This window comes from Streptomyces sp. NPDC091387, from assembly GCF_044756945.1.
Taxonomy (GTDB): Bacteria; Actinomycetota; Actinomycetes; order Streptomycetales; family Streptomycetaceae; genus Streptomyces.
In genome coordinates this window covers 1-51,564 of record NZ_JBIVTZ010000033.1, presented here as the reverse complement: position 1 = coordinate 51,564, position 51,564 = coordinate 1, and the positions used below count along the sequence as shown (strand labels likewise).

The 51,564-nt window shown below is 71.3% G+C and carries 44 protein-coding genes and 2 pseudogenes; 22 read left to right on the top strand and 24 right to left on the bottom strand.

What is annotated here, in order from left to right:
- From ACIQM0_RS38095 to ACIQM0_RS38080, 4 genes and pseudogenes are all read left to right on the top strand, one after another.
- Positions 1-493, top strand: a 493-nt coding sequence (locus tag ACIQM0_RS38095) for a lectin (protein WP_401295551.1), incomplete at its 5' end; no start/stop codon positions are given.
- Positions 493-1,893 carry an RICIN domain-containing protein gene (locus tag ACIQM0_RS38090; RefSeq protein WP_401295549.1) on the top strand — a complete coding sequence of 467 codons (1,401 nt, stop codon included), beginning with the start codon at positions 493-495 and terminating at the stop codon, positions 1,891-1,893. The genes ACIQM0_RS38095 and ACIQM0_RS38090, both read left to right, overlap by 1 nt.
- A 144-nt stretch (positions 1,894-2,037) precedes the next feature.
- Positions 2,038-4,233, top strand: coding sequence for an RICIN domain-containing protein (locus tag ACIQM0_RS38085; RefSeq protein ID WP_401295557.1), 2,196 nt, complete (start codon positions 2,038-2,040; stop codon positions 4,231-4,233).
- Between the two features lie 31 nt (positions 4,234-4,264).
- A pseudogene (locus ACIQM0_RS38080) lies at positions 4,265-5,131 on the top strand (ThuA domain-containing protein); the annotation flags it as partial.
- Positions 5,132-5,446: 315 nt separating this feature from the next.
- On the opposite strand, the gene ACIQM0_RS38075 reads toward ACIQM0_RS38080, so the two are convergent.
- The 3 genes from ACIQM0_RS38075 to ACIQM0_RS38065 form a co-directional block, all read right to left on the bottom strand.
- Positions 5,447-6,727 (bottom strand): MFS transporter, encoded by a 1,281-nt coding sequence (locus tag ACIQM0_RS38075; protein ID WP_401295547.1) that lies wholly within the window; start codon positions 6,725-6,727, stop codon positions 5,447-5,449.
- Entirely contained in the window at positions 6,724-7,332 is a 609-nt protein-coding gene (locus ACIQM0_RS38070) for an ArsR/SmtB family transcription factor (protein ID WP_401295545.1), read from the bottom strand. Before ACIQM0_RS38070 ends, ACIQM0_RS38075 begins: the two co-directional genes overlap by 4 nt.
- Positions 7,333-7,738: 406 nt before the next feature.
- On the bottom strand, positions 7,739-8,521 hold the full coding sequence (locus tag ACIQM0_RS38065) for a hypothetical protein (RefSeq protein ID WP_401295543.1): 783 nt from the start codon (positions 8,519-8,521) through the stop codon (positions 7,739-7,741).
- Positions 8,522-8,835: 314 nt separating this feature from the next.
- Between ACIQM0_RS38065 and ACIQM0_RS38060 the strand changes: the two genes are divergently transcribed.
- Both ACIQM0_RS38060 and ACIQM0_RS38055 read left to right on the top strand, forming a co-directional pair.
- Entirely contained in the window at positions 8,836-10,701 is a 1,866-nt protein-coding gene (locus ACIQM0_RS38060) for a gamma-glutamyltransferase family protein (RefSeq protein WP_401295541.1), read from the top strand.
- Between the two features lie 76 nt (positions 10,702-10,777).
- The gene (locus tag ACIQM0_RS38055; RefSeq protein WP_401295539.1) at positions 10,778-11,605 is read left to right on the top strand and encodes an inositol monophosphatase family protein; all 828 of its coding nucleotides are present in this window, start codon (positions 10,778-10,780) and stop codon (positions 11,603-11,605) included.
- 87 nt (positions 11,606-11,692) lie between these two features.
- Here the strand turns inward: ACIQM0_RS38055 and ACIQM0_RS38050 are convergent, their stop codons facing one another.
- Both ACIQM0_RS38050 and ACIQM0_RS38045 read right to left on the bottom strand, forming a co-directional pair.
- Positions 11,693-12,088, bottom strand: a complete 396-nt coding sequence (locus tag ACIQM0_RS38050) for a VOC family protein (protein WP_401295537.1) — start codon at positions 12,086-12,088, stop codon at positions 11,693-11,695.
- Between the two features lie 28 nt (positions 12,089-12,116).
- Positions 12,117-12,920: a nucleotidyltransferase domain-containing protein gene (locus ACIQM0_RS38045; protein WP_401295555.1), complete on the bottom strand. Its 804-nt coding sequence runs from the start codon at positions 12,918-12,920 to the stop codon at positions 12,117-12,119.
- Between the two features lie 197 nt (positions 12,921-13,117).
- On the opposite strand from ACIQM0_RS38045, the gene ACIQM0_RS38040 reads away from it, so the two are divergent.
- Positions 13,118-14,548, top strand: coding sequence for a phytoene desaturase family protein (locus ACIQM0_RS38040; protein WP_401295535.1), 1,431 nt, complete (start codon positions 13,118-13,120; stop codon positions 14,546-14,548).
- A 60-nt stretch (positions 14,549-14,608) separates the two neighbouring features.
- Here ACIQM0_RS38040 and ACIQM0_RS38035 read toward each other — a convergent pair whose 3' ends face one another.
- Entirely contained in the window at positions 14,609-14,917 is a 309-nt protein-coding gene (locus ACIQM0_RS38035; RefSeq protein ID WP_385039484.1) for a UBP-type zinc finger domain-containing protein, read from the bottom strand.
- 164 nt (positions 14,918-15,081) lie between these two features.
- Here ACIQM0_RS38035 and ACIQM0_RS38030 point away from each other — a divergent pair, with 164 nt between their 5' ends.
- Together ACIQM0_RS38030 and ACIQM0_RS38025 are read left to right on the top strand one after the other, a co-directional pair.
- On the top strand, positions 15,082-16,569 hold the full coding sequence (locus ACIQM0_RS38030; RefSeq protein ID WP_401295533.1) for an AlkA N-terminal domain-containing protein: 1,488 nt from the start codon (positions 15,082-15,084) through the stop codon (positions 16,567-16,569).
- A complete protein-coding gene (locus ACIQM0_RS38025; RefSeq protein ID WP_401295531.1) occupies positions 16,566-17,096 on the top strand; it encodes a methylated-DNA--[protein]-cysteine S-methyltransferase in 531 nt (176 codons plus the stop codon). The genes ACIQM0_RS38030 and ACIQM0_RS38025 overlap by 4 nt, the downstream gene beginning before the upstream one ends.
- 73 nt (positions 17,097-17,169) lie before the next feature.
- On the opposite strand, the gene ACIQM0_RS38020 is transcribed toward ACIQM0_RS38025, so the two are convergent.
- The gene (locus tag ACIQM0_RS38020; protein WP_363020762.1) at positions 17,170-17,754 is read right to left on the bottom strand and encodes a TMEM165/GDT1 family protein; all 585 of its coding nucleotides are present in this window, start codon (positions 17,752-17,754) and stop codon (positions 17,170-17,172) included.
- 340 nt (positions 17,755-18,094) lie between these two features.
- Between ACIQM0_RS38020 and ACIQM0_RS38015 the strand changes: the two genes are divergently transcribed.
- Positions 18,095-18,493, top strand: coding sequence for a (2Fe-2S) ferredoxin domain-containing protein (locus ACIQM0_RS38015; RefSeq protein WP_401295529.1), 399 nt, complete (start codon positions 18,095-18,097; stop codon positions 18,491-18,493).
- A gap of 19 nt (positions 18,494-18,512) precedes the next feature.
- Here ACIQM0_RS38015 and ACIQM0_RS38010 read toward each other — a convergent pair whose 3' ends face one another.
- Positions 18,513-19,004 (bottom strand): NUDIX domain-containing protein, encoded by a 492-nt coding sequence (locus tag ACIQM0_RS38010; protein WP_401295527.1) that lies wholly within the window; start codon positions 19,002-19,004, stop codon positions 18,513-18,515.
- A gap of 141 nt (positions 19,005-19,145) precedes the next feature.
- Between ACIQM0_RS38010 and ACIQM0_RS38005 the strand changes: the two genes are divergently transcribed.
- Positions 19,146-20,261 carry a glycerate kinase gene (locus ACIQM0_RS38005; RefSeq protein WP_401295525.1) on the top strand — a complete coding sequence of 372 codons (1,116 nt, stop codon included), beginning with the start codon at positions 19,146-19,148 and terminating at the stop codon, positions 20,259-20,261.
- Between the two features lie 83 nt (positions 20,262-20,344).
- Here the strand turns inward: ACIQM0_RS38005 and ACIQM0_RS38000 are convergent, their stop codons facing one another.
- Entirely contained in the window at positions 20,345-21,085 is a 741-nt protein-coding gene (locus tag ACIQM0_RS38000; RefSeq protein ID WP_401295523.1) for a PucR family transcriptional regulator, read from the bottom strand.
- Positions 21,086-21,406: 321 nt separating this feature from the next.
- On the opposite strand from ACIQM0_RS38000, the gene ACIQM0_RS37995 reads away from it, so the two are divergent.
- Genes ACIQM0_RS37995 through ACIQM0_RS37975 form a run of 5 tightly spaced genes read left to right on the top strand, consistent with a single transcriptional unit; the run spans position 21,407 to position 26,276 of the window.
- A complete protein-coding gene (locus ACIQM0_RS37995) occupies positions 21,407-22,204 on the top strand; it encodes an ABC transporter ATP-binding protein (protein WP_363020757.1) in 798 nt (265 codons plus the stop codon).
- Positions 22,201-23,004, top strand: coding sequence for an ABC transporter ATP-binding protein (locus ACIQM0_RS37990; RefSeq protein WP_363020756.1), 804 nt, complete (start codon positions 22,201-22,203; stop codon positions 23,002-23,004). Before ACIQM0_RS37995 ends, ACIQM0_RS37990 begins: the two co-directional genes overlap by 4 nt.
- Positions 23,001-23,891: a branched-chain amino acid ABC transporter permease gene (locus tag ACIQM0_RS37985; protein WP_385039509.1), complete on the top strand. Its 891-nt coding sequence runs from the start codon at positions 23,001-23,003 to the stop codon at positions 23,889-23,891. The genes ACIQM0_RS37990 and ACIQM0_RS37985 overlap by 4 nt, the downstream gene beginning before the upstream one ends.
- Positions 23,884-25,026 carry a branched-chain amino acid ABC transporter permease gene (locus ACIQM0_RS37980; protein WP_401295520.1) on the top strand — a complete coding sequence of 381 codons (1,143 nt, stop codon included), beginning with the start codon at positions 23,884-23,886 and terminating at the stop codon, positions 25,024-25,026. Before ACIQM0_RS37985 ends, ACIQM0_RS37980 begins: the two co-directional genes overlap by 8 nt.
- Complete coding sequence (locus ACIQM0_RS37975) at positions 25,023-26,276, top strand: ABC transporter substrate-binding protein (RefSeq protein ID WP_401295518.1); 1,254 nt, start codon at positions 25,023-25,025, stop codon at positions 26,274-26,276. The genes ACIQM0_RS37980 and ACIQM0_RS37975 overlap by 4 nt, the downstream gene beginning before the upstream one ends.
- A 71-nt stretch (positions 26,277-26,347) precedes the next feature.
- Here the strand turns inward: ACIQM0_RS37975 and ACIQM0_RS37970 are convergent, their stop codons facing one another.
- Complete coding sequence (locus tag ACIQM0_RS37970) at positions 26,348-28,711, bottom strand: discoidin domain-containing protein (RefSeq protein WP_401295516.1); 2,364 nt, start codon at positions 28,709-28,711, stop codon at positions 26,348-26,350.
- 435 nt (positions 28,712-29,146) lie between these two features.
- Here ACIQM0_RS37970 and ACIQM0_RS37965 point away from each other — a divergent pair, with 435 nt between their 5' ends.
- Genes ACIQM0_RS37965 through ACIQM0_RS37955 form a run of 3 tightly spaced genes read left to right on the top strand, consistent with a single transcriptional unit; the run spans position 29,147 to position 30,494 of the window.
- Complete coding sequence (locus ACIQM0_RS37965; protein ID WP_401295514.1) at positions 29,147-29,569, top strand: hypothetical protein; 423 nt, start codon at positions 29,147-29,149, stop codon at positions 29,567-29,569.
- The gene (locus ACIQM0_RS37960) at positions 29,569-30,261 is read left to right on the top strand and encodes a DUF6338 family protein (protein ID WP_401295512.1); all 693 of its coding nucleotides are present in this window, start codon (positions 29,569-29,571) and stop codon (positions 30,259-30,261) included. The genes ACIQM0_RS37965 and ACIQM0_RS37960 overlap by 1 nt, the downstream gene beginning before the upstream one ends.
- On the top strand, positions 30,258-30,494 hold the full coding sequence (locus ACIQM0_RS37955) for a hypothetical protein (RefSeq protein ID WP_401295510.1): 237 nt from the start codon (positions 30,258-30,260) through the stop codon (positions 30,492-30,494). The genes ACIQM0_RS37960 and ACIQM0_RS37955 overlap by 4 nt, the downstream gene beginning before the upstream one ends.
- 15 nt (positions 30,495-30,509) lie before the next feature.
- Here the strand turns inward: ACIQM0_RS37955 and ACIQM0_RS37950 are convergent, their stop codons facing one another.
- Positions 30,510-33,341, bottom strand: a complete 2,832-nt coding sequence (locus ACIQM0_RS37950; RefSeq protein WP_401295508.1) for a CHAT domain-containing protein — start codon at positions 33,339-33,341, stop codon at positions 30,510-30,512.
- Positions 33,342-33,734: 393 nt separating this feature from the next.
- Between ACIQM0_RS37950 and ACIQM0_RS37945 the strand changes: the two genes are divergently transcribed.
- Complete coding sequence (locus ACIQM0_RS37945) at positions 33,735-34,505, top strand: S1 family peptidase (RefSeq protein WP_401295506.1); 771 nt, start codon at positions 33,735-33,737, stop codon at positions 34,503-34,505.
- 73 nt (positions 34,506-34,578) lie between these two features.
- Here the strand turns inward: ACIQM0_RS37945 and pssA are convergent, their stop codons facing one another.
- The 8 genes from pssA to ACIQM0_RS37905 form a co-directional block, all read right to left on the bottom strand.
- Positions 34,579-35,433, bottom strand: a complete 855-nt coding sequence (gene pssA, locus ACIQM0_RS37940; protein WP_385029026.1) for a CDP-diacylglycerol--serine O-phosphatidyltransferase — start codon at positions 35,431-35,433, stop codon at positions 34,579-34,581.
- Entirely contained in the window at positions 35,420-36,067 is a 648-nt protein-coding gene (locus tag ACIQM0_RS37935) for a phosphatidylserine decarboxylase (protein WP_024489890.1), read from the bottom strand. The genes pssA and ACIQM0_RS37935 overlap by 14 nt, the downstream gene beginning before the upstream one ends.
- Before the next feature lie 181 nt (positions 36,068-36,248).
- Positions 36,249-37,454: an acyl-CoA dehydrogenase family protein gene (locus tag ACIQM0_RS37930; protein WP_401295503.1), complete on the bottom strand. Its 1,206-nt coding sequence runs from the start codon at positions 37,452-37,454 to the stop codon at positions 36,249-36,251.
- Between the two features lie 2 nt (positions 37,455-37,456).
- Positions 37,457-37,984: a MaoC family dehydratase gene (locus ACIQM0_RS37925; protein WP_363020746.1), complete on the bottom strand. Its 528-nt coding sequence runs from the start codon at positions 37,982-37,984 to the stop codon at positions 37,457-37,459.
- A 1-nt stretch (position 37,985) separates the two neighbouring features.
- Entirely contained in the window at positions 37,986-38,963 is a 978-nt protein-coding gene (locus tag ACIQM0_RS37920; RefSeq protein WP_401295501.1) for an HpcH/HpaI aldolase/citrate lyase family protein, read from the bottom strand.
- Positions 38,960-40,972: a protein meaA gene (locus ACIQM0_RS37915; RefSeq protein WP_401295499.1), complete on the bottom strand. Its 2,013-nt coding sequence runs from the start codon at positions 40,970-40,972 to the stop codon at positions 38,960-38,962. The genes ACIQM0_RS37920 and ACIQM0_RS37915 overlap by 4 nt, the downstream gene beginning before the upstream one ends.
- Before the next feature lies 1 nt (position 40,973).
- Positions 40,974-42,311, bottom strand: coding sequence for a crotonyl-CoA carboxylase/reductase (gene ccrA / locus ACIQM0_RS37910; RefSeq protein WP_401295497.1), 1,338 nt, complete (start codon positions 42,309-42,311; stop codon positions 40,974-40,976).
- Positions 42,312-42,668: 357 nt separating this feature from the next.
- Positions 42,669-43,478 (bottom strand): GNAT family N-acetyltransferase, encoded by an 810-nt coding sequence (locus tag ACIQM0_RS37905; protein ID WP_401295495.1) that lies wholly within the window; start codon positions 43,476-43,478, stop codon positions 42,669-42,671.
- Between the two features lie 174 nt (positions 43,479-43,652).
- On the opposite strand from ACIQM0_RS37905, the gene ACIQM0_RS37900 reads away from it, so the two are divergent.
- Complete coding sequence (locus ACIQM0_RS37900; protein WP_401295493.1) at positions 43,653-44,423, top strand: restriction endonuclease; 771 nt, start codon at positions 43,653-43,655, stop codon at positions 44,421-44,423.
- 26 nt (positions 44,424-44,449) lie between these two features.
- On the opposite strand, the gene ACIQM0_RS37895 is transcribed toward ACIQM0_RS37900, so the two are convergent.
- Together ACIQM0_RS37895 and ACIQM0_RS37890 are read right to left on the bottom strand one after the other, a co-directional pair.
- Positions 44,450-45,265 (bottom strand): TetR family transcriptional regulator, encoded by an 816-nt coding sequence (locus tag ACIQM0_RS37895; RefSeq protein WP_363020740.1) that lies wholly within the window; start codon positions 45,263-45,265, stop codon positions 44,450-44,452.
- A 109-nt stretch (positions 45,266-45,374) separates the two neighbouring features.
- Positions 45,375-47,156: a 3-hydroxyacyl-CoA dehydrogenase family protein gene (locus tag ACIQM0_RS37890; RefSeq protein WP_401295491.1), complete on the bottom strand. Its 1,782-nt coding sequence runs from the start codon at positions 47,154-47,156 to the stop codon at positions 45,375-45,377.
- Between the two features lie 360 nt (positions 47,157-47,516).
- On the opposite strand from ACIQM0_RS37890, the gene ACIQM0_RS37885 reads away from it, so the two are divergent.
- Positions 47,517-48,089, top strand: a complete 573-nt coding sequence (locus ACIQM0_RS37885; protein ID WP_401295489.1) for an adenylosuccinate lyase — start codon at positions 47,517-47,519, stop codon at positions 48,087-48,089.
- Between the two features lie 19 nt (positions 48,090-48,108).
- Here ACIQM0_RS37885 and ACIQM0_RS37880 read toward each other — a convergent pair whose 3' ends face one another.
- From ACIQM0_RS37880 to ACIQM0_RS37870, 3 genes and pseudogenes are all read right to left on the bottom strand, one after another.
- Positions 48,109-48,621, bottom strand: coding sequence for a GNAT family N-acetyltransferase (locus ACIQM0_RS37880; protein WP_401295553.1), 513 nt, complete (start codon positions 48,619-48,621; stop codon positions 48,109-48,111).
- Positions 48,622-48,721: 100 nt separating this feature from the next.
- Positions 48,722-50,314, bottom strand: a complete 1,593-nt coding sequence (locus ACIQM0_RS37875) for an alpha/beta hydrolase (RefSeq protein ID WP_401295487.1) — start codon at positions 50,312-50,314, stop codon at positions 48,722-48,724.
- Positions 50,315-50,463: 149 nt separating this feature from the next.
- Positions 50,464-51,423, bottom strand: a pseudogene (locus tag ACIQM0_RS37870) (Rv2578c family radical SAM protein); the annotation flags it as partial.
- Between the last annotated feature and the right edge of the window lie 141 nt (positions 51,424-51,564).

The window sequence follows — 51,564 nt, the reverse complement described above, 5'->3', positions numbered from 1 at the left end:
CGCCGTCGGCGGCTACTGGCCCGGCGACCCCGACAACAACACCACCTTCCCCCAGCAACTCGTCGTCGACCACGTACGCGTCACCACCAGCGACACCCAGCCCCCGGCCGGTTCCGGAACCATCACCGGCCTGGCCGGCAAGTGCGTCGACGTGGCCGCGGCGAGCAATGCCAACGGCACCCCCGTACAGCTCTACGACTGCAACGGCTCCGCCGCCCAGAAGTGGAGCGTCGGCGGCGACGGGACGATCCGGGCGCTGGGCAAGTGCCTTGACGTCGCGTCCGGCGGTACGGCGGACGGAACCGTCGTTCAGCTGTGGGACTGCAACGGCTCGGCTGCCCAGCGATGGGCGGTCAGTGGTGCGCGCGACATCGTGAACCCGCAGGCCAACAAGTGCCTGGACGTCACGGGGAACAGTTCGGCCAACGGCACCCGGCTGCAGATCTGGACCTGCTCCGGGGCCGCCAATCAGAAGTGGACGGTGAACAGCTGATGCGCCGAGACCTGCTGCGCGGGCACGCCCCCGCCGTATGGAGCGCCCTGGGAGTCGTGGCCGCCGCGGCCCTCCTCGCCGGGCTGACCGGCTCGCCCGCCCTGGGCGCGGCCGCGGCCACCGGGCAGATCACCGGGGTCGGCGGCAAGTGCGTCGATGTCGCCGCGGGTGCCAACGCCAACGGCACTCCCGTACAGCTCTACGACTGCAACGGCTCCGCCGCCCAGCAGTGGAGCCTGGGCAGTGACGGGACGGTCAAGGCGCTGGGCAAGTGTCTTGACGTCGCGTCGGGCGGCACGGCCAACGGTTCCGTCGTTCAGCTGTGGGACTGCAACGGCTCGGCTGCCCAGCGGTGGACGGTCAGTGGTGCGCGCGACATCGTGAACCCGCAGGCGGACAAGTGTCTGGATGCCACGGGGAACAGTTCGGCCAACGGCACCCGCCTCCAGATCTGGACCTGTACCGGGGCCACCAACCAGAAGTGGACCGCGCCCGCCGTCGGGGGAGGCGGGGGAGACCCGGCCGCTCCCGGGGCCATGGCGGTCGCACCGTACCTCTACAACGGCTGGGGCAGCCCGCCCAGCCCGACCACCGTCATGAACGCCACCGGCGTCAAGTGGTTCACGCTCGCCTTCGTCCTCAGCAACGGCTACTGCAACCCGCAGTGGGACGGCGGCAGGCCGCTGACCGGCGGTGTCGACCAGCAGACGATCAACACCGTCCGGGGGGCCGGCGGCGACGTCATCCCGTCCTTCGGCGGCTGGAGCGGCAACAAGCTGGAGAGCTCCTGCTCCAGTGCGGGCGAGCTGGCGGCCGCGTACCAGAAGGTGATCAGCGCCTACGGCCTGAAGGCGATCGACATCGACATCGAGGCCGACGCGTACGCCAGCGCCACGGTGCAGCAGCGCACGGTCGACGCGCTGAAGACCGTCAAGGCCAACAACCCGGGCATCAAGGTGTACGTCACCTTCGGCACCGGCCAGAGCGGGCCCGACGACAGCATGGTCCGCAAGGCGTCGGCCTCCGGGCTGACCGTGGACAGCTGGACGATCATGCCGTTCGACTTCGGCGGGGCGGGCCAGAACATGGGCAACCTCACCGTCAGCGCGGCCGAGGGGCTGAAGAACGTCGTCAAGAACGCCTACGGATACACGGACGACCAGGCGTACCGGCACACCGGCATCTCCTCGATGAACGGCATCACCGACGACAACGAGACGGTGACGGTCGCCGACTTCCGCACCATCCTGGCCTACGCCCAGCAGCGCCATCTGGCCCGGCTCACCTTCTGGTCGGTCAACCGGGACCGCCCGTGCACCGGGGGCGGCGCCGACACCTGCTCGGGCGTCTCCCAGCAGCCCTGGGACTTCACGAAGGTGTTCGCCCAGTACGCCGGCTGACCGGCCCGCACACCGTCTGACCGTCTGACCGCCCCTGCCCGTCGCGCCGTCCGACCCGCACAGGAGACAACCGTGCCCAGATCTGTCCGAAGGCCCACAGAGGGCCGCCGATCCGGCCCCACACCGACCCGCCGACGGCGGGCGCTGACCGCGGTGTTCGCGGCCGGCGCCCTGGCCGGGTCGGTCCTGGCCGCCACCCCCGCCCCGGCCGCGGTCCCGGCCGGGCCCGCCCCGCGCGCCGCCGCGGCGGCCGCCGCGCTGCCGTCCGGCTGGGCCACCGTCGTCAACAGCGGCAGCGGGAAGTGCCTGGACGCCCGGTCCGCCGCAACTGTCAACGGCACCGCCGTCCAGCAGTACACGTGCAACAACTCCGCCGCCCAGCAGTGGAGTCTGACCGCGACCTCCGGCGGCTATGTGCGCATCAACAACCGCAACAACGCCGACCAGTCCGTGGACGTCAGCAACGTGTCCACCGCCGACAGCGCCGCCGTCCAGCTCTGGACGTACGGCGGCGGCACCAACCAGCAGTGGCAGCCCGTCGACGAGGGCGGCGGCGCCTACCACTTCGTCAACCGCAACAGCGGCAAGTGCCTGGACGTGCCCGCCGCCTCGACGGCCGACAGCGTCCAGCTCGTCCAGTACACCTGCAACAACTCCGCGGCCCAGCGGTTCCAGGTCACACCGGTCGCCGTCGCGCCGGGCGATGTGGACCTCGGGCCGAACGTGGTGGTCTTCGACCCGTCGATGCCGTCGGCCACCATTCAGGGCCGGCTCGACTCGATCTTCCGGCAGCAGGAGACCAACCAGTTCGGCAACCAGCGCTACGCGGTGATGTTCAAGCCGGGTACGTACAGCAACGACGTCAACGTGGGCTTCTACACCCAGGTCCTCGGGCTCGGACAGTCGCCCGACTCGGTGACGATCAACGGCACCGTCCACGCAGAAGCCGACTGGTTCCCGCCGCAGAACGCCACCCAGAACTTCTGGCGCGGCGCCGAGAACCTCTCGGTGAACCCGACCGGCGGCACCGACCGCTGGGCCGTCTCCCAGGCGGCCCCGTACCGGCGCATGCATGTGCGCGGCAACCTGGCCCTGGACGACGGCGGCTGGGCCAGCGGCGGCTTCATGGCCGACACCAAGATCGACGGGCAGGTGCGGTCCGGCACGCAGCAGCAGTGGATCACCCGCAACTCCACGCTCGGCAGCTGGACCGGCTCCAACTGGAACATGGTCTTCGTCGGCAGCCAGGGCGTCCCCGCCACCAGTTTCCCCAACCCGCCCTACACCACGGTGAACCAGGCGCCCGTGATCCGGGAGAAGCCCTTCCTGTACGTGGACGGGGGCGGCGCCTACCAGGTGTTCGTCCCTGCCGTCCGCAACAACGCCTCGGGCACCACCTGGGCGGGCGGCAACGCCGCGGGCACCTCGATCGGCATGGACAAGTTCTTCGTCGTGAGGGCGGGAGCCACGGCCGCGCAGATCAACGCCGCGCTGGCCGAGGGAAAGAACCTGCTGGTCACGCCGGGCGTCTACCACCTCGACCAGACGCTGAAGGTGACCAGGCCCGACACCGTCGTCCTGGGGCTCGGCCTCGCCACGTTCATTCCGGACAACGGGGTCACCGCGATGACGGTGGCCGACGTCGACGGGGTCAAGGTCGCCGGCATCCTCTTCGACGCCGGTACGACGAACTCCCCGACCCTGATGGAGGTCGGCCCGGCCGGCTCCTCGGCCGGGCACGCGGCGAACCCGACCTCGCTGCACGACGTGTTCTTCCGGGTCGGCGGCGCAGCCGTGGGCCGGGCGACCACCAGCCTGGTGGTCAACAGCGACCACGTCATCGGTGACCACATGTGGATCTGGCGCGGCGACCACGGCAGCGGCATCGGCTGGAACAGCAACAAGGCGGACACGGGCCTCGTCGTCAACGGCGACAACGTGACGATGTACGGACTCTTCGTCGAGCACTACCAGAAGCACCAGACGATCTGGAACGGCAACGGCGGGCGCACGTACTTCTACCAGAACGAGATGCCGTACGACGTGCCGGACCAGGCGTCCTGGATGAACGGCTCCACCCAGGGCTACGCCGCCTACAAGGTCGCGGACTCGGTCACCAGCCACCAGGCGTACGGGCTCGGCAGCTACTGCTTCTTCAGCTCGAACCCGTCAGTGACGGCCGAGCACGCCTTCGAGGTCCCGGACAACCCGAACGTCCGGTTCCAGAGCATGGTGACCGTCTCGCTCGGCGGCACCGGAACGATCCGCCACGTCATCAACGGGCGGGGCGGCCCCTCCAACTCCTCGTCCAACGTGGCCAACCTCGTCAGCCAGCCCTGAGTACCGCGACGTCCGGAAAGGACGGTTCCGTATGACAGCGTTCAGGACCACCGCCGGAGCGCGCGGAGGCATCGGCCGGCTCTGCCGATGGCTGCTCCTGCTGCCGGCCCTCCTGCTGGGGCTCACCCCGGCCCCCGCGCAGGCCGCGCCGCGGGCACCCGCCTTCAACGTGATCGCCTTCTACAACGGCACCTGGGACGCGGCCCACATCAGCTTCGTCCAGGAAGCCAACCAGTGGTTCCCCGCCACCGCCGCGGCCAACAACTTCTCCTACACCTCCACCAACGACTGGGAGCGGCTGAGCACCCTCACCCCCGACCAGTACCAGGTGGTGCTGTTCCTCGACGACGCGCCGCAGACCGCCCCCCAACGCGCGGGATTCGAGCGGTACATGCGCTCGGGCGGGGCCTGGATGGGCTTCCACGTCTCCGCGTTCACCACCGCCGCCCAGGAATGGCCCTGGTACTACGACCAGTTCCTCGGCAGCGGCGACTTCAGCTCGAACACCTGGGGCCCCACCACCGCGGTGCTGCGCACCGAGGACCGGACGCACCCCTCCACCACGGGGCTGCCCGACACCTTCACCTCGTCGGTCAGCGAGTGGTACTCGTGGCAGCACAACCTCCGCGATAATCCGGACATCAAGGTGCTGGCATCCGTCGACCCGGTGAGCTTCCCGCTGGGCACGGACCCGAACCAGTCCTGGTACAGCGGCGACTACCCGGTCCTGTGGACCAACACCGGCTACCGGATGCTGTACGCGAACTTCGGCCACAACGCCATGGACTACGGCTCGGGGACCACCCTGTCCTCGACGTTCGCCAGTGAGACGCAGAACCGGTTCGTGGTGGACGGGCTGAAATGGCTGGGCGGCGGGGAAGGGCAGACGCCCGGGGCCCCGGCGCACGCCAGGCCGGCCGCGCGAAGTCGCTGACTCGCCACGCGCGGCTGACGACGGCGGGTGCGGACAGGTGTCTTCACGCCTTCCGCACCCGCCGCTATCCGATCGTCAGTAAAAACCGTCCGCCACGTGGGCGCCGCTCTTGCCTTGCGGACTGTATGCGGAATGGAAGTAGGCTTCTGACGACCGTGAACCGCTCCCGTTCGACGGGCGATCCAGGCATCCCCCGGATTCCCCGGGCGATCTCGTAGAGCTGCCCGTCGGACAGCGCGTACCGGCAGCGGTGCCGTGTGCCCGTCGGCGCACGCAGATTCAACCAGCCGCATCCCCGGTTTCGTCCGGTGCCAGGGAGCGGATCCGAGGTATCGGTGAGGGCAGTAGCCAAAGCATCGACAGGACTCCGCCGACGGCGGCAATGAGGAGAGTGGGCCTCAGCCCGAGGGCGGTGGCCAGCAGCCCGCCGACGATGGCACCGATGGGGCGAATCCCGTAGTTGATCGTGCTGTACGCGCCGGCCACGCGACTGCGCAGGCCGTCGGGGATCACAGTGGTCTGCAGGGCGTTGAGGTTGACGTCGAACAACATGACACCGAAGCCGGACAGGAACTCGGACGCGGCCAAAGCGCCGGCACGGAGCCAGAACGGACCGTCCGCGATGGCGGCGATGGCGATCGGCGCGGGGAAGAGCACCGCGCCCACGACGATGCTGGGCCCCACGCCGAACCGTCGCGAGATTCTCGGAGCGACCAGGGCGCCGAGGAGGGAACCCGTCGCACCGACACCGAGCGCGATTCCGATGACTCCCGCGGACAGTCCGAGGTTCCGGCTGGCGAACAGCACGATCAGTCCACTGCCCGCGATGAAGGTGAAGAAGTTCACGGTGGCTGCGCATCCGAGACTGGCCCGCAGCACCGGGTGACGGACTACGAGAGCCAGTCCCTCCCTGGCCCGCCGCAAAAGGGGAGGCGCCGTGGTGTCGTCCGCTGTCGGCGGTTCGTCGACCGAGACGCGGCTGATCAGGACCGCCGATGCCAGGAAGGTCAGGGCGTCAAGGACGAGGGTTATGGGCGCGGTGAAGACCTGGATCAGAGCGCCGCCGATGGCCGGGCCGGCGACATACGACGCGGATCGACTGGCACTGAGTTTGCTGTTCGCGTCCACGTAGGACGCGCGTGGCACGAGGCCTACGAAGAACGGCGGATAGGCGGTGTTGAACAGCACTCCCGCAGCGCCCGTGAGCAACGCCACGGCGTACAGCTGGCCGAGAGTCACCGCTCCCAGCAAGTAGGCAGCCGGGATGCTGAGCAGTACCGCGGCGCGCACCAGGTCGGCGAGGATCATCAGGCGACGTTTGCGGACCCTCTGGTCGACCCAGGCCCCCAGGAGGATGGCGAGCAGATTCGGAGTCCAGATGAGTGCCGTCAGCCATGCCACCTGGTTGGCCGTGGCGTTCAAGGCGTTGACAGCGATCAAGGGCAGGGCCAGTTCGGTGATCCGGTCGCCGAACTGGGAGACGGTGTTCCCGGCCCAGAAGCGGCGGAACCGTTGATCTCGCCACAGGGATATCGCAGCGGTCGGGCTCGGGCCGTTCACGGCGTCGGCACGGTCTGTTCCTCGGCACCTTCCGGCAGGACGAAACGCATCAGCTGGACGCCCCGGCCATCGGCCGGCCGCTCGGCCGGAGCGCGAGTGACATACGGCGCAAGGATGCGCTCGATGCCGTCCTCAATGGCGGCGAGTTCCTCAGCGGAAACGACGAGGCGGGTGTTGGCCAGCCCTGCCAGCCTCTGCCACGCCGGATCGAGTGCGGGCTCCACCTCTGCTGCCCACCGGCTCGGCAGGTCCGCATAGCGCAGGAACATCTGCTGCGACAGCACCCGCGCGGCCGACCGGCCCTCCTCGTCAGCCTGGTCCTGCGGCGTCTCGAACCGGAAGCCGTGTGCCACCGCCTCCCACCTTCGTTGGCGGCGGTCCGAACCGGGCTCGCTGTCGCGAACCAGCCCGAAACCGGCCAGGTGGCGCAGATGCCAGCTGGTGACCGACGGCGTCGCCCCCACGTCCGGCGCGAGCCGCGTCGCGGTCGCAGGCCCGTGCCGCTGCAAGTGGTCAAGGATTGCGAGCCGAACCGGATGCGCCAACGCCCGCATCGCTTGCGGGTCACTGATCTCGATATCGCCGAGGCGATTACTGGAGCCCATAACGTGAGAGTCTCCTCTCGTAATATGCGAGAGTCAACTCTCATATTTTCAGGGGGGTTCGGATCCGTCTGCGAGCGGGGTCCGTCTGTGAGTGCTCGGGCGGCTCCCGCGTAGCGGATGGCTGTCAATTCCGACCAACCGAAGATCGCGGCAAGGCACCGGGGATGGGTCTCCCGCCAGTTCCTGACTGCCGGCGACTCGTGGGTGCCGTCGTCGTCGTGGATCAGGTCGGCCGAGACCTCCTTGTCGAGTTTGGTGAGGAACTTCTCGAACTCCGCGGTCCGGTGGCGGCGGTGGATGGAACCGATGACCTCGCCGGTGGCCACGTCCAGGGCCACATCACACAACGATCTTGGACGCCCTGTCTGCGTTCCTGGACACACCGTCAGCATTCGGAAAGACTCGTCTAGCGATCTGCGCAGGCCCCGAAGTCGAGCCGGCCGAGCTTGGGCCCGGACCAGCCCGACCACCCGTCGGAGCCGGTCTTGTCATCGCTGACAGAGAGCCCGCCGCCGTCCTGCCGACCGATATGGCGGTAAGTGGTGCCGTCCCCGCCTGACTGGACTATCTGGAGCTCGGCGCGGCCGTCGTGATCGGTGTCGGTGGCCCGCACCGCGAACACGAACGCCGAGCCCCCCATACGGATGGGGCCGGTCCGGTCACTGCTCAGGTCGCGGGCGAGAGGCCCGTAGCGCACCTCATGCACCACCATGTTGTCCCGCGTCGCGTCGCCCTCGTCGCGCTGACTGTAGAAGAGGGCCAGATCGAGGTACCCGTCGCCGTCGAAGTCACCGAAGGTTCCCCGTGTCGCCATGTCTTCCTTCGGTAAGCCTCGCAGCTTCTGCCAGAACCCCCGGGCCTCGCCGACGCCGACAGTGGTGCGGTGGCCGTCTCTCCGGAAGACGACTGAGTTGGTGCCATCGCGGCCCTGGTCGCGGATCTCGTCCAGTTGTCCGTCCGCATCCACGTCGGCGCGCAGGCTCTTGCTGTCCACGGCGCATATGGCCATGGGCGCATGGTCGCCCGGTTCGGGCCCGGTGACCAGCAGAAGCCACAAGCCTCCGGCGACCCCGACGAGACCGGCTCCGGCTGCCGTCCCGAGCCGCCGACGACGACGCGTGCGCCGGCGCCGCAGCGACGCGAGCTCGACCGCAAGCGTGGATTGCTTCGGAGCGGGGGAAAGAGACATGGCCGAACCCTAGATGAGTCATTCCGAATGCTGACGGTGTGTGTCCGGGAACCGAGCCTGGTCGGCCTTGGCCGGGATGGTCCAGCTGATGCCACGCCACCGCAGGCAGGCGCGGTTCTTGTGGAAGGCACACGCCTTGTCGGCGCGCACGCGGTCCGGACGTGCGGGAAGGAAGGGGCGCAGGGCAGTCGATAGCCTGCTGGGGGAGCGGGCGGAGGAGATCTCCGGTCCGAACTCCCCAGATTCTCCCCAAGCTTCGATCCTGAGTGCAGTCTCGACCGTCCGACACACGTAACAGCGAGGTGAGAGCCCGTATGTTCACCACCAGGCCCACCCTCCAGGGCACCTTCGGGATGGTGTCCTCCACCCACTGGCTCGCCTCGCAGTCCGCCATGGCCGTCCTGGAGGACGGCGGCAACGCCTACGACGCCGCCGTCGCCGCCGGATTCGTCCTGCACGTCGTCGAACCGCACCTCAACGGACCGGCCGGCGAAGTGCCGATGATCCTCGCGCCCGCTGACGGCGAGGTCCAGGTGCTGTGCGGCCAGGGCCCCGCCCCCGCCGGTGCCACCATCGCCCACTACCGCGCGCTCGGCCTTGGCCTGGTCCCCGGCACCGGACCGCTCGCCGCCGCCGTGCCGGGCGCCTTCGACGCCTGGACGCTGCTGCTGCGCGACCACGGCACCAGGACCCTCGCGCAGGTGCTGCGGTACGCCATCGGCTACGCCGAGGACGGGCACGCGCCCGTGGAACGGGTCGGCCAGACCGTCGAGACCGTCCGCGAGCTGTTCGAGAACGAGTGGCCGTCCTCCGCCGATGTGTACCTGCCCGGCGGCGCGTCCCCGAAGCCCGGCGAGCTCTTCCGCAACCCGGCCCTCGCCGCGACCTGGCGCCGGCTCGTCGCCGAGGCCGAGGAGACCGGCGGCGAGAACCGCACCGCGCAGATCGAGGCCGCCCGTGCGATCTGGCGCGAGGGATTCATCGCTGAGGCCCTGGTCCGGCAGGCCACCGTCCCCACCATGGACACCAGCGGCGAACGCCACACCGGCACCCTCACCGCCGCCGACCTGGCCGGCTGGTCCGCCTCGTACGAGGCCCCCGCGACGTACGACTGGAACGGCTGGACGCTCGCCAAGGCCGGCGGCTGGAGCCAGGGCCCCGCGTTCCTCCAGCAGCTCGCGCTGCTCCCCGCCGAACTGCCCCGGTACGGCTCCGCCGAGTACGTGCACCTGCTCATCGAGGGCTGCAAGCTGGCCATGGCCGACCGCGAGGCCTGGTACGGCGACGCCGCGGAGGTCCCGCTCGCCACCCTGCTCTCCGAGCCGTACAACGCCGCCCGCCGCGCCCTCGTCACCGGTGAGGCCTCGCACGAGCTGCGACCGGGCAGCCCCGACGGCCGTACCCCCGTCCTGAGCGGGCACGCCCAGGCCGTCGCCGCGGGCGAGTCCGGCTTCGACGCGATGGGCCTCGCGACCGCCGGTGTCGGCGAGCCGACGGTCGCCAAGGACGGAGCCGGGGAACCGACGGCAACCGTGGACCGCACCGGCGAGCCGTCCGTCGCCGCGGACGGCGCCACCCGCGGCGACACCTGCCACGTGGACGTCGTGGACCGCTGGGGCAACATGGTCTCCGCCACGCCCAGCGGCGGCTGGCTCCAGTCCAACCCGGTCGTGCCCGAGCTCGGCTTCCCGCTCGGCACCCGCCTCCAGATGGCCTGGCTGGACGAGGACCTGCCGAACTCCCTCACCCCCGGCCGGCGCCCCCGTACCACCCTGACGCCGTCCCTCGCCCTGCGCGACGGCGTGCCGGTGATCGCGTTCGGCACCCCCGGCGGCGACCAGCAGGACCAGTGGCAGCTGCACTTCTTCCTCGCCGTCGCCCTGCGCGCCGAGGTCCGCGGCGGCCTCGACCTCCAGGGCGCCATCGACGCCCCGAACTGGCACAACGACAGCTTCCCCGGCTCCTTCTTCCCGCGCGGGATGCGCCCCGGCAGCGTCACCGTCGAGGAGTGCATGGACCCGGACGTCGTGTCCGAGCTGCGCCGCCGCGGCCATGACGTCACGGTCGGTGACCCGTGGTCCGAGGGCCGGATGTGCGCGGTCGCCCGTGACCCGCGGACCGGGGTGCTGTCCGCGGCCGCGAACCCGCGGGGAATGCAGGGGTACGCGGTCGGCCGCTGACCGGCGCCGCCACCTGGCCATCCACCCGTCATGACCAGGTCGTCGGCGCCCCGGACCCGCGTGCTTAGCTGGGGGCATGATCGATGACTTCCTTGCCGGGGACCTGACCGAGGTCGAGGCGGCGGTCCGCGCAGCGGCCGCCGCCGAGATCATGCCGCGCTACCGGCAGCTCGCCGCCCACGAGATCGTCGAGAAGAACGGTCCGCACGACCTCGTGACCACCGCGGACCGCCTCGCGGAGGAACACCTCACCGCCTCCCTGAGCCGGCTCCTGCCCGGTTCCGTGGTCGTCGGCGAGGAAGCGGTCCACGCCGACCCGACGGTGTACGAGGCGCTGAGCGGCGAGGCGCCCGTCTGGATCGTCGACCCGGTCGACGGCACCCGCCAGTTCGTCCGCGGCGAACCCGGCTTCTGCACCCTGGTCGCCCTCGCCCACCACGGCGAGACCCTCGCCTCCTGGACGTACGCCGCCGCCCTGGACGAGATGGCCGTGGCCGTCCGGGGCCGGGGCGCGACGCTCAACGGCGCGCCCCTGCACGCAGGTTCACCCGAGCCCGGCGCCGTCCTGCGGGTGGCGATGTCGCACCCCGACTACACCACCGACGCCCAGAAGCGCGCCCTGCTCGGGCTGCGCACCGAGGGCATCGACGCCCGCCCCTGCGGCTCGGCCGGCCTCGAATACCTCGGCGTCGCCCGCGGCGACGCCGAGGCGGTCGCCTTCAACTGGGAGTTCGCGTGGGACCACGCGGCGGGTCTCCTGCTGGTCACGGAGGCGGGCGGCGCCCAGGCCACGCTGTCCGGTGTGCCGTTCCGTATCGCCGGGGGCAACGACATGCCCTTCACGGCCGCCCGTGACCGGGCGACGGCCGACAGCGTCCTGGCCGCGCTGCGCGCCGGAGGCTGAGCGGGGCGGGAGCGGCGAGGCAGGCGCGGACCTCACCGCGTCCGGCCCGCCGCGCCACGGCCACCCAGCGGGAACTGGGCAGTACCCTCAGTTCCCGCTCGTGCCGTGCTTGACCAGGCAGAACGGGTGGCCTGCGGGGTCGGCGTAGATACGCCACGGCCGATCGGACCCGGCGCCGTCGTCGAGTACGGTCGCACCGGCCGCCACCACCTCGGACTCGGCCGCGTCCAGGTCGGGGACCCCGAAGTCCAGATGGAACTGCTGCGGGCGCTCCGGATCGGGCCACCGCGGCGGCCGGTGGTCCGCCACCCGCTGGAAGGCGAGCACCGGCCCGCCGGGGGTGTGCAGCGTCGCCCAGTTCTCGTCGAGCGCCCACCGGCGGTCCACCTGGTTCACGCGCCCGCCGACCAGCGAACGGTAGAACCCGGCGAGACGCGCGGGATCGGGACAGTCGAGCACCACACACTGCAGTTCGGCGATCATGGCGGAATCGTAAGGCCCGTCCGACGGCTCAGCCGCGGTCGGGGCCTTGGGCGGACGCGCCGCTCAGGACCGCCCGTACGTCGTCCACGACGTCCGCGGCCGTTTCCACCGCCGCGGCGTCCAGCCCCCGCAGCGCCTCGCCGGCCCGGTCCGCGAAGTCCGCGGGCGTGTCCGGCAGCGCGGCGGCGGCCGCCAGCGCGCCCTTCTCGTTGAGGCACCAGGTGCGGTGGTGGGCGTGCAGCGACTGGGCGAGGATGCCGAACGCCCGGGACAGGCAGAGCGAGACATGGAGCCGGTCGCCGGAAGGAGCCGACTTGCGGGCCGACGCCACCGAGAACTCCGCCTCCCAGGCCGCATCGGCGAGGGCCGTGCGCAGGTGCTCCGGATAGTCGTGCGTCTCGGCCTGAAGTGCCGTCAACTCACCTTGTGCGTCAGCGAGTACGTGCCCGAGGGCGACCTCGCCCGGATAGGCGGGGGACCAGAAACCGAGCGGGTGGCCCGGCTGGACACCCACCTCGTAGCGCCCCTGGCGGCAGTCGGACCAGACCGCCTCGACCCGGTCCAGGTCGCGCAGGATCCAGTCCACCGGTGTGCCGTCCACCCGGAGCCAGGCCCCGCCGTTGACCCACGGCCCCCAGCCGCCGGGCCCGGCCACCTCGACCGGCGAACCCTGCACCTCGCGGGCCAGCGCGGTCAGCGCGGCCAGGTCAGGGACGCCGCGGTAGTAGAGGCCCAGATCCCAGTCGGAGTCCGGGCGGTGGGTGCCCCGGGCCCGGCTGCCGCCCAGGACGACGGCCCGGATCCCGGGCACGGCGACGAGTCGTTCGGCCATGGCGGAGATCCACCCGTACGGTCCGGAATCCTCCGGGGCCGTCCCGGGGGCCGGGTACGGATCGGGGAGCGGTGTGGGGCGCGGCTGCCGCGCGGGGTTCGGAGTGCTCATCGAGCGGGAAGCCTACCCGCGCCCGTAGCGCCGGCGCCTGTGAATATCCTGGGACTCCGACCGCCGGCTGACAAAGGAGTCCGAAGGTGCCGTCGATGCTTGACGCAGTCGTCGTGGGGGCGGGCCCCAACGGGCTGACCGCCGCAGTCGAACTGGCCCGCCGCGGCTACGCCGTGGAGGTCTTCGAAGCCGGGCGGACCGTCGGCGGCGGAGCCCGTACCGAGGAGCTCACCCTCCCCGGCTTCCGCCACGACCCCTGCTCGGCGGTCCACCCGCTGGGCATCGGCTCGCCCGCCTTCGACGCGATGCCGCTCGCCCGGCACGGCCTGGAGTGGCTGCAGCCCCCGCTGGCCCTCGCCCACCCGTTCCCGGACGGGTCCGCCGCCGTGCTGGCCGGCTCGGTGGGGGAGAGCGCGATGTCGCTCGGGCCGCGTGACGCGGGCGCGTACCGCAGGCTCCTCGCCCCTTTCCTCGGCCATTGGGACAGCCTCGCCCAGGACTTCCTGCGCACCCCGTGGGACGGGCTGCCGCGCGACCCGTACCGCTGGGTGCGCTTCGGGCTGGACGCCATCCAGCCCGCCACGCTGCTGTCCCGCCGCTTCAGCGGCGAGAAGGCGCGCGGCCTCTTCGCCGGACTGGCCGCCCATGCCATAGCCCCCACCAGCGGTGTCGCGACCGGCGGAATCGCCCTGCTCTTCGCCCTGGCCGCGCACGAGAAGGGCTGGCCGGTGCCGCGCGGCGGCTCCCAGGCCATCTCCGACGCCCTCGCCTCGTACCTGCGCGAGCAGAGCGGTGTCATCCACACCGGTACCGAGGTCAAGCGCCTGGACGAACTCCCGCCGGCCCGCGCCTACATCTTCGACACCTCGCCGACCGCGCTGGCCCGGATCGCCGGACTGGGCAACGCGTACCGGGGCTACCGCTACGGCGCGTCCTGCTTCAAGATCGACTACGCCCTGTCGGGCCCCGTCCCCTGGACCGCAGAGGAGGCCCGCCGGGCGGGCACGGTGCACATCGGCCCCACGGCCGGCGAGATCGATTCCGCCCTGCGCGCCGCGGTCACCGGCCGCGACCCGAGCGTGCCGTTCCTGATCACCGCCCAGCCCAGCCTCGTCGACCCGTCCCGCGCCCCCGAGGGCAAGCAGGTGTTCTGGGTGTACGGACACGTCCCGGCAGGCTGGGAGGGCGACGCCACCGATGTCATCGAACGCCAACTGGAGCGCTTCGCCCCCGGCTTCCGCGACGTGGTGCTCGCCCGCGCGGTGACGGGACCGCCCCGGCTCGCCGCGCGCAACGCGAACTACGTGGACGGGGACATCGCCTGCGGCGCCTTCGCGGGGCTCCAGACGGTGATCCGCCCCAAGCTAGCCCGGGTGCCCTACGAGACGGCGCATCCGGCGGTCTTCATCTGCTCCTCGGCGACTCCGCCCGGACCCGGTGTGCACGGCATGTCCGGACACCACGCGGCGAAGGCGGTATGGCGCCGGCTGCGGGAGTCGGGGCCGTCCCGCGGCTGACCCGGCGGACGCTCAGGGGCGGAGCGGCTCCGCGTGGGCGCCGCACCGGACCGCTCGCCCTCAGGCGGTCCGCGCCGGTCCGGCTCCCTCGACGTCGAAGGTCACCTCGTCCTCGTAACACCACCACCAGGTCTCGCCCGGCTCGTAGGAGCGGATGAGCGGGTGCCCGGTGGAGGAGTGGTGCGCGGTGGCGTGCTTGTTGCGGGACGAGTCGCAGCATCCGACGTGTCCGCAGGTCGGGCACTCGCGCAGATGTACCCAGGTGTCGCCCGTCGCGACACATTCCGTGCAGGAGTCGGCACTGCCAGGGGCGACCTGCCGCACCTGGTCCAGGTGGGAGCAGATCGGTGTCGCCTGTGCGTCCGTCATCGTCGGGCCTCCTTCTCGTCGCTCACCGCAGCGGCCCCGTCCCATTCTCGTTCGAAGTGCGGAACGGGGCGAGAGGAGGCGTGGACCGCAGGGGTGCGGGCAGCTCAGGGCTGATGTCGGATTCTCGCCAGCCGTGGCCAGGACGGGTGCCCCATGCTTGAACCATGCACACCGACACCGAGCGCTGCGTGCGAGCTGTCCAGTCCAAGGACTCCCGCTTCGACGGCTGGTTCTTCACCGCGGTCCTGACCACCGGGATCTACTGCCGGCCGAGCTGCCCCGTCGTGCCGCCCAAGGTCGAGAACATGACCTTCTACCCCAGCTCCGCCGCCTGCCAGCAGGCCGGATTCCGGGCCTGCAAGCGGTGCCGGCCCGACACCAGCCCGGGATCGCCCGAGTGGAACGCCCGCGCCGACTCCGTCGCCCGTGCGATGCGGCTCATCCGGGACGGGGTCGTCGACCGGGAAGGGGTACCCGGCCTCGCCACCCGGCTCGGGTACTCCGCCCGGCAGATCGAGCGGCAGCTCCTCGCGGAGCTGGGCGCGGGGCCGCTGGCGCTGGCCAGGGCACAGCGGGCGCAGACCGCGCGGGTGCTCATCGAGACCACGGGGCTGCCCATGGCCGAGGTGGCGTTCGCGGCCGGGTTCGCCTCGATCCGCACCTTCAACGACACCGTCCGTGAAGTCTTCGCACTCGCCCCGGGCGAGCTGCGCGGCCGGGCGGCCCGGTCGGTGAAACCCCCGTCCACGCCGGGCGTGATAGCGCTGCGGCTGCCGTACCGCGCACCGCTCAATCCCAGCAACCTCTTCGGACACCTCGCCGCGACGGCCGTCCCCGGCGTGGAGGAGTGGCGCGACGGCGCCTACCGCCGCACCCTCGACCTCCCGCACGGGCACGGCATCGTCGCCCTCGCCCCGCACCCCGACCACATCGCCTGCCGGCTCTCGCTCACCGACCCGCGCGATCTCACCCTGGCCATCAGCCGCTGCCGCTGGCTGCTGGACCTCGACGCGGACCCGGTCGCGGTCGACGAACAGCTGCGCGCCGATCCGCTGCTCGCCCCGCTGGTCGACAAGGCGCCGGGGCGCCGGGTGCCGAGAACGGTCGACGGTGCGGAGTTCGCCGTCCGGGCCGTGCTCGGCCAGCAGGTGTCGACCGCCGCGGCCCGGACCCACGCGGCCCGGCTGGTGACCGCCCACGGCACGCCCGTCGACGACCAGGAGGGCGGTCTCACCCACCTCTTCCCGGCGTCCGGGGCGCTGGCCGGCCTCGATCCCGAGCAGCTGGCCCTGCCGCGCAGCCGCCGCCGGACGCTCACCACACTCGTCGGGGCGCTGGCGGACGGTTCGCTGCGGCTCGGCACCGACACCGACTGGGAGAAGGCGCGCGCCGAACTGTCCGCGCTGCCCGGCTTCGGGCCGTGGACGGTCGAGGTCATCGCCATGCGGGCACTCGGCGATCCGGACGCCTTCCTGCCGACGGATCTCGGCATCCGGCGGGCCGCGGGAGAACTCGGCCTCCCCTCGACACCGGCCGCACTCACCACCCGGGCGGCGGCCTGGCGGCCCTGGCGGGCGTACGCCGTCCAGTATCTGTGGACCGTCGACGACCACCCCATCAACCACCTTCCCGCACAAAGAAGTTCCTCGTGACCGCAGCACGCACCACCACCGCCGTCGCGTCCCGGCGGCACACCGTGACCGACAGCCCGTACGGCCCGCTGACCCTCGTCGCCACCGACGGGGTCCTCGCCGGGCTCTACATGACCGCTCAGCGGCACCGTCCGCCCGAGGAGACCTTCGGCGAGCCCGATCCCGGCCCCTTCGGCGAGGCGATCCGGCAGCTGGACGCCTACTTCGCCGGTGAACTGAGGGAGTTCGACCTCCCGTTGGCCCTGGACGGAACCCCGTTCCAGCGCACCGTCTGGGCGGAGCTCCAGCGGATTCCGTACGGTGAGACGCGTTCGTACGGCGAACTGGCCGAGATCCTCGGCAAGCCCGGGGCCTCGCGTGCCGTCGGGCTGGCCAACGGCAAGAATCCGGTCGGCGTCATCGTGCCCTGCCACCGGGTGATCGGAGCGTCGGGGAGTCTCACCGGATACGGCGGCGGACTCGACCGCAAGCAGCGGCTGCTGGCCTTCGAGAACGGTACGCGGGACACGGTCCAGGCGCTCTTCTAGAGCATGCGACGGCGGGCCCGCCCACGATCGGTGGACGGGCCCGCACCGGAGCCCCGGGCCGGGGCTCCTCGCGTCAGCCGGTGAAGATCTCGATGACCGTCCAGATCGCCAGGCCGAGCATGCACAGGCCGCCGATCCGCTGGACCGTCTTGAGGGGGACGCGCTTGGCGATGAAGCGCCCGGCGAGCAGCGCCAGCGCCGATACGGACATCAGGGCCGCCGCGGACCCGATCGCGGTGGACCAGGCGCCGTTGCTCGCGGCCAGGTTGGCCGTGGTGATCTGGGTGAGGTCGCCCCATTCGCTGATGAACACCGCCATGAACGCGGTCGAGTACACCGGCCAGAAGCCGGTCACGGTCTTCGGGGCGTCCTCGTCATCGTCGTCGCCCCCGCCGGCGCGCAGCAGCATGAACGCCCCGAACGCGAAGAGGGACGCCGAGACGAGCTTGACGATCCAGTCGGGCAGCAGTCCGAGGAGGCCGCCCGCTCCGACCGCGATGGCGACATGGACGATGAACGCGGACGACGTACCGAACCAGACGTAGAGCGGGCGCATGCGCGTGCCCATGGCCAGCGACGCGAACATCGTCTTGTCGGGGAGCTCCGCGAGGAAGATCAGCCCGAAAGCGGTGAGGATCGCCAGGGGGTCGAGATGCATTCCGGGTGGCTTTCTGTAAGAGCCGGGCCCCGGGGCCTTCCGCGAAGTGCCACTCGGGCTTTTTCGGAGGACCACTCGGCCCGGCATGACGGCGGCACCCGCGGGACGCGGATGTGTCATACCTGACCGAAGGTCTCGCCCGCCCGTGACGTTGCACGAACCCGGCCACCGGGAACCCGGGGGTTCCAGTGTGTCGACGACCGGTTTGCAGGGCTACTCCCCTTCGCAGCCATCAACATTACCGCACCCGGCAGCGGGGGAGTTCACCTGTTCGAGCCGACAGCGGGCCCCGGTACAGTCCCACGGTGATCATCCACGTCCCGATCCGGAGTCTGCCCGCATGAGCCGCCGCGACCGCAGGGCCCCCACCCCGTCCCGGCCCACCGTCAGCGTCTGCCGCGGCTGCTGCTGCGGCACCCCGAAGATCGAGGGCGTGGACCACGCGGGGCTGCTCGCCGCGGTGCGCGGCTCGCTCGACGGGATCGCGAGGGTGCGGGTCGTGGACTGTCTGGACGCCTGCGACCAGGCCGACGTCGTGGTCGTCCAGCCGTCCGCCGACGGCCGCCGCGCCGGTGGCCGGCCGGTCTGGCTCGGCCTGGTGAACGACACCGAGGCGGTCGCCGACATCGCCGGCTGGGTGGCGGCGGGCGGCCCGGGACTCGTGGACCCGCCGGGAATCCTGGACCTGTACGAGTTCCGTCCCTCCCGCCGGGTGCGGCAGGAGCTGGCTGAGGACTGAGGGGTCCCGTTCGGATCGGTCAGGTGACCGGCAGCCCGTCCTCCAGCTCCGCCGTGCCCGCGCCCGAGTCCAGGACGTCCAGCGCCGCCTTCACCCGCAGCCCGAGCCCGACGGGCAGATGGCTGCCGAGCTCCGCCCGGCCGACCAGCTTCCACGACAGCAGCTCTTCCTCCTGGATGCGCACCGCGTTCAGCTGCTGCTCGTCGAGCACGCCGCCGTCGTAGACGTAGGCGACGATCGGTGGCCGCGTGGTGCCGCGCGCCCAGTCGACCGCGAGCAGCCGGCCCGGCTCCAGGTCGAGACCGATCTCCTCGGCCGACTCGCGCCGGGCCGCCTGCCGGGGTGTCTCGCCCTCGGCCGACTCGATCGTGCCACCGGGCAGGGTCCAGCCGTCCCGGTAGTTCGGCTCGACGAGCAACAGCCGTCCCTCCGCGTCGCGGAAGATGCAGGCCGCGCCCGCGAGCACCTTGGGGAGTCCGTCGATATACGTGGCGTAGTCATCGGTGGTCACGCGAGCAGCCTAGAGCCTGCCGGGCGCCGCGGGTCCAGGGCACGGACACCCATGGGCAGGGAGCGGGTGGTCCGGATAGGGTCGGGGCGGCGCGACTGCCTGTTCGAAAGCAAGGGAATCAAGGTGACGGACGGAGCAGTGATGGAGACCGCACGCGTGCTCGTCGCGGCGGACAAGTTCAAGGGCTCGCTCACGGCCGTACAGGTCGCGGAGCGCGTCACGGCCGGGCTGCGGCGCATCGCCCCCGAGGTGCGGGTCGAGACCCTGCCCGTCGCGGACGGCGGCGACGGCACGGTGGCGGCGGCGGTGGCCGCCGGGTTCGAGCGCCGTGAGGCGCGGGTGACCGGGCCGCTCGGGGAGCCGGTGACGGCGGCGTACGCCCTGCGCGACACCACAGCGGTGGTGGAGATGGCCGAGGCCTCGGGCCTCCAGCACCTGCCGGAGGGCGTGTTCGCGCCGCTCACCGCGACCACGTACGGCTCGGGCGAACTGCTGCTCGCCGCGCTCGAAGCGGGCGCCCGGACCCTGGTGTTCGGGGTCGGCGGCAGTGCGACCACGGACGGCGGAGCGGGCATGCTGGCCGCGCTCGGCGCACGCTTCCTGGACGCGGACGGCAAGCCCGTGGGCCCCGGCGGCGGCGGGCTCGCCGACCTCGCCACGGCCGATCTGTCCGGGCTCGACCCGAGGCTCGCCGGGATCGACCTGATCCTCGCGAGCGATGTCGACAACCCGCTGACCGGGCCGAAGGGCGCGCCGGAGGTGTACGGGCGTCAGAAGGGCGCGACCGAGGAGGACATCGCGGTCCTCGACGCGGCGCTCGCCCACTACGCCTCGGTGCTGGGGCCGGACCACGCGGAACTGCCCGGGGCCGGGGCGGCGGGCGGCATCGGGTACGGGGCGCTGGTCGCGCTCGGTGCGCGGTTCCGGCCGGGGATCGACGTGATGCTCGACGTGCTCGGCTTCGCTCCCGCGCTGGCCCGCGCCACGCTGGTGATCACCGGTGAGGGCTCGCTCGACGAGCAGACCCTGCACGGCAAGGCCCCGGCGGGCGTCGCCGCGGCGGCCCGTGCGGCGGGCATCGAGGTCGTCGCGGTCTGCGGCCGCCTCGCACTGGCGCCCGAGGCGCTCGGCCGGGCCGGGATCCGCCGCGCGTACGCGCTCACCGAGCTGGAGCCGGACCCGGCGGTGTGCATGGCCGAGGCGGGGCCGCTGCTGGAGCGGGCGGCGGAGTCCATCGCGAGGGACTTCCTGCGCTGACCTCCCGCGCCTCAGCCGCCGGCGGGGTCCGACATACCTGTCAGCCTCGCCGGCGACTGAGGCCCGGGGTGCGCGGCAGCGGATCACGACCCCGCCGCCGCTCGACCCGGAAGCAACCGCACCGCGTCCAGCGCGAGCACCACCTCCACCAGCTCCCGCGGCCGCGACAACGACCGTGACGTGAGCCCCTCCAGCCGCCGCAGCCGGTTCAGCACGGTGTTCCGGTGGCAGCCCAGCCGGTCCGCGGCCCGCGCCGCCGACCCTCCGCACTCCAGCCACGCGTCCAGCGTCGACACCAGCAGGTCCCGGTCCGCCGGGCCACGGGCCAGCAGGCGCCCGAAGACCTCCGCTGCCAGGTAGGCCGACACCGCGGTCCGGCCGGCCACCAGGGCCGCGGGGACCCTGCCGTCCAGGCAGACGACGTCCTGCCCGCCGGGGCCGCACGTCAGCAGCGCCGCGTCGGCCAGCCGGCGCGCCGTGCCCAGGCCCGCCAGGCCCGCCACGGCCGGGCTGACGCCGCCGGGGCCCGGACACCGGTCCGCCAGAAACGCGGCGACCGCGGCCGGATCCGCCCCGCCGAGCGTGACCACCGCGATCTCCCGGTCCGGCCGGGCCCGCCAGAGGAACCGGAGCGGGTGCGCGCCCGCCGTCAGGTGCGCGGGGCCGGGACGCTCCCGAGCCGGCGGCAGCACGGCCACCGCGTACCGGCCCGCCTCCGGCAGCCCCAGCACCGCGGCGGCCAGCGAGGTGAGGCCCGGCCCGGTCTCGCCGTCCAGCAGCGCGTCGAGCAGCGCCCACCCCCGCTCCTCCCCGCGTTGCCTCATGTCCGCTCCGTCCTCCGCACCCCGCCGCGGACCGCTTCCCCGCCCGGTCGCCGGGCCGCCGACGTGAGGATGCCAGCGGCCCGGACGACAGGCGACAGCGGGCGGCCCGCCTCTGTGCGCGTGCACAACCACCGGTCTCCCGCACTGGTCATCCGCAGCGTCTGCGCCGGGTTCCGTGGACGGGCGGCCCGCCCGCTGCTGGTCTGTGGCCCCACGGCGCACGTGGTGACACGGCCGGAGACAGCGGCCGGGCCACAGTGCCGGCCGGGCCGGCGAACCGCGCCGGACCGGTTCGACGACAAGGCGGAAGGAGGAGGACGCATGGCAACGCTGGAGATCCGCGGACTGTCCGTGGGCTACGGCCCCGTACGCTCCCTGCGCGACGTCTCCCTCGATGTGCCGGCGGGCGCGATCACCGCCGTACTCGGCGGCAACGGGGCCGGCAAGACCACGCTGCTGCGGGCCGTCTCGCGGACCCTCGGCTTCCACCGCGGTACGGGCACGGGCACCGTCCGCTTCGACGGGCACCGGCTGGACGGGCTGCGCCCCGCCCAGGTGGTGGCAGCCGGAGTGGTCCAGGTCCCCGAGGGACGACAGGTGTTCGCCCGGATGACGGTGGCCGACAACCTGCGGGCGGGCGCCCTCGGGGCCCGCGGCGGCCGCAAGGCGTCGGCCGCCGCCCTGACCCGCGTACACGAACTGTTCCCGGTCCTGGGCCGGCGCGCCCACCAGCGCGCCGGGCTGCTCTCCGGCGGCGAGCAGCAGATGCTGGCCATGGGGCGCGCCCTGATGGCCCGGCCCCGGCTGCTGCTGCTCGACGAACCGTCCCTCGGCCTCGCCCCGCTGATGGCGGCACGGATCGCCGAGACGGTACGGGAGATCAACGCGGCGGGCACCTCCGTCCTGCTCGTCGAGCAGAACGCGGCCATCGCCCTGCGGCTCGCCTCGACGGCGTACGTGCTGGAGGTCGGTGAGGTCACCCTGGAGGGACCGGCCGACGAACTCGCCGCGTCCGACGAGGTGCGCCGGCGCTATCTGGGCGTCGTCGACGAGACGGCCGCCGCGGACGCGGACCGGGCGGCCGGTTCCGCACGCACCCTGAGCAGGTGGTCCGCATGAGGACCGCCGGACAGGCCGCCCCGCTCACGACCGCCCCCGCCGCACTCGCCGTCCGCGACATCACCGTCCGCTTCGCCGGACTCACCGCCCTGGACGGCGTCTCCTTCACCGTGGAGCCCGGCAGCGTCCACGCCGTCATCGGCCCCAACGGGGCCGGGAAGTCCACCTGCTTCAACGTGCTCTCCGGGGTGTACCGGGCCGCCGCCGGAAGCGTCCGCCTCGGAACGGCGGAACTCACCGGACTCGCCCCGCACAGGATCGCCGCCCTCGGCGTCGCCCGGACCTTCCAGAACCTCGCACTGCCCCCGCACGCCACCGTCGCGGACAGCCTGCTGCTCGGCCGGCACCGGCTCACCCGCGCCGGGTTCCTCGCGAGCGGACTGCGCCTCCCGGCCGCCGCCCGCGAGGCCCGGCGCCACCTCGAACGGGTCCGCGAGATCGCCGGGTTCATCGGACTGGAGAAGGAGTTGGAACGGCCCGCCGGGGCGCTCCCGTACGGGCAGCAGAAGCTCGTCGAGCTCGGCCGCGCCCTGTGCATGGAGCCACGGGTCCTGCTCCTGGACGAGCCCGTAGCCGGAATGACCGCCGACGAACGGCGGCGCACCGCGGCAGTCGTGGCCGGGGTCCGCGACAGCCTCGGCATCTCGATCGTCCTCGTCGAACACGACATGGGCGTGGTGATGCGGCTCGCGGACGCCGTGACAGTACTCGACTTCGGACGCAGGATCGCGGACGGCACCCCCGCCGAGGTCCAGAACGATCCGGCCGTCGTCCAGGCCTACTTGGGGGCACCGGAATGACCACCTTCATCGAACTCCTCCTCGGCGGACTCTCCATCGGCTCGGTCTACGCGCTGATCGCGCTCGGCTTCGTCGTCATCTTCAAGGCCACCGAGGTCGTCAACTTCGCCCACGCCTCGCTGCTGCTCGCGGGCGGCTACGTCACCGCCGTGCTCCACGACGACATCGGCTTCTGGCCCGCGCTCGCCGTCGGCGTCGCGGGCGCGGCCGTCGTCGGAGCGGCCGTCGAGTTCCTGGTGATGCGCCGCTACCGGGGCAGCGACCACAGCGTCCTGGCCATCGTCACCATCGGCGTCGACATCCTCCTCACCACCGAACTCACCCGCCGCATGGGCACGGAGGTGCTCTCGCTCGGAGACCCCTGGGGCGACCGGGTCATCACCGTCGGCGATGTCACCCTCGCCCAGACCAGGGTCGCGGCCTTCGTCGCCGCCGCCCTGCTCATCACCGTGTTCCTGCTCGCCTTCCGCTTCACCTCCTGGGGGGTGTCGATGCGGGCCGCCGCCGAGAACCCGCAGACCGCGGCCCTGATGGGGATCAAGCTCGGCCGGGTCTCGCTCGCCGCCTGGGCGGTCGCCGGAGCACTCGCCGCCGTCGCCGCCCTCTTCCTCACGGTGTTCCCCACCCCCGGCCTGGAACGGGCCACCTCACTGGCCGCCCTCAAGGCCTTCCCCGCCGCGATCCTCGGCGGACTCGACTCCACGACCGGGGCCCTGGCGGGCGGGCTGATCGTCGGCGTCACCGAATCCCTCGCCACCGGCTACCAGAGCGACCTGTCCTTCCTGGGCCGCGGCATCGGAGATCTCGCCCCCTACCTGGTGATGGTGATCGTGCTGCTCCTAAGGCCCGCCGGACTCTTCGGTACGAAGGAGCTCGCCCGTGTCTGAGACCACGACCACCCCGGGCCCGGCGGGGACCGCGACCCGTGCACCGGGCACCGGCCTCGGCGCGCGGCTGCGCCGGCCCCGGACCTGGCTCTGGGCCCTCGGCTCGGTGCTCCTGCTCGCGTTCCCGTTCTACCTCGACCGCTTCTGGCTGCAGGCCGGGCTCTTCGCGATGGCCGCCGCGATCGGTGCCATCGGACTCAACCTGCTCACCGGCGCCACCGGCCAGCTCTCCATGGGACACGCCTTCTTCCTCGCGGTGGGCGCGTACGGCTACTGCGTCCTGGCCGGGGAGAGCAGTACGGACAACGGGCACCGGCTCACCGGACTCGGCCTGCCCAGCTGGCTCGCCGCCGTGCTCGCCGTCCTCCTGGCCGGGGTCGCGGGCGGGCTGTTCAGCCCCATCGCCGGCCGGCTGCGCGGCGCCTATCTCGGCATCGCCACCCTGGCGCTGATCTTCATCGGCCAGCACGTGCTGTTCAACGCGGGCTCCCTCACCGGCGGTTTCAACGGCCGTGCCGTCCCGCCCCTCTCGCTGTTCGGCCTCGACTTCGACGACACCGAGGTCGTGGTGGCCGCGGTGCCCTTCCAGTCCGCGGAGAAGCTCTGGTACGCGGCGCTGCTCGCCCTGCTCCTCAGCGGGCTCTTCGCCCGCGGTGTGCTGCGCGGCAGGCCGGGACGGGCACTGAACGCCATCCGCGACCACCGCATCGCGGCCGGCGTGATGGGAGTGCCGGTGGCCCGCTACCGGGCCGGTGTCTTCGTCCTGTCCTCGATGTACGCCGGACTCGCGGGCGTACTGCTCGCGCTGGTCTTCCAGCGGACCGTGCCCGAGTACTTCGGCATGGTCCTGTCCCTCGAATACCTCGCCATGATCGTCATCGGCGGGCTCGGCACCGTGGCGGGGGCGGTCGTGGGGGCCGCCTTCGTCTCGCTGCTGCCGCAGGTGCTCACCCACTACAGCGATTCCCTGCCCCTGGTCTCCGCCCCCGGTACGGGCGGACTGGCACCGGGCGAGGCCTCGCGCTACCTGTACGGCGCCGCGGTCGTCGCGGCTGTCCTGTTCCTGCCCGGCGGCCTGACACGGCTCCTGCCCGGCGGCCCGACCCGTTCGAAGAACTCAGGGGAGAAGAAATGAAACTGCGTGTGCTCGGGGCCGTGTGCGCGGCCCTCGCCCTCACCCTCGTGGGCTGCAGCGAGAAGGCGAACACCTCCGACGGGGGCGGCGCCCAGGACAAGGGCGGGGTGAAGACCGGCGAGGGCGTCACCGACTCGGTGATCTCCCTCGGCGCCCTCACCGACATGACCGGGGTCTACGCCTCCCTCGGCAAGAGCGTCACCCAGGCCCAGCAGCTGTGGGTCAAGCAGACCAACGCGGCGGGCGGCATCTGCGACCGGAAGATCGCGCTGACCGTCCGCGACCACGGCTACGACCCCCAGAAGGCCATCGCCGGCTACACGGAGCTGGAACCGAAGGTGCTGGGCTTCGTCCAGTTCATCGGCTCGCCGTTCGTCGCGGCGGTCGAGCAGCGGATCGACGGCAAGGACAAGGGACTCGTCCTGCCGCAGGCCTGGTCGGCGAACCTGCTCGGCAGCAAGTACATCCGCGTCATCGGTGCCACCTACGACGTCGAGACCATCAACGCGATCGACTACCTGCTCGCCGGGAAGCGCATCGCCAAGGGTGACAGCATTGGACATGTCTACTTCGAGGGCGACTACGGCGAGAACGCCCTGGCCGGTTCGGAGTACGCGGCGAAGGAGGCGGGGCTCACCGTCGTCCAGCAGAAGATCAAGCCCACCGACAACGACATGACCGCCCAGGTCGCGGCGCTCAAGCAGGCGGGGGTCAAGGCCGTCGTGGTCAGCGCGGGCCCGCGCCAGGCGGCCTCCCTGGTCGGCGTCGCCGCCGCCACCGGCTTCAAGGTCCCCGTCGTCGGCAACAACTCCGCCTTCGCGCCCCAGTTGCTGAAGACGCAGGCGGGCCCGGCCCTGCTCAAGGACTACTACGTCGCCGCCTCCACTCTGCCGATCGGCGACCCGGGCGCGGGCCCGGCCAAGCTGTCCAAGGAGTACGGCGCCGAGTACCCGAAGGACGGCCTCGACAACGGCGTCATCGCGGGATACACGGCGGCGACGCTGTACGGCGAGGCCATCAAGAAGGCCTGCGCCGCGAAGGACCTCACCCGTGCGGGCATCGACAAGGCGCTGCTGACCATCACGGACTTCGGGAGCGACTTCGGGATGTCGCACGACTTCTCCGACCCGGCGGCGCCCTCCACCCGGGAGAGCGTGATCATGAAGCCGGACGCCAAGGCCCCCGGCGGCCTGAAGGTGGTCAGTCCCGCAAAGGCGGCAGCGGCCGCGAAGTCCTACCCGCTGAAGTAGCGGAAGCGCCGGGGACCGGCCGCCGGACGGACACGCTCAGCGCGTCCGTCCGGCGACCGGTCGCGTCGGGGTCAGCTGGTGTACGCCTCCAGTTCGGAGAGCTGCGCCGCCGGCCACTCGGTGTTGCCGGTGAACGTCAGCCGCAGATAGCGGGCGGACGTGCCGGGCAGAGTGACGGTCGCCTTGTTGCCGCTCGACGGATCGAAGGTGTAACCCGCCGATGCCTTCAGTGAGTTGAACGTGTTGTTGTCGGTGCTGCCCGACACGCTCAGGGTCTGCGTGCGGGTGGACCAGGCGGCTGCCGGCGGCAGCTTCAGGACCACTCGCTTGACGGCCTTGGCCGCGCCGAGATCGACGGTGATCGTCTGCGGGAAGGCGTGGTTGGCGCTCTCCCAGTAGGTGTTCGCGTTTCCGTCCACCGCGTTGGACGCGCCGTACACGTCCGCGTGGCTCGACTCGGCCACCGGACGACCCTGGGCGAGGTTGCCCGTGTCGGCCGGCGGGTCGGTGGGGGGATTGGTCGGCGGGTCCGTGGGCGGGTCGGTCGGACCACTGCCGCCCTGCGGCACACCGCCGTTGGTCCACACCGGGGCCGGCCAGTTGCCGGTGCAGGCGGGCGGGTCGGAGTACCAGCCGGAGTTGCCGGCGCCCCGGGTGATCTGGAAGCCGCTGCCGACGCAGTTGTGGATCGGGTTGGACTGCGCGATGTGGGTGGCCACGACGTTGGTGAAGGTGGCCGTGCCCGGCGACTGGATCTGGAGCGCGTAGGTACCGGCGCCGTCGATCTTGATGTTGTTGAAGTGCAGCCCGTTCGTCGCGCCCTCGATGAGATGGATCGCGGCGTAGGAGCTGTCGAGTATCTCCGTGTCGGTGATGTTGATGGTGGCGTTGATCGGCTCGTTGAGCCCGCTGAACCAGATCGCGCCGACGCCGAACTGCCAGTTGTAGTCGTTGTTCCCGGTGCGGATCAGGGTGTTGCGGGCCGCCGTGGTGGTGCCCGAGACCGCGGTGCCCTGACCGGAGTTGACCCCGGGATAGCGGTTGGCGATGTGCAGCCCGCCGCCGTTGCTGATGGTGTCCGACATGACGTTGTCGGAGATCGTGATGTCCTTGCCGCCGTACGTCACGATGTTGTTGGCGAGGATCGGCAGGACCACGGTGTTGAACGTGAACTTGTTCTTCACGTTCGGGACGTTCTCCGCCCACATCGCCAGACCGTCGTCACCGGAGTTGCGGACGAAGGTGTTGGTGACGGTGGAGTTGGTGACGCCGTAGTGGAAGTTCACGCCGTCGGCGGTCTGGTCCAGGATGCGGCTGTTCTTGATGGTGAGGTTGTCCATCGGACCGTCCATCCAGGCACCGCACTTGGTGTGCTGCATCCAGATGTTGTCGACGGTGGAGTTCGACAGCGCACCGCCGATGGCGTTGACCTGGTCGTCGTCCACCCGCTCCTGGATGTCGCCGATGATGGCGAAGTCCTTGAGCGTGACGTTGCTGCTCCCGCCGTCCTTGGCGTACTTGCCGTAGACGCCGACGGCCTTGCTCCGGTTGGAGGGATCGCGTCCGGTCAGGACGGAGTACCAGGGGCCCGCACCGCGCAGCGTCACCTTGTCCACGACGATGTGGTCGCGGACCTGGAAGGTGCCCTGCGGGATGTAGACCTCCTTGCCCTGCGCCTTGCCCGCGTCCACGGCCGCCTGGATCCTGGCGGTCGAGTCCGCGGCCCCGGTCGGGTCGGCGCCGAAGTCGGAGACGACGTCAAGTGCGCCCGAGGGCTTGGCGATCGGCGCGGCCACCTGCTCGAAGTCCGCCAGGTCGATGGTGAACGACGGTGAAGCGGAGGTGGAGGAGACCTGCAGCCGGACCTTCGTACCGGCCGCGAGGGTCGACCCGAACATGGTCCGGGCCTCGTCGTAGAAGTGGTGCGGGTTGGTGTCGCCCGGGTTGTTGTTGAAGGGGTAACCGCCGTAGTACCAGCCGTACTTCGAGGTGACCGGAACCGCCTTCGGCGATCCGCCGTTCACCAGCACGTTGATCGAGGCGTCCCGGCCCGATCCGGCGGCGCTGTCCGGCAGCGAGTACCGGAAGGACATCGCGTTGGCCGGTGCGGTGAGCGTGAACTCCACGTACTCGCCGACGCCGTCCAGCGTCACGGCCTGCCGGCCGGAGGCCTCGGAGGGCAGCGTGCCGTACAGCCGGTTCGGGCCGATCAGCGTGCCGTTGGTGGCCGCGTACTCGGCTTCCTGCTCCTTGAACGGAACGGTCGCACCGCGACCGGGAACCGCCACGGGGGAGGGGGCGGGTACCCCCGCCGCCTGGGCGGCCGGGGCGCTGGACAGGACCACGGCGGCGGCGGTGCCGAACGCGGCGAGTGCCAGCGAGAGAGAGGCGGATATGGAGCGTCTGAGCAACGTGCGTCTGGGAGGTGGAGTCACTTGTCAGTCGTCCTTGCGGCTCGTGGGGGCTCTTCGGACGCCCCACAGGCTAGGAGCAGTACCGCAAGCACGTCCATGCTGCTGCGCAAAATTCTGCTTGAGATACTCAAATTCATGACTCAAACCTGTGAAGAACGCGTGATGCAGGGCGTGTGATCGGGGTAGCCGAGGCGTGTCGTGCGGCCAGGCAGAGCAGCAGTGGCCTCTGATGGTGTGCAAAAGCTTTGCATTCATACGTAAAAAACAACCGCGGCTGGGAGGGTGGGGCAGCCCGTCCTCCGCGGTGGGCCGGGCGCGCCCTCCGATGGCCCGGCGGCCGGAAACCTTGGGGAATCACAATCACCCGAACGAGGGATCTCGATGTTCCCCGGACCTGACTAGCCTTTCCGGCAGGACGCTGATGGTGGGCGCACAGCGGGGCGGGGGAGTCGGTTCATGCACGTACCGGAGTCGGTGGTCTACGCGCTGGTGCTGGGTCTCGTGATCCTGTCGCCCCTCGTCGGGTTCGGCCGGGCCAAGTGGCTGACCGTGGCGTGCCTGCTGAACATCGGTGAGTACCGGGTGCTCGTGGCGAGTGATCCCTTCGCGATGGCGGTCGCCGTCACCGCGTTGCTCGGAGCCCTCCTGCTGCTCGCGGAGATGACCGTTCCGAGGCGGGTGTCGGGGACCCTGTGGATGGTCGGCGGGGTGCTGGTCGCGGTGGCCGTCTCCCGGCAGTCGGACGTCGCCTGGGGGATCGTGCACGCGAGGCCCTGGGTGGCGATCTCGACGGCGGTGGCCGCTGCCGTGCTGGCGGTCCGGGCGCGGCGGGCCAGGCTGATCGCGCACGATCCGTCCGAGGGCCTGCGGGGCATGTGATGGGACAGTCCCCGTCCACCCTGCTCCAGATCGCCCTGCTGGTGCTGTTCGTCCTGCCGGGAGTCACCTACCAGTTCCTGCGGGAGCGCTGGCGTGGCCCGGTCCCCGGCGAACGGGACCTGGGAGAGCGGGTGTTGCGGGCCGTGGCGGCATCCGTGGTGCTCGACACCCTGTATCTGATCGCGGCAGGGCCCCAGTTGGTCCGCTTCGCCCGGCACGCGGGCCCGGCGGGCCGGGAGTCCGTCGCGCAGCAGCCCCGGTCGGCCGGGCTGCTGGGGCTGGTGCTGTTCATCGTCGTGCCGGCCGCGGCCGCCGGTGGTGTCACCTGGTGGCAGCGGCGGCGGCGGCCCGCGCGCTACCGCTCGACGCCCACCGCCTGGGACCATCTGTTCCTCCGGTCCGGGCCCTGCTTCGTCCGGATGCGGCTGCGGGACGGCGCCTGGGTGGGCGGCTGGTACGGGAGCCGGTCCTACGCCACCTCGTATCCGCAGGCCCCCGAGATCTACCTCGAGTCGGCGTGGCTGATGAAGCCGGACGGCAGCTTCGTCCGGCCCGTCCGGGGCAGCGCCGGGATCCACATCAGGGCGGCGGACACCGATGTGCTGGAACTCCTCTCCCCGCCCGCCGCCGCGCCGCCCGACATCCCCCCGGCGGCCGTTCCGGCCGCCCGGACCACCGAGGAGCCAGGATGACCGCCCCCAGGGCCGAAGAGCCGGAACTGACCGAATTCGAGAAGAAGTTGCGCATGAAGGGCGGCGGGGAGTTCCGGGGACACACGCCAGTCCTCAGGATGCCCGAACCGACCCGTGGCCCCGCCGACCCGGCGGGGGTCTCCTGCCCGCCGCGAGAGGCCGACGCGACCACGCGGCCGCCCGCGCTCTCCGAACCGCCCGAGCTGCCGGGCAGCACGGCCGGCGGGGCCTGAGCCCCCGGCCCCCGTTCAGCACCCGACGTGCAGATAACTCGCCCAGAACTGAGGCCTGTGGGGGCAGAGTTCACGGACCGCCAGGGTGGCGCGACGCACCGCGGCCGCCGCGTCGACCGGCACCTCTGACCGGACCGCCTCGGCCAGCTCCGCATAGACCTTCTCGGCGAACACGGAGCTGACCTCGTCCTCCACCCGCCACAGCGTCGCGATGACCTGGCGATAGCCCGCCAGCTGGAAGGCGGAGGCCAGGTGGATGGCCTCGTCGGCATGGCGGGGCGCGGTGCGGGCGGTGTCGCACGAGGACAGATAGGCCAGTTCGGGGCTGCCCAGGTCCAGCCCCGACACGTCCTCGACGGTCAGCAGATGCCGCTGATGGTCGTGCAGGAGCAGCCCGCTGCGTGAGGGGACGTCGGGATCGGTTGCCGTGTGGCACGCGAAGTGTGCCCAGGTGTGGTGCGGGAGTGCGCTCAGGACCCGCTCCCGGGTCGCGTCCGCACCGGTGAGGCGGACGGTCCCCGGGAAGAGGCCCTGCACCATCCGCGCCTCCGCCTCTGCCCCGGAGAGCGGGCCCTCTCCCGGTGTGCTGGACATGGTGACCGCGAGGGGCGGCCGCGGCCGGGCGGGGACGGCGCGGGCGGCTCGGGCGGTGGCCAGGGACCGTACCGTGGGCGTGTAGGAGGAGATCACCCGGTCGAGCAGGGACCGCGTACCGCCGCGGTGGCCCGCCGCGTGGACGGGCAGCAGCGCGAGCGATCCGGTCGGCACCCACCACACCCGTGGCAGCCCTGGTCCGCGATGTGCGCCGTGCAGGTCCTTGAGGGCGTTCAGTACGGGTTCGGCCAGGGTGTCCCACAGCCAGCCGAGCACCTCGTGCACCGTCGCGGCCCGCTCCGCCTCCCCGCCGTCCCGGGCGTCCAGGGCGGCGTCCAGCGCGCGCCGCTGGTGCTCGGCCTCGCCCGGGGTGACACGCAGCGGGACGGAACGGATGCCGTCGGGGGCGATGATGACCGCGTCGGAGCGGTACCGGCTCACGTTGAGATAGACGACGGCACCCTCGGCGGCCCCGGCGAGCAGGCGTTGCGGGGAGGGCGGCCCCGCGAAGTCCGCGAGCCCGTCGAGCGAGCGGATCTCACGCAGCAGCACGTCCCAGCGCTCGCCCTCCTCGCGGCGCCGGGAACGGGAGTCCGCGGCACCGGCCGCCGGCCGTTCGGCGCGTCCCTCGGCGAGAGCCACCCGCAGCTCCTCGAACTCCCGCGCCAGCGAGGGCTTGCGGGCACGCAGTTCACCGATGTCGGCCCGCAGGTCCAGCTCCCGCGAGAGCAGCACACCGCGTCCCAGCTCCAGCATCGCCACCGCCCGCTCGGGAGCGCCTTCGGAGAGGGCGCAGGCGGCGGCGTCCGCCGCGATGCCGGTGTACCGGCCGAGCCGGTCCTCCTGGTCCGCCCGGCGCAGTTCGCGGCCGGCCAGCCGGGGCAGGAGCGCGATGACGGTCTCGAACGCCGTCACCGCCTCCTGATACCGGGCGGCGGAGGCGGCGATATCGCTCCAGAGCAGTCCGGCCCGCATCCGCGTCGGCACATCGGCCCTCGGGTGGGTCGCAGCGGCCCGCGCCGCGTCGAGGGCCAGGTCCAGCTTTCCGGGGCGGGCGGGACCGCCGCCGGTCGTGCGGGACGTGTCGTACTGGCCGCGATCACGAAGTGCCAGTGCCGCGACGACCTGGTAGACCGCCCTTTCCGGGGCATCGGCCGGCGCGGTGCTCAGGGCGCGCTCACTCAGGCTGATCGCCTCGTCCAGATCCTCCGTGGGCGGCTTCCGGTCGGCGCCCGCCCGCAGCCCGTGCCGGGTACGCAGCGCCAGGCCGAGATTGCTCAGGCACGTCGCGAACAGCGCCTCTCCCGGCGCGAGCGGCTCCAGCGCCTCCCGTCCCAGCTTCACGGCCCTGTCGATGTCCGCGAGGTCCCCGGTCCGCTTCCCCCTCTGCACCAGGAGGTAGCAGAGGGTGGCCCGGTCCGCCGCGCGCCGGTAGCCGCGTGCGTCGGACCACTCCACCGCGGCCGACACCTGGGCGACGGCCTGTTCCAGGACGGCCATGTCGTCGGTGCGCAGGAACTCGCTGTGCAGTGCGGCGCCGAGCTGGCCGCACGTACCGGGGAAGTGAGGGCTGCGGGACGGGACGAGCCGTACGGCCTCGCGCCCGGCGGCGACGGCCCGCGCCAGATCGTCCGCCGCGCCGAGGTGGTCGTAGCGCAGCCGTAACGCGGTACTGAGCTGGCAGAGCATACGGCCGCGGGCCTGGCCTGCGCCCCCGGCCCGGTCGGCCCGCTCACCGGCCTCGACGGCCTCGTCGAGATCCTGGAGCCGCCCGAGCCGCTCGTAGCGCATCCGTACGGCCCGGATGAGGGAGCAGACATGGACGAGGTGGGAGCCGTGACCCACGCTCCGGCGGGTGGCGGTACGAAAGTCGTCCACGGCCCGGTCCAGCACTGCCAGATCGTCCGACACGGCGTAGCTCCGCAGCCGCTCCTCGGCGGAGGCCGCGTGCTCGTTCGCCGAGAGCGGGTCGTTCTCCGGGTTGGCGCGCTGCTCCGGCGTGGTCGGCTGGAGGCGGGCGAAGCCCGCGAAGCCGGCCACCATCGCCGAGACGTACGTTGACGGCCCGTACCAGGCGGGGGTGGAGCCGGGGAAGAACCAGACCCCCTTCTCCACCATCTGCGACACGACGAACCCGAAGATGCCCCAGGGAGTCCGTCCGCCCATGACACCGATGAACCGGTCACCGGCGCAGAAGAAGAACAGCATCGTCAATGTGCCGAGCACGCCGATCGCCAGTGGCCAGTCCGACATCCGCTGAATCCCCCTCCTCCGGTCCCGCCGCCTCACGGGCGGTGCCTCCGCGCCGGCACCGTACCGCCTGGCCCGGCGGGAAAGTGGAGAAGTTTCCGTATGAGGGACGTGCCGTGGCATGTATGAGCGAGGTGCTCCCGCGCCACAGGAATTTGCAGGCCGAGCGCCCGGAACGGCAGAAGCTCACGACCGTGGAGACGGTGCAGGTGATTGAACGGAGAACATCTGCGAGGGCCTTGGACAGGTGCCCTTGGGTAAACAGCGCCCGCTCAAGACATGTCCGCTCGATATCTCCTGCCCCTTCGGGTCATTCGAGCCCTTCGGAACCTTCCGGCCCGGCGGGGTATCCGACCACCAGTACGGCCCGTTCCCTGACCAGAGGAGCTGTTCCGAATGGCGCGTCGCGTTCGTGTATTGCTGTTGACCCTCTTACTGGTGGTGACGGGTTCGGTGATGTCGTCCGCCCCTGCCTCGGCCGTTATCGGGGGATCGAGGAGCACATACGCCCCGTGGGCCGTGCGCATGCTCATCGACGGAACTCCGGCGTGCACCGGGACGGCGATCAGCCGCCGGTGGATCATCACTGCCTCGCACTGTTTCTTCGAGCAGGGGAATCCGGTCGCCGACAAGCGGATCTCGTTCCGGGTCGGCAGCCTCGACATGCGGAAGGGCGCCACGGTTCACCCGGTGCCCCGCGGCCGGGTGGGAAGCGCGAAGGCCGACATGATGCTCGTCGAGGTCCCGCCGATGAAAGTGCGCACGGCTCGGCTGGCCACAGCCCGTGTCCGCCCCGGCCGGACCGTCCGGCAGTACGGGTGGGGCGCCACCTGCACCGGGGACGAGAACAGCTGTCAGTCCCCGGTGCTCAAGCAGTCGGTCCTGCGGGTCCTGCGGCCGGACGCCCGCCGGTGCGAGGGCTACACCGTGCCGGGCGGCTCGGACTTCTGCATGGCGAAGGTGTCCGGGATTCCCGCCGGCGGTGACTCAGGGGGCCCGGTGATGAGCATCGCCCCGCACGGCGCCGAAGTCCTCCTCGGCGTCTTCGACGGCTCCGACCGGGAGAAGACCGCAGGGGCCGGCGAGATCTCCCGGCAACTCGCCTGGATCCACTCGGTCATCCAGGGACAGCCCAGGCGGCAGATGCACCGGGTGCCCGCTCGTTAGGTGTCCGGAGCATGCGAGAGGGCCCGGATGCTGGGGAGCATCCGGGCCCTCTCGCCATGACGTGCGTGAGCCGTTACGGCAGCTGCGCCGCCCGTGCCTCGCGCCGGTTGTCGCGGAAGGTGTTCACCCGGCGGGCGGTCGCGAAGAGCGGGATGACCGCTCCCAGGACCACCTGGAGCGCACAGCCGGTCTGGAGCAGCAGCTGACCGCCGGGGGCGTCGAACGCCCACGCGGCCAGCAGCCCCATCGCGGCCACGATCCAGCCGAGCATCGCCACCGCGAGGACACCTCGCGGCTTGGGGTACTCGACCCGGCTGACCATCAGCCACGCCACTCCGACGATCGCGAGCAGCGTCGGCACGAAGGGCAGCTCCAGGAGCACGATCGAGATGACCGTGAGCGCTCCGAAGGGGCTCGGCATGCCCTGGAACATGCCGTCCTTCAAGGTCACACAGGAGAATCTCGCAAGCCTGAGCACCACCGCCAGCAGCACGACGATCGCGGCGAGGGCCGAGACCCGCTGGTGTGCGTCGTCCGCGACCATGCCGTAGACGAGGACGAAGTACGCCGGGGCGAGCCCGAAGCTGACGAGGTCCGAGAGGTTGTCCAGCTCGGCACCCATCGGCGAGGAGCGCAGCTTGCGGGCCACGAGTCCGTCGAACAGGTCGAAGATCGCGGCCATCAGCATCAGGATGACGGCGGTGGCCGCGGAGTGCCGCGCCATGCCGCTCTCGTCGCTGCCCGTGAGGTGCGGGATGAGGATGCCCGTGGTGGTGAAGTACACCGCCATGAAACCGCACGTGGCGTTACCGAGAGTGAGGGTGTCCGCTATCGACAGCCGCATCGAGAGCGGCATGTCCTCGGTGTCGTCCTCGGCATCCGCCTCGGGCACCCAGCCCGCCTGTGTCTCGGGATCAATCACGGTCAATGCGAGTCACCCCCGCGGTGGTGGCCTGGCCGACCTCGACCGCGACATCGATACCTTCCGGAAGGTAGATGTCGACGCGGGAGCCGAACCGGATCAGGCCGATCCGCTCGCCCTGGTCCACCTTCGTGCCCTGCGGGACGTACGGGACGATGCGGCGGGCAACGGCACCCGCGATCTGCACCATCTCGATGTCGCCGAGTTCGGTGTCGAAGTGCCAGACAACGCGCTCGTTGTTCTCGCTCTCCTTGTTGAACGCCGGAACGAAGCCACCGGGGATGTGCTCGACCGATGTCACCGTGCCGGCCAGTGGCGCGCGGTTGACGTGGACGTTCAGCGGGCTCATGAAGATCGCGACGCGGGTGCGCCCGTCCTTCCACGGCATGATGCTCTGCACCACGCCGTCGGCCGGTGAGATGACGCGCCCCTGGGTGATCTCGCGCTCGGGGTCGCGGAAGAACCACAGCATGCCCGCCGCGAGCGCGGTGGTGGGCACGGCCACCGCCGCCCAGCGCCCGGACCTGCGGGCCCGGGACAGGCTGAGTGCGGCGGTGGCGACGGTCGGGAGGAGCCACGGCGAAGCTCCGCGTGCAAGGCGGACCCCGCCGCGTGGTGCAGAGGTATGGCTGTCGGGCATGGATGACCTTCGTAGCGGATGATGCCGCGCTGGCAACGGGGGACGGCGGCTTTTCCGGCGATGTTATCGGTTGCGGACCGCAACTGGGCAAGCCAGCAGCCGAGTCGGACGTCTGGAAGGCACCAGGTGAGGATGACAGGGTGTGATCTTCTTCGCGGTAAAATCACCGCGAATGGGGCAATCAACCCTGGAACCGGTACTCCTCGAGGAGTCGGCGCCCGATGATCATTTTCTGGATCTCGGCGGTACCTTCACCGATCAGCAGCATCGGGGCCTCCCGGTAGAGGCGCTCGATCTCGTACTCCTTGGAGAAGCCGTAACCGCCGTGGATCCGGAAGGCGTCCTCGACGACTTCCTTGCAGTACTCGGAGGCGAGGTACTTCGCCATCCCTGCCTCCAGGTCGTTTCGTTCCCCGGAGTCCTTTTTGCGTGCTGCATTTACCATCATCGCATGAGCGGCCTCTACCTTGGTGGCCATTTCGGCCAGCTTGAACTGGATCGCCTGGTGCTGGGCGATCGGTTTTCCGAAGGTATGGCGCTGCTGTGCGTAGGAAACGCCCAGCTCGAATGCACGCTGTGCGACGCCGCAGCCACGGGCAGCGACATTTACCCGGCCCACCTCCACTCCGTCCATCATTTGGTAAAACCCTCGGCCGGTGGTGCCGCCCAGTACACGATTGGCCGGAATGTGTAGGCCGTCCATGATGAGTTCGGTCGTGTCGACGCCCTTGTAACCCATTTTGTCGATCTTCCCGGGGATGGTGAGGCCGGGCCGGACCTCGCCGAATCCGGGCTCCTTCTCCACCAGGAACGTGGTCATCGACTTGTGCGGCGGCGTGCCCTCGGGGTGGCCTTCGTCACTCCGGCACAGGACGGCGACGAGATTGGACGTGCCGCCGTTCGTCAGCCACATCTTCTGGCCGTTCAGGACGTACTCGTCGCCCTCCCTGACGCCCTTGGAGGTGATGGCCGCGACGTCGGAGCCCAGGGCCGGCTCGGACATCGAGAACGCGCCGCGCACCTCGCCCAGTGCCATCCGGGGCAGGAAGGTGTCCTTCTGCTCCTGCGTGCCGTGCTGCTTGAGCATGTACGCCACGATGAAGTGCGTGTTGATGATCCCGGACACGCTCATCCAGCCGCGGGCGATCTCCTCCACGCACAGGGCGTAGGTGAGCAGAGACTCACCCAGCCCGCCGTATTCCTCGGGAATCATCAGCCCGAAGAGTCCGAGTTGCTTGAGGCCCTCGACGATTTCGGTCGGGTACTCGTCGCGGTGCTCCAGCTGGGTCGCGACCGGAATGATCTCCTTGTCGACGAAATCCCGGACCGTGGAGAGGATTTCCCGCTGGACATCGTTGAGGCCGGCGGTCTGGGCGAGTCGGGCCATGGCTACTTCTCCACGTTCTTCTGCGAAGTCTGCTTCGGCTCCGGGCGGCCGGGCTGTTCTCCGCCCCGCTCCTTGATGTAGGTCTCTGTGGGAACCATCACCTTGCGACGGAACACACAGACCACCGTGCCGTCCTGCTTGTATCCCCTGGTCTCCACATAAACGATTCCGCGGTCGCTCCTGGACCTCGACGGAGTCTTGTCCAGGACCGTCGTCTCGCCGTAGAGCGTGTCGCCGTGGAAGGTCGGCGCGACATGCTTCAGCGACTCGACCTCCAGGTTCGCGATCGCCTTTCCGGAGACGTCCGGAACCGACATGCCGAGCAGCAGCGAGTAGATGTAGTTGCCGACGACAACGTTCTTGCCGAAATCGGTCGTCTTCTCCGCGTAGTTGCTGTCCATGTGCAGCGGGTGATGATTCATGGTCAACAGGCAGAAGAGGTGGTCGTCGTATTCGGTGACGGTTTTTCCGGGCCAGTGCTTGTAGACAGCACCGATCTCGAATTCCTCGTAGGTGCGTCCGAACCGCATGTCAGGCCTCCGGAGCTTCGAACTTGGAGGTGCGCTCCATGCCCGCCGCGCGGCCCTTGCCCGCGACGACCAGGGCCATCTTGCGGCTGGCCTCGTCGATCATCTCGTCGCCGAGCATCGCCGAGCCCTTCTTGCCGCCCTCCTCCGAGGTGCACCAGTCGTAGGCGTCGAGGATCAGCTCGGCGTGGTCGTAGTCCTCCTGCGAGGGGGAGAACACCTCGTTCGCCGCGTCGACCTGGCCGGGGTGCAGCACCCACTTGCCGTCGAAGCCGAGGGCCGCCGCACGGCCCGCGACCTCGCGGTACGCGTCCACGTCGCGGATCTGCAGGAACGGGCCGTCGATCGCCTGGAGGTCGTGCGTGCGGGCCGCCATCAGAATGCGCATCAGGATGTAGTGGTACGCGTCCGCGCCGTACCCGGGCGGCTGCTGGCCGACGACCAGGGTCTTCATGTTGATCGACGCCATGAAGTCGGCCGGGCCGAAGATCAGGGTCTCCAGACGGGGCGAGGCGCCGGCGATGTCGTCGATGTTCACCAGGCCCTTGGCGTTCTCGATCTGCGCCTCGATGCCGATCCTCCCGACCTCGAAGCCCATCGTCTTCTCGATCTGGGTGAGCAGCAGGTCCAGGGCGACGACCTGCTGGGCGTCCTGGACCTTGGGCAGCATGATGCAGTCGAGGTTGGGGCCCGCGCCCTCGACGACCGTGATGACGTCGCGGTACGTCCAGTGCGTCGTCCAGTCGTTGACCCGCACGACCCGGGTCTTGCCCGTCCAGTCACCGTTGTTCAGCGCGTCGACGATGGTGTGCCGGGCGCCCTCCTTGGCGAGCGGCGCGCAGGCGTCCTCCAGGTCCAGGAAGACCTGGTCGGCCGGGAGGCCCTGGGCCTTCTCCAGGAAGCGGGGGTTGCTTCCCGGTACCGCGAGACAGGAGCGGCGGGGGCGCAGGCGGGAGACGGGCGGGCGGTTGACGGCAGTCATGCGGGGACCTCCAGGGTGTCGAGCTTGTTCGCTTTCCGGATCTCGTCGACGATACGGCCGATGATCTCCGTGATGCCGAAGTCCTTCGGGGTGAAGACGGCGGCGACACCGGCCCTGATCAGAGCCTCGGCGTCGGCGGGGGGAATGATCCCGCCGGCGATCACCGGGATGTCGCCCGCGCCTGTCCGGCGGAGCCGGTTCAGCACGTCGGGCACCAGCTCGGCGTGCGAGCCGGACAGGATCGACAGGCCGACGCAGTGCACGTCCTCGGCGACGGCGGCCGAGACGATCTGTTCGGGCGTGAGGCGGATGCCCTGGTAGACGACCTCGAAACCGGCGTCCCGCGCGCGTACCGCGATCTGCTCGGCGCCGTTGGAGTGCCCGTCCAGGCCGGGCTTGCCGACGAGCAGCCGCAGCCGGCCCACGCCCAGGTCCGCGGCGGTCCGGGCGACCTTCTCGCGTACCAGGGCCAGCGGGGTGCCCTCCTCGGCCATCACCGCGACCGGGGCGGACGACACTCCTGTCGGTGCGCGGAACTCGCCGAAGACGTCGCGCAGCGCCCAGGACCACTCGCCCGTGGTGACGCCCGCGCGGGCGCACTCGACGGTGGCCTCCATCATGTTCTCGGTGCCCGCGGCGGCCTTCTTCAGGACGGCCAGCGCCTCGGTGGCGCGGGCCTCGTCGCGGTTGTCGCGCCACTCGTGGAGCGCGGCGACGACCTCGGCCTCGATCGAGGGGTCGACCGTCATGATCGCGGCGTCGAGGTCGGCGGTGAGCGGATTGGGCTCGGTCGTCTCGTAGATGTTGACGCCGACGATCTTCTCGTCGCCGCCCTCGATCCTGGCCCGCCGGGCGGCGTGCGAGGAGACCAGCTCGGACTTGAGGTAGCCGGACTCGACGGCCGCCATGGCGCCGCCCATCTGCTGGATCCGGTCGATCTCCGCGAGCGAGTCGGTGACCAGCTCGTCCACCTTGGCCTCGATGACATGGGACCCGGCGAAGATGTCCTCGTACTCCAGCAGATCGCTCTCGTGGGCGAGCACCTGCTGGATACGGAGCGACCACTGCTGGTCCCAGGGGCGCGGCAGCCCCAGTGCCTCGTTCCAGGCGGGCAGTTGCACCGCGCGGGCGCGGGCGTCCTTGGAGAGGGTGACGGCCAGCATCTCCAGCACGATGCGCTGGACGTTGTTCTCCGGCTGGGCCTCGGTCAGGCCGAGCGAGTTGACCTGGACGCCGTAGCGGAAGCGGCGCTGCTTGGCATCGGTGATGCCGTAGCGCTCCCGGGTGATCCGGTCCCAGATGCGGCCGAAGGCGCGCATCTTGCACATCTCCTCGATGAACCGGACGCCCGCGTTCACGAAGAAGGAGATCCGGGCGACCACGGCGCCGAACTTCTCCGCCGGCACCTGCCCGGAGTCGCGCACCGCGTCGAGGACCGCGATGGCCGTCGACATGGCGTACGCGATCTCCTGGACCGGGGTGGCCCCCGCCTCCTGGAGGTGGTAGCTGCAGATGTTGATCGGGTTCCACTTGGGGATGCGGTTGACCGTGTACGTGATCATGTCGGTGGTCAGCCGCAGGGAGGGGCCCGGCGGGAAGACGTGCGTCCCGCGCGAGAGGTACTCCTTGACGATGTCGTTCTGGGTGGTGCCCTGGAGCTTGTCCGCGTCCGCGCCCTGCTCCTCCGCGACCACCTGGTAGAGCGCCAGCAGCCACATCGCGGTGGCGTTGATCGTCATCGAGGTGTTCATCTGCTCCAGCGGGATGTCCTGGAACAGCCGGCGCATGTCGCCGAGGTGCGAGACGGGCACGCCGACCCGGCCGACCTCGCCGCGGGCGAGGACGTGGTCGGGGTCGTAACCCGTCTGGGTCGGCAGGTCGAAGGCGACCGACAGGCCCGTCTGGCCCTTGGCGAGGTTGCGCCGGTAGAGCTCGTTGGACGCCTCGGCGGTCGAGTGGCCCGCGTACGTCCGCATGAGCCAGGGGCGGTCCTTGCGGCGGCCCGCCATGTCAGACGTTCCGGAAGCGGTTGATGGCGTCGATGTGCTGTTCGCGCAGCTCCTCGTCGCGCACGCCCAGACCCTCGCGCGGCGCCAGCGCCAGGACGCCGACCTTGCCCTGGTGGAGGTTGCGGTGCACGTCGTACGCGGCCTGGCCGGTGTCCTCCAGGGAGTAGACCTTCGACAGCGTCGGGTGGATCTTCCCCTTGGCGACCAGGCGGTTGGCCTCCCACGCCTCGCGGTAGTTGGCGAAGTGCGAGCCCACGATCTTCTTCAGCGACATCCACAGGTAGCGGTTGTCGTACTCGTGGGTGTAGCCGGAGGTCGAGGCGCAGGTGACGATCGTGCCGCCCTTGCGGGTCACGTACACACTCGCGCCGAACGTCTCGCGGCCCGGGTGCTCGAAGACGATGTCGACGTCCTCGCCGCCGGTCAGTTCGCGGATGCGCTTGCCGAACCGCTTCCACTCGCGCGGGTCCTGGTTGTGCTCGTCCTTCCAGAACTTGTAGCCCTCGGCGTTGCGGTCGATGATCGCCTCGGCGCCCATCTTCCGGCAGATCTCCGCCTTCTGGTCGCTGGAGACGACACAGATCGGGTTGGCGCCGCCGGCCAGCGCGAACTGCGTCGCGTAGGAGCCCAGTCCGCCGCTCGCGCCCCAGATCAGCACGTTGTCGCCCTGCTTCATGCCCGCGCCGTTGCGCGAGACGAGCTGGCGGTACGCGGTGGAGTTGACCAGCCCGGGGGCCGCGGCCTCCTCCCAGCTGAGGTGGTCCGGCTTCGGCATCAGCTGGTTCGACTTCACGAGGGCGACCTCGGCCAGTCCGCCGAAGTTGGTCTCGAAGCCCCAGATGCGCTGCTCGGGGTCGAGCATCGTGTCGTTGTGGCCGTCCGAGGACTCCAGTTCGACCGACAGGCAGTGCGCGACGACCTCGTCACCGGGATGCCAGGCGTTCACGCCCGGACCGGTGCGCAGGACGACACCCGCCAGGTCCGAGCCGATGACGTGGTACGGAAGGTCGTGGCGCTTGCTGAGCTCGCTGAGCCTTCCGTACCGCTCCAGGAAGCCGAAGGTCGAGACGGGCTCGAAGATCGACGTCCACACGGAGTTGTAGTTGACCGAGCTGGCCATGACCGCCACCAGCGCCTCGCCCGGCCCCAGCTCGGGCACCGGCACGTCCTCGATGTGGAGGGACTTGCGGGGGTCCTTGTCGCGACTGTCGACGCCGGAGAACATCTCGGCCTCGTCCTTGTGCACGGTCACCGCGCGGTACGACTCGGGGAGGGTCAGCGCCGCGAAGTCCGCGGCCGTGCTGTCCTGCGATTGGATCGCGTCCAGGATTTCCTTCACGGTGTGCCTCCGATGGAGCTGCGTTTGAGGGAACGCTTGAGGGTCCTGCGATGCAGGGGGAGCGGTGGTGCGTGGAGGTGTGCCGTCGGTTCGGCTGGTGATGCTTCGGCTGCTTGCTCTGTGGAGCAGAAGGGTTCGCCTGTGACGCAGGCGTCCGGGCACGCAGGCACCTGGCTTGCGGGGACAGCCGGCGTACGTGAGGTCTCAGCACGCCGGCCGCCCGGACGACTTCAACGTATGGCACTCCGTGACAGCTGGCAAGGCACTGGGTGCCAGTAATTTCCCTCAATTGTCGACCGGGTGCCACGCATGAGCAACACGAGGGGCGTTTGGTGTGATGTGCCCCGTAGCGGTGGCTCAGGAGGCGGGGCGGTAGATGTACGGAGTCGTCGTGGTCAGGGCCGTGAACCCGAGGCGCTGGAGGATCGGGCGGCTGTCCTCGGTCGCGTCGACCTGGAGGTACCGGAAACCGCGCTCCGCGGCGATCCGGGTCCGGAAGGCGATCAGTGCCCGGTAGACGCCCCGGCCGCGCCACGCCTCCACCGTGCCGCCGCCCCACAACCCGGCGAAGCCGGTGCCGGGGTACAGCTCCATCCGGGCCGAGCAGACCGGCTCGTCGCCCGCCATGGCGAGCACCCCCACGAAGTGGTCCGGGTCCTCCTTCAGCCGGGCCAGCACCTGCTGCCGCAGCCGCGACCAGTCAGAGCCGAACGCCTGCCCGTGGGCGCGGGCCATCAGCTCCACATCGGCCTCGTCACGTACGGTGCGCAGCCGGACGCCGTCGGGGAGCACGACCTCCGTGGGCAGGTCCGCGACCGGCGCGACCAGCAGGGTCTCCGGCTCCTCCGCCTCGAAACCGGCCGCCAGCAGCCGGGCCCCGAGATCGGCCGGGCGGTCGTGCGCGTACAGCTTCCACTCGAACTCGTCGTACCCGTGCTCCACGCTGTGGGCCACCTGGGCGGCGATCGCCGCGTCGGCCCGTGCGGCGTCCAGGTCCGGAGACGACCAGACGACCCCGTTCCAGTCATGGGCCGCACCGGCCTGGCGTACGACGTCGCCGGTGCGCTCGACGCGGACGCCGGGGCCGTCGGGGCGGGCGAGCTCGCGCATCTCCCGGTCGAAGACGGCCAGTAGTTCTGCACGGTGTGCGGTTGTCTGATCGCTCATCCGCACACCACAGCACCGGGCCGGTACACCGGCAACCGGATTTGCCGCCGTTGGATCGCTCCGGGCGGGGCAGACGGCAGACATGAATGATCTTGGAAGAGGCATATCGGGGCTGCGCGCATGACGGTACCGGTGCGAGGGCGGGGCTCCGGCGGCTCCCCGAAGGCTTTCAGCGTGCGCACGACCGCCGGCGGATTCGGGGCCGTGGCCCTGCTGATCTGCGGTGGAGGACTGATGGTGCGCATCGCCTGGGAGGGGGTGCTCAGGCATCCGGCCGCCGTCGTGCCGGTCGCCGCGCTCGCCTCTGCGGGCGCCCTCCTCCTGTACCTCCGCCGGACGCGCCGCCGCCCGCGCGGCGGCCCCGGCCCGCTCTCCGAGGTCGTGCAGGAGCTCTTCGAGCCGCCCCAGGAGCCCGAAAGCTCCCCGGGCCCGGAGTTCCGGCCCCTCCATGACGACGGCAGGGGGCGCACGGCCGTCCTGCCGGAACCGGAACCTCTGCCGGAACTGCTGCCGGAACCGGTGCGGGAACAGGAGTGGGAGCCGGCCGAGCCCGAGGAGGAGGCGCAGGGCCACGAGGCCCTGGACGCCGACGGGTTCGAGGACGCGATCGCCGCGCTCTGCGAGCGGGACGGCTGCTCCGACGTGCAGGTTGTCGGCGGAGCGGGCGACCTGGGGGCCGACGTGATCGCGACCGCCCCCGACGGACGGCGACTGGTCGTCCAGTGCAAGTACTACGGGCCGGACAACAAGGTCGGCTCACAGGACCTCCAGCGATTCGGCGGAACCTGCTACGCCGTGCACGAGGCCGAGATCGCCGTCTGCGTCACCACCAGCGCCTACACCACTCCGGCCCTGGAGTACGCGGAGCAGTGCGCGATCCTCTGTGTGGACGGCGAGGCGCTCGTGGCCTGGAACGACGGGACCGCACCGCCGCCGTGGGTCTGAGGCCGCCGGCAGCCGTGCGCCCCCGCTCAGCGCTCCTTGAGCGCCTGCTGGATCGTCCGCATCACTTCGTCCAGCGGCGCGTCCGTGCGCGCCACGGCGACCAGGACCTCGCCCTCGGTGCTCACCGAGGCGGCCGGCGCCTTCGCCGCCTCGCTCCCCGCGGTCCGGCCCGCACCGATCCCGGTGCCGAAGGTGTCGCGGACGATGGCGAACGCGTGGTCCAGCTGCGCCTCCACATCGCCCTGGCCGCCCACCCGCAGCCACCGGCGCAGCACATGGTTGTGCGCGGTGACCACGGCGGACGCCGCCACCTCCGCCAGCAGCGGGTCGTCATTGCCGACGTGGTGGTCGCGCTCGTCGAAGTGGCCCAGCAGATAGCGCGTGAAGAGCCGCTCGTAGCGGGCCACCGAGGCGATCTCCGCCTCCCGCAGGGTGGGCACCTCGCGGGTCAGCTTGTAGCGGGCCACGGAGACCGCGGGCTTCGCCGCGTACATCTTCATGACTTCCTTGATGCCCCGGCAGACCGTGTCGAGCGGGTGCTCGTGCGCCGGAGCGGCGTTCAGGACCGCCTCGGCACGTACGAGGGTGTCGTCGTGGTCCGGGAAGATGGCCTCTTCCTTGGAACGGAAGTGCCGGAAGAACGTCCGCCGGGCGACGCCCGCGGCGCCCGCGATCTCGTCGACCGTCGTCGCCTCGTACCCCTTCGTGGCGAAGAGCTCCATCGCCGCGGCGGCCAGTTCACGGCGCATTTTGAGCCGTTGGGCGGCGGCACGCGTGCCCGCGGCACTTTCCGGGGCGTCGGGCGCGGCGGACACACGGGGGGACCTGGCGGGCTGGGACATGGTGTGAACGTACTGCATCAGTGCAGGGGAGCGCGCCTGTGGGGGCGGGCTGCCCGGAGGACCGAGCAGCCCGCCCCAACCGGCTCCCGGCCCGGCGGGCCGGGCCCTCTCAGCGCCGGGCATACTCGCGGAAGCCGCGCCCCGTCTTGCGGCCGAGGCAGCCGGCCGCCACCAAGTGCTCCAGCAGCGGCGCCGGGGCGAGGCCCGGGTCGCGGAACTCGCTGTGCAGCACCTTCTCGATGGCGAGCGAGACATCGAGGCCGACGACGTCCAGGAGCTCGAAGGGCCCCATCGGGTAGCCGCCGCCCAGCTTCATCGCGGCGTCGATGTCGTCGAGGGTCGCGTAGTGCTCCTCGACCATCTTGATCGCGTTGTTGAGGTACGGGAACAGCAGCGCGTTCACGATGAACCCGGCCCGGTCCCCGCAGTCCACCGGGTGCTTGCGCACCTTCGCGCAGACCTCGCGGACCGTGGCGTGCACGTCGTCGGCGGTGAGGACGGTGCGGACCACCTCGACCAGCTTCATCGCGGGCGCCGGGTTGAAGAAGTGCATCCCGACGACGTCCTCCGGCCGGGTGGTGGCACGGGCGATCGACACCACCGGCAGCGAGGACGTGGTGGTGGCGAGCACCGCGCCCGGCCGGCACACCTTGTCCAGGGTGGCGAACAGCTGCTGCTTGACCAGCAGGTCCTCGGCCACGGCCTCGACGGCGAGGTCGACCTCGGCGAAGGAGTCCAGCGAACCGGCCGCCGTGATCCGGGCCAGGGTCTCGTCCCGGGCCCCGGCCGTCAGCCGCCCCTTGGCGACCGAACGCTCCAGCGACTTCGCGATCCGGCCCCTGGCGGCCTCCGCCTTCTCCTGGCCGCGCGCGGCGAGCACCACGTCGTACCCGGCCTTCGCGAAGACCTCGGCGATCCCCGAAGCCATCGTCCCGGAGCCCGCGACGCCCACGGAGCGCACGCTGCGCCCGGCGCCCGCCGCGCTGTCCTGCGCGGGCGTCAGCGCGTCCGGGACCACGTCCTGGCTGCCCGGCCCCGCGTAGGTGTAGAAACCGCGGCCCGTCTTGCGGCCGGTCAGCCCGGCCTCGCTGAGCTGGCCGAGGATGGGCGCGGGGGCGTGCAGCCGGTCGTGCGAGGCGGAGTACATCGCCTCCAGGACGGTACGGGCGGTGTCGACGCCGATCAGGTCCAGCAGGGCGAGCGGGCCCATCGGCAGACCGCAGCCCAGCCTCATCGCCGCGTCGATGTCCTCGCGGGAGGCGTAGCGCGCCTCGTACATCGCCGCGGCCTGGTTGAGGTAGCCGAACAGCAATCCGTCGGCCACGAACCCCGGGCGGTCCCCGACCGCGACCGGCTCCTTGCCCAGCCGGCGGGCGAGGTCGGTGACCGCCGCGACGGCGGGCGGCGCGGTGAGCACGGACGAGACCACCTCGACCAGCTTCATCGCGGGCGCCGGGTTGAAGAAGTGCAGGCCGAGCACGCGCTCCGGGTGCCGGGACTCGGCGGCTAGCCGGGTCACCGACAGGGCGTTGGTGCCCGTCGCGAGGATCGCGGTGGGGGAGACGACCGCGTCGAGATCCCGGAACACCTGCTGCTTGATCTCGTACGTCTCGGGCACGACCTCGATGACCAGCTCCGCGTCCGCGGCGGCCTGGAGGTCGGAGAAGGTACGGAACCGGGCGAGGATGTCGCGCCGCTCCTCCTCGGTGATCCGCTCGCGCCGCACGGCGCGTGCGGTGGAGGCCTCCAGGGCGGCGACGGCCTGCCGGGCGGCCGCGTCATTGATGTCGATTCCGATGACCTCGCGGCCGGAGCGGGCGAGGACCTCGGCGATGCCGGTGCCCATCGTGCCGAGGCCGACGACGGCGATGATGCTGAGCGGGGTGTCCATCACGGGACTCCAGGGATGAGTGACGACTGAGGGACGCACGGCGCGCGGCCGATGAGAGGGGCCGAGGGTGCGCGGCGTGCGGGAGTTGCCTGTCGTGGTGCTCACGTCCGGGCGCGCGGGGCACGCCGGGACCGGGAAGGGGCGGCGGACTCTGTCCCGGAGTCACGCCTCGCACAGCTGCCGAACCGACATTCACTCCGGGTGGCTGCGTCACCAGGCCACCGGAGCCGGCGGGGGAGTGTCCCGCTCACATGAGGTTAACCGGCGAGTAACGAGCGCGCCAGCCCCGCGTCGTTGTGCGCCCGCTCACACTCGACGCCCTCTTCGGCACGCTGCGTGTGCACCGATACGCTGACGGTCATGGACGAGGAGCTGCAGTCCCTGACCCACCGGCTGGCCGAAGAGTCGGGGGAGTCGGCGGCCTACCGCCGGCTGCTCGTCACCGAGGACGACGAAGAGCTGGCGCAGGTCCTCATCGAGCGCGAACGCCCGCTGTGGGCCCGCGAGATCGCGGCGTTCCGGCTGGGCTGCGGCGGCGACCGGCGGGCCTTCGAGACGCTGGTGCTGCTGCTCAACCACCGCGACCCGGAGCGGTGCGCCGGCGCCGCCCACGCCCTGGCCCGCCTCGGTGACCCGCGCACCCCGCGCGCCGCCGCCGCGCTCGCCACCAACTCCCTGCGCACCGCCTACGCGCTGTACCCGGTCCGGCTGCTCAGTGAACTGCGCGCCCCGGAGTCCGTACCGGCCTTGGTGAGCACCCTGCGCAGGCTGCTCGGGCCGGACGAACCGCACTGGCGGGTGGCGCTGGCCTGCGTCGAGGGGCTGGGGCGGCTCGGCGACGCACAGGCCCGCCCGGTGCTGGAGGCGGCCCTGCCGCACCCCCGGCTGGGCGGCCCGGCCGGTGAGGCGCTCAGCAGGCTGCCTGCGCTCTGAGGGGCGCGGCGGTGCGCGGTCAGCGCCCCTCGGGCGCGCCGAGCGGGCGCACGTAACGCACCTCGGGCACCGGCACGCCGTCCACCTCGAAGGGCTCCTCCGCGCCGTCCGGGCGGAAGCCCGCGCGAGCGTAGAAGCGGCGGGCCGGCGCGTTCTCCCTGAGCACCCAGAGCGCGAGCTCCGGGTGACCGGCCGCGGCGGCGCGCGCCAGCACCTCGGCCATCAGGGCCCGGCCCACTCCCGTCCCCGTCCGCTCCGGCAGCACGTAGAGCGCGTACAGCTCACCGCGCGCGAGCCGTCCGCCGTCCTCGCGGTACGGCCCGTACGCCGCCCAGCCGATGACGCCGAGGTCCGCCCGCTCCGCCACCACGTTGACGACCTCGTTGCCCTCGGCGAGGAACCCCCGGCGCCGCTCCGCGTCCTCGGCGATGCTCATCGCGTCCAGATGCGCCTGCGGCATCAGCCCCGCGTAGGCGCTCTGCCAGCCGCGCACCCGGACCGTCGCCACGGCCTCGCAGTCCTCGACGGTCATGTCCCGGACCAGCAGTTCGGGGGCGTGCGCGGGAGCGGGGCGTGTGGTCACACGCCCATCCTCGCGCACGCCCCCGCAGGGAACGTGAATCCCGGCTCCGTCAGCCCCGGAAGCCGAGCACTCCGTGCAGCGCGCTGCCCCGGCCCTCCGCGCCCGTACGGGGCGCCGCCTTCGCGGCCTTGCCGGTCGCGGGCTTCGGGTCAGGCGTCTTCGCGCAGACCGCGTCCACGTCACCGCCCTTGCCGCGCGGCACGGTGCCCTTGGCGAGATAGTCCGCCAGGTACGCGTCCAGGCAGTCGTTGCCGCCCAGGGTGACGCCGTGGTTGCCGCCGCCCTGCTCGACGACCAGGCTGGACCCGCGGAGCTTGCGGTGCAGGGTGACTCCGCCCTCGTACGGTGTGGCCGCGTCGTCCGTGGCCTGGAAGAGCAGCGCGGGCGGCAGGCCGTGGTTGGAGACCCGGACCGGATTCAGCGGCTCCACCGGCCAGTCGGCGCACGGCGCGTTGTACCAGGTGTTGCTCCAGGCCATGAAGGGCGCCTTGGCGTGCACCCTCCAGGAGTCGTTGCGCCAGAGGTTCCAGTCGCGCGGCCACTGGGCGTCCCGGCACTGCACGGCCGTGTAGACCGAGTACCCGTTGTCGCCCTTCGCGTCGACCGCGCCGAACCGCTCGTACGCCGTGACCAGCGTCTTCTCGTCCTTGTGGTTCACGTAACCGGCGAACGCCTCGGCCAGCGCGGGCCAGTAGCCGTTGTAGTAGCCGCCCGGCAGGAACGTGTCGTCCAGCTCGCTCGCGCCGACCTTCTTGCCCGCGGGATGCTTCCTGACCGCGTCCCGCATCCGGTACCAGGCCGCCTCGACCTCCGCCGGGTCGCTGCCCAGCCGGTACGTGCTCCGGTACTTCGCCACCCAGGCCATGAACGCCTTGTGGCGGTTGTCGAACGCGTAGTCCTGGCTGAGGTTGTCGTCGTACCAGATGCCGGTCGGGTCGACGTTCGAGTCGAGGACGAGGCGCCGGACGCGGTCCGGGAAGAGCTTCGCGTACACCGAGCCCAGGTAGGTGCCGTAGGAGTACCCGAGGTAGTTGAGCTTGGCCGCGCCGGTCGCCCGGCGGATCACGTCGAGGTCCTTGGCCGCGCTGACCGTGTCCATGTACGGCAGCAGGTCCGGGTACTTCTTGCCGCAGGCGGCGGCGAAGGACCGGGCGCGGTCCCGGTTGGCCTGCTCGTCCCGCAGGGTGCGCGGCACCGAGTCGGGCCGCACCGGATCCGAGTACTTCGGCACGCAGTCCAGGGCCGGCCGGCTCTTGCCGACGCCGCGCGGGTCGAAACCGATCACGTCGTACTGGGCGGCCACCGCCTTCGGCAGCGAGGCGGCGACGAAACCGGCCATCGACAGTCCGCTGCCGCCGGGGCCGCCCGGATTGACCAGCAGCGGGCCCTGGAAGGTCTTCGAGGTGTGCGGGACCCGGGTCAGGGCGAGCGTGACCTTCCGGCCCGACGGGTCGTCATGGTCGAGCGGGGCACTCACCGAGGAGCACTGGAGCGTTGGGGACGACTTGGTGGCGCAGTCGGCCCACTTGAGCGATACGGCGCGGCGCGCACCGGCGTCGGCGGTCGCCGGGGACGGCACGGCGGTCACCAGACCCGCGACCGTCGCCCCGACGGCGAACAGAATCCCTGGACGTTTCGTCATATGGCCTCCCGTGATGGGGGAACACGGCTGCGCGTGACGGCAGCCCCCGCCGGATGCTCCCCGCATTCGGAGCCGGTAGGACCTGTTCCGGTGAGAGATGACCCGTTTGCCCCTGCGGCGTCCGGTGCGACCGATCCGCCGGGGTCCGGTCAGAGCAGGGTCAGCTGGGTGGGCTCCGCGCCGTCGAGCGGGGGCTGCGGCTCGTCGCGTCCGGGGAGTGCGCGGGGGGTCCCGCGGTGTGCGGGCCCGATGCCGTACTCGGCCGCCAGTTCGTGCACGTGGCGGGTGATGCGGCGCTGGTACCACGTGGGCGCGTACGCCCCGTCCGCGTACAGGCGCTCGTACCGCCCCACCAGCTCGGGGTGGTGGCGGCCGAGCCACTCCATGAACCACTCCCGGGCGCCGGGACGCAGATGGAGGACGAGCGGGGTCACCGAGGTCGCGCCGGCGGCGGCGATCGCGCGGACCGTTGCCCGCAGTTGCTCCGGCCGGTCGCCGAGGAACGGGATGACGGGCGCCATCAGCACCCCGCAGCCGATGCCGTGCTCGCTGAGGGCGCGCACGACGTCGAGGCGGCGCTCGGGGGAGGGGGTGCCGGGCTCCACGGTGCGCCACAGCTCGGGGTCGACGAAGCCCACGGAGACCGAGACGCCCACCTCGGTGACCTCGGCCGCCTGCCGCAGGACCTCCAGGTCGCGCAGGATCAGCGTGCCCTTCGTCAGGATGGAGAAGGGGTTCGCGTGGTCGCGCAGGGCCGCGAGGATGCCGGGCATCAGGCGGTAGCGGCCCTCCGCGCGCTGGTAGCAGTCGACGTTGGTGCCCATCGCGATGTGCGCGCCGTGCCAGCGGCCGGCGGCGAGCTCGCGGCGCACCAGCTCCGGGGCGTTGATCTTGACGACGATCTGCGAGTCGAAGCCGAGCCCGGTGTCGAGGTCCAGATAGCTGTGGGTCTTGCGGGCGAAGCAGTAGACGCAGGCGTGCGAACAGCCCCGGTAGGGGTTCACCGTCCACTCGAACGGCATCCGGGACGCACCCGGCACCCGGTTCACGATCGAGCGGGCGCGGACTTCGTGGAAGGTGATGCCCCGGAACTCCGGGGTGTCGAAGGTACCAACAGAGGCACGTGTACGGCGCTACGCTTCATGCGGGGCGCCACTAGGGCGTGTGTGAGGTCGTGATCAATATCTGTGTTCCGCTGCTGGCTTGGGGTGGTTCGCGGTAGAACGCTGGTGTGACGCGGCGACAGCTCA

Coding starts and splice junctions, on each gene's coding strand:
- ACIQM0_RS38090 (WP_401295549.1), top strand. CDS start 493: ATGCGCCGAGACCTGCTGCGCGGGCACGCCCCCGCCGTATGGAGCGCC.
- ACIQM0_RS38070 (WP_401295545.1), bottom strand. CDS start 7,332: ATGGGCTCCAGTAATCGCCTCGGCGATATCGAGATCAGTGACCCGCAA.
- ACIQM0_RS38065 (WP_401295543.1), bottom strand. CDS start 8,521: ATGTCTCTTTCCCCCGCTCCGAAGCAATCCACGCTTGCGGTCGAGCTC.
- ACIQM0_RS38060 (WP_401295541.1), top strand. CDS start 8,836: ATGTTCACCACCAGGCCCACCCTCCAGGGCACCTTCGGGATGGTGTCC.
- ACIQM0_RS38055 (WP_401295539.1), top strand. CDS start 10,778: ATGATCGATGACTTCCTTGCCGGGGACCTGACCGAGGTCGAGGCGGCG.
- ACIQM0_RS38050 (WP_401295537.1), bottom strand. CDS start 12,088: ATGATCGCCGAACTGCAGTGTGTGGTGCTCGACTGTCCCGATCCCGCG.
- ACIQM0_RS38045 (WP_401295555.1), bottom strand. CDS start 12,920: ATGGCCGAACGACTCGTCGCCGTGCCCGGGATCCGGGCCGTCGTCCTG.
- ACIQM0_RS38035 (WP_385039484.1), bottom strand. CDS start 14,917: ATGACGGACGCACAGGCGACACCGATCTGCTCCCACCTGGACCAGGTG.
- ACIQM0_RS38030 (WP_401295533.1), top strand. CDS start 15,082: ATGCACACCGACACCGAGCGCTGCGTGCGAGCTGTCCAGTCCAAGGAC.
- ACIQM0_RS38020 (WP_363020762.1), bottom strand. CDS start 17,754: ATGCATCTCGACCCCCTGGCGATCCTCACCGCTTTCGGGCTGATCTTC.
- ACIQM0_RS38015 (WP_401295529.1), top strand. CDS start 18,095: ATGAGCCGCCGCGACCGCAGGGCCCCCACCCCGTCCCGGCCCACCGTC.
- ACIQM0_RS38005 (WP_401295525.1), top strand. CDS start 19,146: ATGGAGACCGCACGCGTGCTCGTCGCGGCGGACAAGTTCAAGGGCTCG.
- ACIQM0_RS38000 (WP_401295523.1), bottom strand. CDS start 21,085: ATGAGGCAACGCGGGGAGGAGCGGGGGTGGGCGCTGCTCGACGCGCTG.
- ACIQM0_RS37995 (WP_363020757.1), top strand. CDS start 21,407: ATGGCAACGCTGGAGATCCGCGGACTGTCCGTGGGCTACGGCCCCGTA.
- ACIQM0_RS37990 (WP_363020756.1), top strand. CDS start 22,201: ATGAGGACCGCCGGACAGGCCGCCCCGCTCACGACCGCCCCCGCCGCA.
- ACIQM0_RS37985 (WP_385039509.1), top strand. CDS start 23,001: ATGACCACCTTCATCGAACTCCTCCTCGGCGGACTCTCCATCGGCTCG.
- ACIQM0_RS37975 (WP_401295518.1), top strand. CDS start 25,023: ATGAAACTGCGTGTGCTCGGGGCCGTGTGCGCGGCCCTCGCCCTCACC.
- ACIQM0_RS37965 (WP_401295514.1), top strand. CDS start 29,147: ATGCACGTACCGGAGTCGGTGGTCTACGCGCTGGTGCTGGGTCTCGTG.
- ACIQM0_RS37960 (WP_401295512.1), top strand. CDS start 29,569: ATGGGACAGTCCCCGTCCACCCTGCTCCAGATCGCCCTGCTGGTGCTG.
- ACIQM0_RS37955 (WP_401295510.1), top strand. CDS start 30,258: ATGACCGCCCCCAGGGCCGAAGAGCCGGAACTGACCGAATTCGAGAAG.
- ACIQM0_RS37950 (WP_401295508.1), bottom strand. CDS start 33,341: ATGTCGGACTGGCCACTGGCGATCGGCGTGCTCGGCACATTGACGATG.
- ACIQM0_RS37945 (WP_401295506.1), top strand. CDS start 33,735: ATGGCGCGTCGCGTTCGTGTATTGCTGTTGACCCTCTTACTGGTGGTG.
- ACIQM0_RS37935 (WP_024489890.1), bottom strand. CDS start 36,067: ATGCCCGACAGCCATACCTCTGCACCACGCGGCGGGGTCCGCCTTGCA.
- ACIQM0_RS37930 (WP_401295503.1), bottom strand. CDS start 37,454: ATGGCCCGACTCGCCCAGACCGCCGGCCTCAACGATGTCCAGCGGGAA.
- ACIQM0_RS37925 (WP_363020746.1), bottom strand. CDS start 37,984: ATGCGGTTCGGACGCACCTACGAGGAATTCGAGATCGGTGCTGTCTAC.
- ACIQM0_RS37920 (WP_401295501.1), bottom strand. CDS start 38,963: ATGACTGCCGTCAACCGCCCGCCCGTCTCCCGCCTGCGCCCCCGCCGC.
- ACIQM0_RS37915 (WP_401295499.1), bottom strand. CDS start 40,972: ATGGCGGGCCGCCGCAAGGACCGCCCCTGGCTCATGCGGACGTACGCG.
- ACIQM0_RS37905 (WP_401295495.1), bottom strand. CDS start 43,478: ATGAGCGATCAGACAACCGCACACCGTGCAGAACTACTGGCCGTCTTC.
- ACIQM0_RS37895 (WP_363020740.1), bottom strand. CDS start 45,265: ATGTCCCAGCCCGCCAGGTCCCCCCGTGTGTCCGCCGCGCCCGACGCC.
- ACIQM0_RS37890 (WP_401295491.1), bottom strand. CDS start 47,156: ATGGACACCCCGCTCAGCATCATCGCCGTCGTCGGCCTCGGCACGATG.
- ACIQM0_RS37885 (WP_401295489.1), top strand. CDS start 47,517: ATGGACGAGGAGCTGCAGTCCCTGACCCACCGGCTGGCCGAAGAGTCG.
- ACIQM0_RS37880 (WP_401295553.1), bottom strand. CDS start 48,621: ATGACCGTCGAGGACTGCGAGGCCGTGGCGACGGTCCGGGTGCGCGGC.
- ACIQM0_RS37875 (WP_401295487.1), bottom strand. CDS start 50,314: ATGACGAAACGTCCAGGGATTCTGTTCGCCGTCGGGGCGACGGTCGCG.